Genomic DNA, 56638 nt, shown 5'->3' on the forward strand with positions numbered 1-56638 from the left:
AGTCATCCCTTTTAACTGTGTGGATGCCGCTATTCAGAGTGTGCAGGAACAACATTTTGACGTGATTTTTTGTGATATCCAAATGCCCGGAAAAGACGGCATCGATATGATGGAAATGCTCGATGAAGTCCAGTACCAGGGGCAAGTTGTACTGGTCAGTGCAATGGAATTGACCATTATTTCTGCGGTAAGAGCCATGTGCGAGGGATTTAGCTTTGAAGTATTAGGGAAGCTACCCAAGCCATACGATGAAAATGAAGTCGTTGATTTGTTACGTAAAATAAAAGATGAAAAAGCGAAACAAGTCAGCTTTGCGCAACCTATTGAAGTGGAAGATCAAGAATTCCTGTTTGCTCTGGCTGAAGGGCGCGTGAAAAATTATTACCAGCCTTTAGTCGATGTGCAAAGTGGGGAAGTGCTTGGGTATGAAGCGCTCGCGCGTTGGAATCATCCTATTTATGGTGTGTTACCCCCTCATTATTTTTTGCCAATTGTAGAGCGTTGCCGCCTTTCAGGAGAGTTGTTTCAAGCTGTATTGAGTAATGTTATCTATGACATGAAACACCGAGGGTTGACGCAAAACGTATCCATCAATGTAGACCATGAAAATTTAGAAGATACGGCGTTCTCTCACTACTTTTTACAGCAATGTTCAGAGAGCGAGATTGACCCATCACAAATCACCATTGAAATTACAGAGCGAGATACATTTCAGACTAGCGCGTCCCTGTACAAGAATTTACTCAAGTTGAGGATGAACGGTGTCACTGTCTCAATAGATGATTTTGGCACGGGTTCATCGACGTTTGAAAAACTGGCTCAACTGCCATTCAACGAGTTAAAAATCGATCGTTCGTTTGTACAAGGTGTCGAATGCGACATCAAAAAACGCAACATCGTTGTTGCTATTTGCGCGTTAGCGAAAAGTTTGAATATACGACTGGTCGCGGAAGGTATTGAAGACGAAGTCACACTGCAAGCGATACGTGCGTATGGGATTGATCTTTGCCAAGGCTTCTACATTGATAAACCCATGCCACTAGAAGCCATAACCATACTAAATGAAAGATATGAATAAATTGAATTACTTGATCTTTGACGATCATCCTCTCGTTTGTGTTGCAATCAAGTCGTTGTTGGAAGAGTTAGGGAAAACAAATGGGGTATTTACTGCAACATCAGCGAAGATGGCATTACAAATATTGAAAAAGGAAGAAATTCAACTGTTGATCTTAGATGTGAACTTGGCAGATTGCGATGGGTTTGATTTCTACAAACGTATCAAATCCCATGGTTATGAAGGCAAAGTCATTTTCTTCTCCGCTGAAACTAGCCAAATGTACAGCCAAATGGCTTTTCGTTCTGGCGCTGATGGCTATGTGTGTAAATCGGAAAATCACGACATTCTTAAAGACGCGATAGAAGCGGTAGAGAAGGGGTATACCTTCTTCAAATTTAAGCAAGTTGTTAACAGCGTTCGAGAAATGCCACAACTTTCAAGCAGAGAAAGTGCAGTAATGAAGTATTTACTACAAGGAAAGTCCAATCGAGAAATCGCTTCAGTGCTATCAATAAGTGACAAAACAGTCAGCACATACAAACGTCGTCTATTGGATAAATTTAACGTAAAGAACATTGTTGAGCTAACAAGAGTGGCGGGGGCGTAAGACCGCATCATGACACTTAAAAGTATCGCGTTGTCTCTTTTCATCGCAACATTACTATTCGTCACTTCTGTCACAATGATTGGTGCGGTGTTAATTTCTTATGAAGTAAAGCAGTTCAACACTTACGCGAATAATTTAGCCAAAATAAAACAAAAAGTAATTCTCATGGGGCTATTGACGGAAGCGCAGCTCGAGCAATACAAAGGCATGAGCGTGAGTGAAGTAGAAGCGCAAACAGAGCTGAGCTTTCAAGATGCGATTTACTCCCTGTCACGTTATGAAAAACTTAATTACGTTGAAGCTGTTGCACGGAAATCGCTTCATCAGGCTGAAGCGTATTTATCAAATGCGTTCAATCGACAAAATGCCGTTATGTATTTTCGTTCTTATACTGGAAACAAACTCATCTTAGAGAGACCGATTGAAGCGCTAGAGGGAGTGAAAGCCACATTTGATGTTGATTGGTGTAAAAGTAACTATTCTTGTGTGTTAGCCGCGTGGAAAGAGCAACTAACGGACCGGGTATTGTTTTCCCTACCATTTAAAACGACATACTCCGATGACATGGCGATAAGCATCATGAGTCCGGTTTACTTTCAAGGTGAGTTAGTGGGAGAGTTCTCGGAACAATTATACCTCTCGCCGCTTTATAATGATGGGAAAGCGGTGGATGTTCAAATAGCGAATGGGAACAAACAAATGGTGATTTATTTCGCTGGCTACCCCTTTCCATCATTCGCGTACACCCAATCATATGTCGCAGACAACAACAATCTTATCGTTTACATGTACCCATTCAGCAAAATTGTATTGGATTACGTGTTCTTGTTTATCATCTTCTTTTTCGTAACCTTAGCGTATTACAACAAAGCTTATGAATCTAAAGAGAGCAAACTTCGCCTCGCGAAAGCACTGACGAACGTGACGAAAGATGATTTAACGGGATTGTTTAACCGCAGAGTTTTTCAAGATAGCGAGTTCAAACGTCGTTTGGAAACCGCGCCATATTCCGTCATTGCAATAGATGGCGATAGGATCAAGCGAATCAATGACCATTACGGTCACCATGTAGGGGACGAAGTTATTGGAATTATTGCTGATGCTATGTCTAAAGTGTTTCGAAATAGTGATTATCTAGTTCGAACTGGTGGTGATGAGTTTGTTGCGATTCTGCCGGGTTGCAGTATCAGTCAATCTTCAATATTGGCGAAGAAGCTTCGTAGTGTCGTTAAAGATAACCGACTAAAGACCTTGGATATCGAAGTTAGTGTGAGTACTGGTATCGCGGCGAATGAATTACACGAAACGCTTCAGGACGTTATTGTACGTGCAGATGAAGATCTCTATGAGATGAAAAAACACAGACAAAAGTCCCATTAAGCAGCGCTAGTATTGACTCAATGTTAAGTTACGGAACATAACCATGACATAACTGTTTGATTAATTTGACCAAACAGAATGACTGGTCTTTTATATTAGAGCAGTCAACAAATAGTGATTGCTCTATTTATTCTCGACCTTACATCTGGTGTCGCACGTGAACAAAGATCTCGACTTAAACTTACTTAAAATACTTGTCTTACTGGATAAGCACCGTCAGCTCAAACCCGTTGCTAAAGCGATGGGGAAGAGTGAAGCGTCAATTAGCAAATACCTTGCCCGATTGCGACTCCAGCTAAACGATGAATTGTTTATTCGGCATCCTCATCACATGGAACCAACGGACTATTTAAAACGTCAATTACCTAAAATTTCCGATGCACTCGAGAAGCTTGAAACTTGTCTAATTAGAGATGAGTTTGAACCGGAAAATTACGAAAAAGACATCACCATTTGTTTACCGCAAACCGCTCAATACTCATTTGGGCATTTACTTGCAATGGATTTAATGGCGCTGTTTCCCAAGGCGCACATTTCGATAGCAACGATTACAGAGTATACGATAGAAGAGATAATCCTAGGCAAAGTGGATGCGCAGTTACATTACTTCAACGAGGATGTTCCGAAATCTGTTTATCAGAAGTTCATCGGCTATGCGCCTGCTGTGGTAGTTGTCCCTGAAGAGCTGGGAATTACCACCCTAGAAGAAGCAGCCAAACTTCCCTTTATCATGTTAGAGATTATCGGTTGGAAAGAGAAAGAGCAGCTCGTTAAGCGTGCAATGGAAAGCCACGGTATGGTCATCAACCGTATTGCGGCTCTAGACAACGTAAGCAGCGTATTGAAGCTAATTAAACAAAAAAGCGCCGCAACCGTATTACTTGAATATCAGGCGCCAATTGATGGATATAAATTTATAAGAGTGCCAGAGCATTTTTACCCAGATGGCTGGCCAAAAGTGGTTGTACAGGTGAAGCAAAGCTTAAGACATGATGCAATGCACCAGTTGTTAATCGGTGCTATTGCAAAATACATGAGCGCTTAGCGGCAAAACTCAATGTTTTCTGACTGAGGAATAGTATGCAGAAGTTCAATCAACGTGTCCGCATGGTACTTTTTCAGAATACGCGTTTTGTAGGTGCTGATTGTTTTAGCGCTGAGTGAAAGTTGTTCAGAAATCTTCTTATTTGAGTAGCCTTGTACAAGATAATGGAACACCATGGCTTCGCGATTTGAAAGTGTTACGTTACCCGACGATGGTGTGTGAGTCGACTTAAACATTGAGTAACCGCGTGAAACACTCACAATTGCGTCGATAATGGTCTCTCTTGTTTCATGCTTGCTTAAGAAGCCGTTTGCGCCCATTTCGTACGCTGCTTTAGAAAGACTCGAGTAGTCGCGTGAAGAAACAAATAACAGTCGGCCACGATATCCCGTCGCTAAAATGTTTTTGGCTAAACGCATACCATCGCGGTCGCCAAGCACTACGTCTAGAATAATCAAATCAATCTTTTGGCCTCGAACAAGATCCATCACTTCCGCACTGTCAGTGGTTTGAATCACTTCAGCTGCGTTGATTACGGATTCAACTAGAGAAGCAAGTGCTTCGCTATACAATGGTTGAGCGTCGATAATAAGAACATTATTCAAAGTTAACCTCACCTAATACATCAACTAGTGTGCTGTCAGGCGACAGCGCAATTGGATGAATAGGATTGTAGGAAAAACCTTGCTAAGAGGAAGGAAAATGACTCTTTCCAAAAGTGAAAATCAGTGTCTTGATTATGGGAATAACGATGTCAGGTATTGAAATACCTAGTGATAGGATGATTGCTTAAAACTTACGCTGACAGAAAACTAACAAACTGAAAGTGTTCTTTCAGTGTTCTATGCCTTCAGATTTTCTTGCGATGCCTCTAGCGCTTCGATTTAAACTCGTGTGTTCACAAGCGCAGTTTTATACCATGCCACTTGAAGAGAGCTTGTTCTACACCAGGCATGAGCACAGTAGCCAACTTTGCACTGATATCTGTTGGATAGGTTTGGCTATTGACGCTGAACATCACTTCAAATTATTTCTAAACTTTTCATTGACTCGGTCGCTAAAAGTGGAGGTGTTAATTCGCACTTTGGCCACTCATAATGTCGTGTTCAAAAATGAGACAATTTTACATGGTTTGGTATGGAAATGTGCGTTAGCCGTCCTTTTGATGGTTTACAAATTTTGTTGTAACGACTAAAAAGGACTTTTGGATTTTTAGCCAGAGAATGGCTTCTCATGGCGTTTGCATCAAACTTTTTCTGATGCGTATTTTTGGTTGGATAATTGGCTTTATGAGTAACGTAACCAGCACCATTTTGACAGAAAGTGGTACCAATGAGCTTGAAATCATCGAGTTTCATTTAGAAAAAACATTGCCAGATGGCAGCACAAAAACTTGTTATTACGGCATTAACGTTGCGAAAGTACGAGAAGTGATTCGCGTGCCAGAAACAACCGATTATCCAAACGCACAACCTCATATGATTGGTGTGTTCTCATCCAGAGATGTACTGACGCCTTTAGTGGATTTAGCTGGTTGGTTAGGTGTGCCAACACGACAAGATCTGGAGCGCAAGTTTGTAATCGTTACGGATTTCAACAAAATGACCAATGGCTTCTTAATTGACAGCATTTCGCGTATTCATCGTATCTCTTGGAATGATGTGGAATCACCAAGTCAGTTTTTGGAAGCGGGCGAACAAGATTGTGTAGTAGCCGTTGTCCGTAAAGAAGGCAACCTGATCATGATTCTCGACTTTGAAAAAATCATCGCAGACATCAACCCAGAACTGAGTATGGAAAAATACGATGTGAAAGGGGACAAGTCGGTGGATCTCAACCAGAGAATGGTCGGTAAGCGTAATGCTAAAACGATCATGGTGGTGGATGACTCAGCATTTATTCGCTCTTTGATCCAAGATACATTAGCTTCTTCAGGTTACAATGTGATCACATGTAAAGACGGTGGTGAGGCGCATGAGAAGTTGATGAGCTTGATCGAGGTCGCGAAAGAAGAAAACTTGCCAGTTAAAGAGCTATTAGATGCGGTGGTTACGGACGTAGAAATGCCTCGAATGGATGGTATGCACTTAGTGAAGAGACTACGAGATACCGAAGCGTTTCATGAAATGCCGATCATTATGTTCTCGTCATTGATGAGTGAGGATAACCGAGCGAAAGCACTATCTCTTGGCGCAAATGATACGATTACCAAGCCAGAGATTGGCCGCATGGTGAATATGATGGATAAATACGTGTTTAACTTTGCGTAAAAAACCGATCAGATGAAACAAATAAGGCTGCCGATTGGCAGCCTTATTTTTATTGAGGGCAGGGAAGAATCTCTAAGGTGTAACTCTCGTTTGGAGTCTGCGGCGGCCCATATAAAATTCCGCATTGAGTTAGGCTACTATTTTTATCATCTCTTGCTGAAATGACGACTTTAATGTTGTTAGTCTGAACAATTTTCCAGTCACTATCACCGTGCTGATTCTCAAGTTCCGAGACTAATAGAGCTAAGCTTGTTTCATCTGCATCTGGGTAACCGTACCTAAATGTACAGCTAAGAGAGCCATTTAACTCACAGCTTGAGAAAGGCAGACTTTCTGGGCCCTTACCTGAACCTGCGTCAGTGTGTTTATTTGATATATATGGATAATGTTCCAACCCTGCAATCGCCATTTTCCCATAACCTACGCCTAATGCTGATGCAATAGCGCCTTTCATTCCTTCCAAACGAGCTTCACGTGCATCACTTTGAAGGTTTAAAAAGCGTGGCGCGGCAGTGACAGCAAGAATACCGAGCACGACAATAACTACGACTAACTCTATTAGAGTAAATCCCGTTTGTTTTTTCATATTATTTTCACAGCAAGTCAAAGGTAGAAAAACACTGACCGTACACTTGTTTATTGTGTAAATAAGTACGGTAATGATAAATCGATCAGTAGTATAAAGAGGTGAGTTGTAAAGTGCTATACCGACGCCGCACTAATTGACTTAATCCATTAAATGCAATGGAGAATTCACGGGTTTAATTCTGCTAGATTTTAAGAGGTCATTAACTCCGCTGAAGAAATGCTGCGTGAACAGGCGAGCATGAATCCTCTTCGATGTAAGCAAACATGTACATAAGCGGAATGAAATACAAAATGCAAATGAGGGCGAACCGCACAAATGGATTGTCTTTTTATTCACTTTGATGAATGCTACGCGGAATTCATATCGCAGTATGCCTGAGGTATTCATCATGCGAATGTGCTTTGGTTTTGTGTTTATTTTTCAAATATAAGAATAATCTAAATGGAATTCGATTCGATAAACTTCCTTGCAATAGGTTTGATATTTCTTGGCTCTTATGTCCAGACCGCAATCGGTTTTGGCTTGGCTATTGTTGCCGCACCTTTACTGATTCTTTGGGCACCAGAATATGTTCCTGCGCCAATCTGTTTAGTCGCGTTATTTATTTCGTTGATGAATGCGATGAAGCACCGCAGTAGTGTTGAAATCGGCGGTTTAAAGATGGCGTTGATTGGGCGAGTGCCGGGATCAATTGCTGGTGGCTTGCTACTCTTTTTTGTATCTACACAAACTCTCACGCTTTGGATTGGTTTGTTGGTGCTGTTTGCAGTCGTGGTGAGTGTTTTACCGTTTCGGGTTGAGCCTACGCCTTCGCGTATGACATGTGCTGGTTTCTTTTCTGGGTTGTTTGGTACCAGTTCTGCGATTGGAGGCCCTCCGATGGCGTTATTGTTGCAGCATCAAGAAGCGAATCAGTTACGCGGTAATTTATCGGCTTTTTTTGTTTTCAGTTCGATTATTTCACTAATAGTACAAATCCCAGTGGGCTTCTTCACATTGCATCATTTGGTCATTACTATTCCTCTATTACCTGCTGCGGCGCTTGGTTACTGGCTAGCAATGAAAACTACCCAGTCGTTACCAAAAGAAAAGATTCGGTTTGGGGCACTTATGTTGTGTTTTGTAAGTGGCTTTACCGCCGTCGTACAAGCGTTGAGCCAATAATGCCATCTGCATCATAAAGTCACTGCGGGATTGCATTCCTTTTTATGTATGGCGGACTTGTTTACTTACGCCAAATTGGTCGTTTAGATGGGCGATAGTTTTATGAATAACACTCGTTATGGCACTTTTATGGCAGCATTCTCCTTTGTGATCTGGGGATTGCTACCAATTTATTATCGTTATTTACCGAATGCTTCTATGGATGAGTTGCTAGCATGGCGAATCATTGGGTCTGTACCTGTCGGGTTTCTAATTGTACTTGGGATAACCCGTCGAGGGCTGAATTGGAAAGAAATCTGGCTTGATAAAAAATCCTTGTGGTACACGTTTGTGGCGAGCAGTTTGATGTGTATTTCTTGGAGTGCGTTCACTTGGGCTTTGACCCATCATCGGGTCATCGATGCCAGCTTAGGCTTCTTTATTGGACCATTAGTATCTGTTGCGCTGGGCGTATTTATTCTTGGGGATAGGCTCTCAAAAGGCAAACTTATTGCAATAGTGTTGGCAACAATTGGTGTTATGTATCAAGTGATTCACTATGGTCAGCTACCCGTTATCGCACTAACGATGGGGTTGTTCTTTGCTTTGTATGGGCTGTACAAGAAGAAGATAAATTATGACTGGAGTACAACCTTGTTTGTTGAGGCGTTGTTACTGACTCCAGTTGCACTCGCATATTTGCTCTATAAACAATGGGCAACTGGTGAACTGGCTTCGGGCATAGATACCATAACATTGCTTTTGTATTTTGGCAGTGCACCTATCACACTTTTACCACTTGTATTTTATTCTATCGCAATACGTATAACTAATTTATCAACCGTCGGTCTAATGCAATACATCGAGCCAAGCTTGCAGTTTGTGTTGGCAGTTATGTTTTTTGGCGAGTTGTTTGACGAAGTGAAAGCGGTGACCTTTGTATTTATTTGGGTAGGGCTGTTGTTCACAATTTTTGAAAGTATTATCAAAGGGCATCGGCGCAAAAAGCTGGTCAAACACCCCTTATAGTGGTTTCAATATTCTCACATATTAGCTTCTTTATTCTTATGCCCTCCATTCGAGGGCATTTTTAATGTCATGAAGCATTGGCTTTCGTTTTTTGCCCGAATAGAAATCATAACTTGAGATTATTTGACGCATTATCATAATGATACCGCTATAGTTATAGCCAAGTGACACGCTTATATAAGTGAAAACCAGATCAAGAAGGACGACATATGATCACAGCTCTGTATGCCAACATTCTCGCAATACTCATTATTTGGTTGGCTGTTCAAGTAATTAAGCAACGTCGCTTAAATCAAATTGCTTATGCCGATGGTGGGGTAGAGGCTCTACAAATTACTCGTAGTGCCCAGAGCAATGCGACAGAATATATCCCCATCACCCTAATTTTAATGGCACTTTTAGAATTCAATAGTGCTTACCCAACATGGATACATCTCACCGGTATTATTTTTGTAATTGGTCGAGTTATTCATGCTAAAGGCATATTGAAAAAAGACTTGAAAAAGCGCATTAGAGGGATGCAGGTGACATTTCTGGTGATACTTTCATTGGTTGTGTTAAATATGATTTACCTGCCATACGATAAGTTATGGTAAGTCTGCGACGTTACATTCCACCACCTTGGGTACTCGTTCTGATTGGATTAGTACTGAATATTGGCGCGATCATCGTTACTAGCTTAGTCCTTGATAAGTTGGGTAAACAGCACTCGCAGCTCGCAGAGCAAACAGCAGAAAACTTGTATTCCATCCAACTCGCATGGAACAGTGTGGAAACCCTAGAAAGGAAAAGAGAAGCTTTACTGCTGCATGTGCACATAAGTCAGAGCGTAGCGATACCTTTAGAGCTAGAAGAGGTATTAGCAGGGCATTTATCTTCTTGGGTTCTCAACGAGTCGGATGAAATAAAAATTGATCAACTTCCTCAACTAATGTCAAAGATAAATCAGGCACAAGCTTCGTATAGAGACCGCATCGATAATTACTACATTGAGAATGTAGAGCTCAATGAGGTAATGGCAAAGCAGGATGAAAAGATCGCTTGGTACAAGAATATCGGACTCTTCTTGCAAGTATTCGGACTTGCGTTAATCCTTGCACGCGACTTAGCTAGGAAGCAATAAAAGCAAGAGCTAAAGATCAGGTTTATTGCGAAATGCCAATGGTAGTTTGCAAATTGCAATTTATTCTGTGAGCAAACAGTAGCTATTGGTTAAGTTTTAATGAAAGTGATTAAATAACAACCTGTTTTTGTGCGCTGAAAAGTTGGCACGCCTCATGCTTTAGTATGAGTGACCCTTTCTAAGCCGAGGGTCACCTAGCCAACTGACGTTGTTAGTGAACCATCTTGTTCACAAATATATACAGCCAATCACGACTCCTTGTGGTTGGCTTTTTTTTATGCAGTCTAGAACTGTGCTTTAATCCAGATCATGCGATGGTCGGAAGATACATCCTTACCATCACCATACTTACCGATACGTGCATCGTTAAATAGTTTACGGCCCTCTTCATAAGACGCTGACCAGTACACACCAGAGTCTATTACATTCAAATCTGCTGAAGGCAAGGCATAGTCTACCCCTAAGCCAAACGTTGAAGTGATGCGATTCGGATATGAGTGAGTTGAACTGCGGTCAACAGCGTGTTCAGCTGCACCAAAGCTTGTTGGGTAAAGCTCACCATTCATCACGGTTTGGTTAACCAATGGATCGTTGTGCAGCTCTTGCATTACAGAGCTAATACCGTCACCAGCCACTGGATCAAGGTTTTGATCACCCATCATTACGAATTTAGCGCCGTTCGTTAAGCCACCTGTTTTACCCGCATCGTCGTAAAAATAGTCTTTGCCTTGAATGTAATGATGCCAAAACTCCACTTCTGCTGCGTTTTGCGCTTTGTTTTTACCGGTGTCAAATACTGGTGGAGTAGGATGAGACATCAACAAGTGTACAACTTCCTCGCCATTGCGAGTTGGAATGATGATTGGCGCGTCGACGTGATTTTTCGAAGATAGACGCACTTGATCCCATTCTTCCGCTGAGTACCATTCATCACCACACTTCATGCCGTCTGGAATCTTTTGCGAACCGTCACAGATAGTAATGGTTGGAATTTTCGCACCTTCCATATCTTTCCATTTAAATGCTTGGAATGTACGTGTGTTTGCTGTGTCAATTTTATACTTAGACATAAGGGCAAATGCATATTGACCATGGTACATGCCAAAGCCCCATGCATCACCTGGCATTTGACCTGCGGTTCCGTTGTTGTCGAGATCAAACTCACTCAACAACCCTGTATTAGTTGAATAAGATTCAGCATAAGGGTATTCAATAGGCTCAAGGTTTGCTTCACCGCCCGCGCCATTGATGCTTTGCGCGACAGACAAGTAGTTCTTCTGGAATCCTTCAATGGCTGCTTTGTTTTCGCCTGTTCCCTCGTTGTTGTATTCCGCCATCATAAGAACATCAGGACGATTCTTTTGAATGATTGCTGCAACGTTACGAATTTGAATGACTTTTTCCGCAGTGGTTTTGTCTTCGGCTGCGATTGAACCGTCTAAATAAGAGGTGACCAACGCAGTTTGCTGCGTTGGTTCAATTTGCATTTCATCTACCAAAGTTTCGAAGGTAGCGCGGTCAAAAGAGAGGTTGTAAGTCGCTATTTTTACTTCTTTAGGCTGAACATTGACGTATTCAGTATCGTCATTACATCCAGATAGTAGAGCGGCGCCAACAAGGATAGCGATAGAGGTTTTGATTGCTTTCATGGGTACGTCATACCTTATAATTAATTCGGCTGAATATTAAAGTCATCAGTCATTGTTTTAAGCGATATTAGTCACACAAACATTTTCATATTTACATGTTCAATTAGTTTTTGTGTGATTTGTGCAATAAATGCAACACTTTCAACACCAGAAGGTTATATGTAAATTGTTAAAAAACGGTGTCGTTATTGATGCGAAATAGAGAGTCCGCCACCGTTAAAAAGAAAAGCGTAGAATTTAAGCGTACATGAGATGTTTGAGTTGTATGTTTATCGCCGTGTTTTATTTTTTATGTTTAAATTTCTGTATATAATAAGCAGTCAATCAGAAGTGAGGACGACCTCACCGCTCTATCTTTTCTCGGGGACGACCCCATCTCGTTGGGAAATGTGACATGGCTTGGGGAATTCTCTTCATTGCGGGCTTGTGTGAAATCGCATGGGCTGTCGGTCTTAAATATTCACAAGGGTTTACCAAATTCGGTGCTTCGGCATTCACTATTGTCTTTATGTTATTGAGCTTTTGGTTGCTTGGCATTGCGTTAAGAACCTTGCCTTTAGGCATTGCTTATGGCGTATGGGTAGGGATTGGCGCAATAGGCACGGCAGTCGTGAGTATTTATCTGTTCAATGAGCCAGCAACACTTATCAAAGCCTTAAGCTTGCTAATGATTGTCGCTGGTATCGCAGGGTTAAAAATATCAGCTTAACGTTAGGCTAAACACAAAACAGCCAGAGTCACTCTGGCTGTTTTTCTAAATGTCGTGTTTACGGTTCTGGGTAGGTATATCAAGCGTTGCGCTTAATAAAAGGTAACCGTAAGTGATGACCAAACGCATTAATTAATGCGCCTGTAACAATCAGACCGCCACCGACGTACGTCCAAATGATCGGAACCTCGCCAAAGAAAATGATGCCCAACAACACAGAAAATACGATCTGGATATACGAATAAGCGGAGGCTTTACCCGCTTGTTGAGTTTGCATCGCTTTGGTTAACCCCAATTGTCCAATTTGGGTAAAGACACCAACTAGAACCAACATGAAAGTCAGATATAGATCGGGCATTACAAAATCGTCGCCAATCAGTAAGAGTGAAGCGGGGAGAGCAACCAACGGGAAATAGAAAATGATCACTGAGCTGTCTTCTGTCTGACTCAGTTTTCTGACAATGACGTAGGCAATTGAGCTACCAAATGCGCCTAAGATCGCAATCATGACGCTAAACATTGGTAAAGCGCTATCTGAGCCTTGCCCAGTTTCTGGGCTTACCATGATATAGATGCCGAGTAAGCACAACGTAATACAAAGGAAAGTTGACGGCTGGATGCGCTCTTTCAAGAAAAATACGGCGAGTAGTGCAGTAAATACCGGATGAATATATTGGAATATCGTCGCTTCTGCTAAAGGTAAGGTGGTCACTGAATAATATACACACATCAGAGCCATCGTGCCCACAGCACCGCGTGCAAATAGTAATGGCTTATTATTGCCCCATACAGAAATTCGTTTTCGCTTTACATCGAAATAACTAATGATAAGTGAAACGAGCGCTCTTGCTGCAACGATTTCAAAAACGGGGATACCGTAGTTGCCGACGTGCTTTACTGTAGCCGACATCAGAGCAAAGCCGAACGCGGAAAGCACCATAAAGCGCACACCGATGGGAATCATAGTGTTGAATGAATTGGACATTTTACTGCTCATTTGTTGCGACAGATCTCACTTTAGCATACTTAGTTAGCGGTTAAATCCTCTCAACTCAAACACTTCTGTCGACAAGATGAATAAACAGTAAAATACGTAGCAATTAATCTGCCTCTCTCAGCGTAACAATAAAAACTCGATATTTAAGGAGCTTACATGATCCCGATAAAAGCAACGCATGTTTCAGGCGTTGTCATTTCAAAAATTGATGGCATAGAAAAAATGCTGTTACTCAAACGCGTAAAAGGTGGCTATTGGTGCCATGTTGCAGGTGGTATCGAAGCGGGTGAAGCCGGGTGGCAAACCATTTTAAGAGAGTTAAAAGAAGAGACACGAATTGACCAAGTTGAGTTACATACAGCAGACTTTCTAGAGCAGTTCTACGAAGCAAAAAATAACCGTATCATGGTTATCCCATGTTTTGTGCTATTTTGTCCGCCTAACCAATCAGTTGTTCTTAACGAAGAGCATACAGAGTATCGCTGGTGTACGCTTGAAGAAGCTAAGCAGCTGGCTCCGTTTGCCAATCAGCATCACCTCTATGAACATGTATGGAAGCATTATGTAGATGTGGCATCACTAACGCCATTTACGCTGATCGATCAAAAGGGCTAAATGAACGGCAACGGCTTTGATTAGTTTTTATAGAGAGGTTTGTTCTCATAAAATGAAGCGTTAGGATTTGCGCTGAGCGTTCACAATAAAAAGGAATAACATCTATGGATGAAGTTACATGCCAAGAGACGTATCAAGGAAATCACTTACAGAAGCGTTTTTCCGTCTCGCAAAGGGTCTCAATTGAGCCCCTCAACACGAAACACGCGTCCGCTTTACTAGAGGTTGTGAACACTCACCGAGAGAGCCTTGAGGGCTATCTACCTTGGACGGATTCTGTCACGAATCATAGAGAGGCCGTTAACTACATTTCCCTGCGAGTGAACAGTAACGCGCTGGATTCCCACTGGTGTGCAATTTATTTTGATGAGCAGCTTACGGGTGTTATTGGCATTAAAGGTGTGGATTTACATACACGTGTTACTGAAATTGGCTACTGGCTTGCCAATAATGGGCGAGGCCATCGTGTGATTGATCAAGTACTCGCAGTATTGATCCCTTTTTTGAAGCAGAAAGGGCACGCACAATTCATTCAGTTCCATTGTATGGAAGATAACATCGCTAGCATCAATATTGCTGAGCGTGCAGGCGCCACATTAAAAGAATACGTTGATCATGAGTTTGATATGCTTGACCGCTCTCAACGACTAGGCATTTATGAACTACGTTTGATGTAGTATCCACCCCAGAGATATTTTAATCAGAGTTCGAACTCTAACTTCACGAGCGCTACAATAGTAACATTGTTGCGCTCGTGTTAACTTGGAGCGTCATTGGTAGAAACTAGGCTAGGAGAAGCATCATGAACGCAATCACAGAGGTTGAAGTAGATAACTTGTTACAGCAAAGCCTCGAACGCTTAAAAGCGGCATATGCAGCCGAGCCTTATCCTAGTTTGGATGAACGTAAACAGCGCCTCGTTTTGTTAAAAAAATCGCTGCTTGAGAACAAACAAGCTTTGGTTGAAGCGTTAAGTGACGATTTTGGCTATCGTTCAGAATTTGATACCGCCATGACCGACGTTTTGCCAACGGTCTCGCATATTAATTATACCCTCAAACGACTAAAAAAATGGTGCAAACCCAGCAAGCGCGAATCCGGCTTATTGCTCGCACCTTCTAAAGTCACCGTTCAGTATCAACCGTTAGGTGTCGTCGGGATCATTTCACCGTGGAACTTTCCTGTGATTTTGAGCCTTGCGCCTTTAGTGACAGCATTGGCTGCTGGCAACCGCGTGATGATGAAGCTCAGCGAATTTACGCCAAAAACCAATAAAGTCATCGTCGATATTTGCCGTGGGTTGTCTGAGTATGTCGAAGTTTTTGAGGGTGAAGCAGACGTCGCACAAGCATTCAGCCAACTGCCATTCGATCACCTTTTGTTCACGGGTTCTACGAGTGTTGGTCGCGCAGTGGCAAAAGCGGCAGCGGAAAACCTTACCCCGGTGACGTTAGAGTTGGGTGGAAAGTCCCCGGTGATCATTGCAAAAGATGCAGACATGAAGAAAGCCGTTGATGCTATCTTGTTTGGTAAATGCATTAATGCAGGCCAGATTTGTGTCGCGCCTGACTACGCGTTTGTACCGCAAGAACGTGTCGAAGAGTTCATTTCGTTATTCTTAAAACGTTTTGAAAAGCTCTATTTAAAATCCAACAAGAATCAAAAGCTGACCCATATTGTCAACCAACGACAATATGATCGTTTGACTGCGCTACTTGAGGATGCAAAAGCGCAAGGTGCTAACCTTCACACTGTTGAAGCGTCGCCCCAAGAGGAACGACTTCTGTATCCTCATTTGGTCACGGATGTGTCGCCGAATATGCGAATCATGCAAGAGGAGATCTTCGGGCCATTTCTACCTGTTAAGCCCTACAATGCCGTTGATGAAGCGATTGACTACATTAATCAGCGCCAAAGACCACTTGCGCTGTATGTTATGTCGGACGACAAATCGACCATCAAACATATTGTACGCAACACCCACAGTGGTGGCGTCGGCGTTAATGATACGGTTTTACATGTTGGCGCTGAAGATGCGCCTTTTGGTGGCGTTGGTGAATCGGGTATTGGGCATTATCACGGAGAGGAAGGATTCAGAACTTTTAGTCATGCGAAAACCATTCTTCACACACCGAAATGGTTGCCAAGAACGAGCGTATTAATGCGCCGTAGGGCTATGGCGATAAAAGCGATCCAAAAGATCTTTGTTCGATAATAATTATGATTTGATTGATAAAAAACCGCCCGAATAGGCGGTTTTTTGTTTCTATATGCTCTGAAACGCTGAGCACCAAAGTCCGAGAAACTTCCATCGCGTGCTACCAACAAAACAAAGAAAGGCTCTTGTTGAAAGAGCCTTGTTCAGGAAGTGTCGAGAGATCTTGGCAAGTTTAATGCAGAACTTCACTGCTGAATCTTAGATATCTACAGTCGTTCATCAGTTCTTTAAACGCCTTTCGGTCCAGCTTAATCAGAGTTTCATGATCGCCAGCTTCAAGGTAGACATGTTCCAAGTTTGCTAGTCTTTCATCGCAAACTGTCGACATGTGGTAAGGGCTACCAATCGGTGGAATAGCGCCGTGTTCACAATCGGTGAAGAGTCGGTAAACCATACGCTCTTTCACCAAGTGGAAGGTGGCATTAAATTCGTCGTTTAATCTCGACAAACTGATTTTGTTGTTGGCAGGTAAGACCGCCATCATATGACGCCCTTCATGATCCTCTAGAATCACACCTTTTGCGATATTCATTAAAGGCACACCTGCTGCAACACCACTTTGTAGCGAGCTATGACTGTGGCTGTGATTCACGGTTTGAAAGTGAATGTTATGCTCAGTCAAATATTCATCTAATCGGGTTGCAATCGTCATATAGCCTCCACGTGTATGAGACCCATAAAAAGTATAGGTTAGTCGGGCGACAATCGCGCATTTTACTCGGCGACACTGACGCTCTTTACGCTCCTGTTCTACGCTTATTGCAAGCCAGCGAGAAAGCATGGTTAACAATAATAAATAGGGGGCAACATGAGCAAGCCAATCATCGCTGATAACAAGCCGATCAAAGTAGAGTTGAAAGCTGGGCAAGAATATTACTTCTGCCGATGTGGGCGTTCTAAAAAACAACCTTACTGCGATGGGTCTCATTCGGGAACCGGCTTAAAGCCAATGAGCTTTAGTGCGGAAAAAGACGAAGATGCCTATCTCTGCCAATGTAAGCATACCGCCAATGCTCCTTTTTGTGATGGTACACACAAGCGATTTACCGCAGAGCAAGTCGGTAAAGAGGGACCGGAACAAAAGCGAGAGAAAAGAGACAAACCAACGGCGTCTGCTACTCAAGAAGAACCAACCCTCGAGTTTATCCACCAATTAGCGAGAGAAGGACTCTCTAAACTCGGTCATCATGGTCCGATGGCTGCAATGGGGGTTCCTAGGCATTTGCTACCACATTGGGATGCTATACAAATCATGGTGGCGCAAATGGCGACACAACCGTTGTTGGAAGACGTTCCTGTGTCTACCGAGTTGATTGTGGGACCAAATGCGCGTAAGCCGCTCAGACTCGCTATTCCTTTGTTGGTGTCGGACATGAGTTTTGGCGCACTTTCTGAAGAGGCGAAAATTGCGCTAGCAAAAGGTGCAGAGTTGGCAGGGACTGGGATTTGCTCTGGTGAGGGTGGCATGTTACCGGAAGAGCAAGCCGCTAATTCACGGTATTTCTATGAGCTTGCTAGTGCTCAATTTGGCTACGACGAATCTAAGCTTCTTAATGTTCAGGCGTTTCACTTCAAAGGCGGGCAAGGAGCAAAAACGGGCACGGGTGGTCATCTGCCTGCAAATAAAAATGTAGGTAAGATCTCTCAGGTGAGAGGCATCCCCGAGGGACAACCAGCGATATCACCACCAACGTTCAAAGATCTTCACACTACTCACGATTTCAGAAAGTTTGCTGACAGAGTTCGTGGCATCACAGGCGGTATTCCAATTGGATTTAAACTCAGTGCCAACCATATTGAGCAAGACATTCAGTTTGCGCTTGATGCTGGGGCTGATTACATCATCTTAGATGGTCGCGGTGGTGGCACGGGTGCGGCGCCAACTATGTTCCGTGATCATATTAGTGTGCCCACCATTCCTGCATTAGCTCGTGCACGTAAGTATTTAGATGAAAAAGGTGCAAGTGACAGCGTCACATTAATCATCACCGGTGGGTTGCGAGTTCCTACGGATTTTGTCAAAGCGTTGGCACTTGGAGCAGACGGAGTAGCGATAGCAAACAGTGCGATGCAATCGATCGGTTGTGTCGCGGCTCGCATCTGCAACACCAATAATTGCCCGGCAGGCATTGCGACACAAAATGCCGATTTGAGGCAGCGTCTCGACGTTGAAAAGTCATCCCAGCAACTGAAAAATTTCTTCGAATCTTCGGTTGAGCTCATGAAAGTCATGGCGAGGGCGTGTGGTCATCACGCTCTGAATGAATTTAGTCATCATGATTTAGCTACCTGGGATCACAACATGGCGAGGCTGTCTGGGATTAAGTATTCAGGTATGGACTTAAACTGATCTCTATCCATATTTTCTGCATATAGGTACATGTTTGATAACAATTATTTATTCGCTGAAATGTTTGAAATTTTGACTTGGCGTTAACTAAAAAAACAGTGTATGAACTACGCTGTTTGAGGTGGATATTCGATTTATTGAATAACAAAGAGTGGTTACCACAACCACGACACGAAGGAGCATTATATGAGCAAAGCAAACGGCGGTTCGGTAGGTAAATGTCCAGTTATGCATGGTGGGCAAACATCTACAGATAAGTCGGTGATGGATTGGTGGCCGAATGCCTTGAACTTAGACATCCTGCATCAACACGACTCCAAAACCAACCCATTTGGTCAGGACTTTAATTACAAAGAAGAACTGGAAAAGCTAGATGTCGAAGCACTTAAAAAAGATTTAAAAGATTTAATGACTAATAGCCAAGACTGGTGGCCTGCCGACTGGGGACACTACGGTGGTTTAATGATCCGAATGGCATGGCATGCAGCGGGCAGTTATCGTATTGCGGATGGCCGTGGCGGTGCTGCTACAGGCAACCAACGCTTTGCTCCTCTCAACTCTTGGCCAGATAACGCCAACCTCGATAAGGCTCGACGCCTTTTATGGCCAATCAAGAAAAAATATGGCAACAAACTAAGTTGGGCAGACCTGATTGTCCTTGCCGGTAACATGGCGTACGAATCCATGGGTTTTAAGACCTTTGGCTTTGCGTTTGGACGAGAGGATATTTGGCACCCAGAAAAAGACACTTACTGGGGCTCTGAGCAAGAATGGTTAGCTACAAGTGACGCTGATAACAGCCGCTACTCTGGTGAGCGAGATTTAGAAAACCCGCTTGCTGCGGTAATGATGGGTCTTATCTATGTGAACCCTGAAGGGGTAGACGGTAACCCAGATCCTCTCAAAACAGCACATGACATGCGAGTGACCTTTGCGCGAATGGCAATGAACGATGAAGAAACCGTCGCGCTCACAGCTGGTGGTCACACGGTGGGTAAGTGTCATGGTAATGGTGATGCCGCAAACCTTGGCCCAGAGCCCGAAGCAGCAGACGTTCATGAGCAAGGTCTTGGCTGGATTAATCACAAAACACGTGGTATTGGCCGTGACGCGGTAACGAGTGGTATTGAAGGTGCTTGGACAACACACCCTACACAATGGGATTACGGATACTTCCACCTACTATTTAAGTATGACTGGGAACTGAAAAAGAGCCCAGCCGGCGCATGGCAATGGGAGCCAATCGACATTGAAGAACAAGACAAGCCTGTCGATGTTGAAGACGGTTCTAAGCGCTACAATCCAATCATGACCGACGCCGATATGGCGCTCAAAATGGACCCTGAATATCGTAAGATTGCAGAAAAGTTCCAAAATGACCCTGCGTACTTTGATGACGTTTTTGCTCGTGCCTGGTTTAAGTTGACACACCGCGATCTAGGACCAAAATCATGTTATTTCGGCCCAGATGTGCCAAGCGAAGATCTTATTTGGCAAGACCCAACGCCCGCAGGTAAGACAGACTACGGTGTCGATTTAGTGAAAACAAAAATTGAAGCAAGTGGCCTATCCATTAGTGAGTTAGTCAGTACGGCGTGGGATAGCGCGCGTACTTACCGTGGCTCTGACCGTCGAGGAGGTGCAAATGGCGCGAGAATTCGCTTGGCTCCGCAAAAAGATTGGCAAGGGAACGAACCTGAACGTCTAAGCCGTGTTCTTGCTGTGCTAGAAAAAATAGCAGCAGAAGAGGGCTGTAGTGTTGCAGACGCTATCGTGCTTGCTGGGAACGTAGGTATTGAACTGGCTGCGCGTGCCGCAGGTCATGATGTTTCCGTGCCATTCGCGCCAGGCCGAGGTGATGCCACCCAAGAGATGACGGATGTGGAATCGTTCGAAGTACTTGAGCCTGTTGCTGACGGTTTCCGAAATTGGTTGAAGAAAGACTACGCGGTTAAGCCAGAAGAGCTTTTATTAGATCGTGCTCAGCTTATGGGGCTAACGGCGCCAGAAATGACGGTACTTATCGGTGGTATGCGCGTTCTAGGCAGTAACTACGGCGGTGGAAAAGAGGGCGTATTTACTGAGCGAGTCGGCACTTTGTCGAATGATTTCTTCGTGAACCTTACTGACATGGCATATACGTGGAAACCAGTGAGTGCTAATCAATATGAAATCCGTGATCGTAAAACCGACGCTGTGAAGTGGACGGCTACTCGAGTGGATCTTGTCTTTGGTTCAAACTCGATCCTGCGTTCGTATGCGGAAGTGTATGCGCAAGATGATAATCAGGAAAAATTCATCCATGACTTCATCGCCGCATGGACGAAAGTCATGAACGCGGATCGTTTTGACTTGCAATAAGTGAAACGATGTTCATCGATAGATGCGTAAACAAAGTTGATGAATAAGTAAGAGAGGCGGGCGAAAAGCTCGCCTTTTTCTTTACCTATCTTTTTACTTTGATTGTTACTTTGATTGAAAATTAAGCTCATTTGAACCATAATAACTGGACCATATGAACCACAGGAGCTTGATATGGCAACTGCAGCATTAAAAAGCTTCAAACCGAAACAACCTCATAAAGCCAATTTCTGGTTTATGTTGGGTATTGAAGACGCTGAAACAGGTCGCACTGATGCGGTTCACAAAGGCTTTGAGCCAAAGGTGTATCGCAATATTGTTGAGCGTGTGAAGCTTTCTCAGAGTGAGTTTCAAAACGTCACATTGATACCTGTCAGCACGGTCAAGCGTCGTCTAAAAAACGATGAACGCTTCAATACGCAAGAAAGTGATGCAATCTATCGATTAGCGATGTTATTGAAACTCGCGACAGAACTGTTTGACGACGAAGAGCGCGCGTTAAAATGGATGAGAGAGAATGTGTATGGCTTAGGTGGAAAACGTCCACTTGATATGGTCTCGACCACGGTGGATTTTGAAATCGTAAAAGATTTGATCGGCCGTTTAGAGCACGGGGTATTCTCGTAATATGAAGCTCTATCGTCTCACACAAAAGAAATTTGCTGACACGCCATTCAGCCCCGTTGGCGCAAAGTTATTTGGAGGGCGATGGAACTCAAAAGGAACCGAAGCCCTCTACTTCTCTGAATCGGAATCCCTTTGCTCGTTGGAAGTGTTTGTTCACGTAAACAACGATCCTGCTATCACCAAACTTTACGATTTATATCGTATTGAAATGCCAGAATACCTCATCGCCACCTTAGATGAAGAAGATCTCCCTGTGACGTGGCGAGCAATACCGGTGAGCGAGTCTACGCAGTACATTGGTGATCAGTTTCTCAATGATCCTCATCCAGAGTTTGCCGCGCTGCAAGTGCCTTCAACGATTTCACCTCGTGATAAAAACTACGTGGTGAATCCAAATCATCCCAAAATGAAAGAGATCATCAAGAAAGCCGAAAAGCTCGATTTCGCGTTTGATCCGCGCATTTTCAAATAGACGCCTAGCTTTGTCTTGCTTTAAAGCATTCAGCGCTTACCTGAGATAAACGCTGAAGCATAAAAGTTTATTTCCTTGGTTATTGTCGGTCGTAAGTGAACTGTTGCGCTTCATTTGTAGTGTTGAGGTAATGCCCAAGCACCAACTCAGCACCTTTGTAAGATAAATGGCTGTCATCCGTATACATCGCATTGTTTGCTCCAACTCTCATTCGACATACGCCATTTCTGCAAATGGCATCGGTCAAGTCGACAAACTCAACGTGCTCAAATTGCTCAAAGTAGTTCACTAACTTCGCCACGTTTTGAGGGTGATGTTGTTTGGGAGAAAAGTCGCAGGCAGACTCTTCTGTCTCGCCAAACAAACGCGCTTTCCAAAGGCATTCTCCTACCGCAAACGGTGCAGAAGGGGTTGGACCGAAAACGACCACTTCCTTTCCTTTCAGTTCATTCAATAATTTGGTTAATGATGCTTCATAATCGGCTTGTGAAAGCTCTTTATTGAAATTAGAAGAGATAACAACGCGACGAATGGAAGGGGTACTTAGAATTGTATCGACAGCCTCATTGAAGAACTGTCGGCAAGAAATTGAGCCAGCAGCTTCTAGGATGTCGACATAACCGACCGCACAGGAATCTTGAGTAAGTTGCACCACGCCAGTTGGTGTTACTTCGGATAGACGCTTCACGTAAACCATGCTGTGACTATTGCCTAACACAGCGATGGCGGGCTGCGGCGCAGACGAGCACACATCGTTAACGTTGGTGTTGCCGTTGCAATCTAAACCATAACCGTTGTTAACGCGCATGGCCTCGAAAAATGCGCTTCTTTCTGGAAAACCACCGTTTTGATGACCGATAACGCCGAGCGTTAGCAAGGGCAACGTCAACAACACAATAACCGCGGACACAGTGCGCATGCTCATGGCTTTTCGGCTACGGAACGGCTTTTCAATAAAGCGCCAAGTGAAGTAAGAAAGTACAAAAAGAGTGACAACGTAAAGTGGGATATTGATGTCTTGTGTTGTGTCCAACACGTAGCGGTAAAAGACAAATAATGGAATGTGCCACAAGTATAAGCTGTAGCTGATTAAGCCGACGAACACGACCCACTTTAGGCTCAGTAATCTACCGCAGACATTGTCTTTAGAGGCAAACAAAATCACCAACGCGCTACCGATGACCGGCACCAGCAGCGTAATGCCCGCGCCATCTTGCGATTTTTCAAACAAAAGCGAGGAAGCCAATATCAAAACGATGCCAATGGTTGCTAGAGTATCGTTAGATTGAACTTGGACTTTTCTCATCACTAATGCGAGTAATGAACCGGTTGCCAGCTCCCAAGCGCGAGAGAAGATCATGTAAAAAGCGAAATCAGGATCGTTGCTCGCGTAGACAATAGTCATCAAACTCAGCACAAATACCGTGATAAAAAAAGTCAGGTAAAACGCGTTTTTGCCACGAGCGAGTAGCATGAGTAGCAAAGGAATGACAATGTAGTATTGTTCTTCAACGCCCAAGCTCCATGTGTGGAACAGCGGGTTGGCTTGATCTTCTAAACCGAAGTAATTGTGGCCTTTCAAATACAGAAGAATGTTGGATGAAGAGAGAATGGAAGACACTGCAAATTGACCAACGTCTTTGTGTGCTTGCGGCAAAAATAGCCACCAAGACATCAAATAGCTGACGGCGATCACCACCAGTAAGAGGGGGAGTATGCGACGAATGCGTCGCTCATAAAAATCACCAAGGCTGAACTTCTGGTTTTCTAAGTCGTTAATCACGATGGTGGTGATCAAATAGCCGCTGATCACAAAAAACACGTCGACGCCAATAAAGCCACCAGCGAATTGCTCAACTCCTGCATGAAACAAAATCACCAACGTGACAGCAATCGCCCTTAATCCGTCTACTTCTGCTCTGTAAGTCATATCGTGTTGCTCCAACATTCCGTTTAATGAAGTAGAGCAAAATATGAACCAGAAATAATGTTTATTTAAATCAGTGCCTTAAAGTGATTGTCAAAATGAAAATGCTAGGTGGGTTAACGAATTCCCAAATTGAATTTCAATATGGAAACCCCATAAAGAATGATCTTAAGAAGCGCTAAATCAAAGAACGTAAAGCGCGAGGCACTTAGACTTCATTGAAAATGATTACGCTAAAGAAACGATGACAGAGAATACGATTCAGGAAAAAATTGCCAGCTTTACTTGTATCGAAGAGGCTTTGAATTACTTCGACATCGAGTTTGATAGCCGATTTATCGAAAACAATCGAACCGAGTTGGTTAAGAGGTTTCACGGCTACTTAATCCTCACTAAACCGGATGATTGGTTTTCAGGTCGTCGTGCTTTAAAGAATGCTTACTGTAAAGTACAACGCAGTTTGCTCAGTAAAACGACGCGCTCTGCGTGTCGAGGTTGTACATCTTGTCAAAGACGTTAATTCTGGTGGCTTGCCTAAAAAGAACCCTGCATCTTGGTGTCACAGGGGGAAGAGCAAGGTTCTTTTGGTTTCGCTATTGGTTTGTCGCGAGTTACGAATCAGCTTTACGTAGATGAATTAACCCGCGTGATACGCAGGGTAGTCCACCAAGCCTTTTTCACCGCCGCCGAACAATGTGGCAGGGTCATGTTCTGCCAGCGGATAGCCATGCTTGATGCGGCTTGGTAAGTCTGGGTTTGCAACAAACGGACGGCCAAAGCCAATCATGTCGGCTAAACCACTTTCAATCGCGTGTTGCGCCTTTTCTGCGTTGTAACGACCGGCATAGATCAGTGTGCCTTTATACGCCTCACGAACTGCGGTTTTAAAGTCGTGCGGAGTGTCTGGCGCGTCGTCCCAATCCACTTCTGCAATGTGAATGTAAACCACATTGAGTTTATCAAGCAGCGCTGCAGCGGCGGTGTAGGTTTCGACTGGCGTACTATCAACGGTGCCATTTAACGAAGTGAATGGTGCAAGACGAACACCAACACGCTCTGCGCCAATAGCTTGCGTCATCGCCTCTACCACTTCACTAAGAAAACGCAGACGGTTTTCAATGGAGCCACCGTATTCATCGGTGCGGTTATTCGCTTCAGAATCGATAAACTGGTTAACCAAGTAGCCATTCGCTGCATGAAGCTCGATACCATCGAATCCGGCTTCTATCGCGTTTAGTGCGGCTTGGCGGTACTCTTCAATAACGTTCTTGATGTCTTGTTTGGTCATTTCACGTGGCTCAACCACGTCGACAAAACCCGGTTCGTCTGTGCCGTTATCGACAAATACTTTCACGTTTTCTGCTTTTAGCGCAGAAGAAGAAATAGGTTGCTCACCGCCAATGTTATCAGGGTGAGTCACACGTCCAACGTGCCACAATTGCGCGAAGATAACGCCGCCTTTCTCGTGCACCGCATTAGTTACCTTTTTCCAACCAGCAATTTGCTCTGGGCTGTAAATGCCTGGTGTCCATGCATAGCCTTGACCCATTGGCGAAATTTGTGTGCCTTCAGCAACGATTAGGCCCGCTTCAGCACGTTGAGCATAGTATGTCGCCATCATGTAGTTAGCGATATTACCTGGTTGAGAAGCACGAGAGCGCGTCATCGGAGGCATAACGATACGGTTTTTTAATGAGAGAGAGCCAAGTTGAATGGGTTGAAATAATGCGTCTGTCATAGGAAACCTCGTTATTTGTGAGTTTGGATGAGTTCGATTTGGTAACCATCGGGATCTTTAATGAACGCGATGTGAGTTTCTCCGCCTTTCATTGGACCTGGCTCGCGAGTAACGTTGCCACCAAGCGCTTTAATTTTTTCGCAAGCGGCGTAAATATCTTCAGACCCCAGTGCCATGTGTCCGAATGCGTTACCCAAGTCGTAACTGTCGGTATCCCAGTTATAAGTTAGCTCGATGGTCGCGCCATCTGGTTGAGCAGGGTTACCAACAAACACCAGTGAGTAACGGTATTCTTGGTTTTCAAAACGATCCAAAACACTCATTCCCAGAACTTTTGTATAAAATTCGATAGATTTGTCTAGGTCAGCTACACGGATCATCGTGTGGAGAAACTTCATAAGTCGCCTTTTCATAACGTTGCGTAATCACTATGCAAACCATATCGCCACTCTAAATAAACTGGAAATTATCGTTAATTATTAAAATGATTATTTAGTGTTATGAAAAGCGAGGTTGCTGGCCCTGCAACATGCAAACAAAGATTACTCGCCGTTTCTTTTTAATTGTTGGCATATGCTAATTACTCTTTTGAGAAACCGAGTAACTATCATGTCCACAAACAGCTACTGTCATTACACTCACGAATATCATCATCAATGTGCGGTTTGTTCTTCAATTAATGTGAATCCGAACTCTTTGGCCGTGAACTACCAATACCTAGCCGATGGTTCTGTTGTCGGAGAGTTTCACGTTTTACCGCGTCATCAAGGTTACACAGACCTGTTGCATGGTGGTATTGCCAGTTCGCTTCTCGATGGTGCAATGACGCATTGTTTGTTATCTAGAGACATTCAAGCCCTTACGGCGCAGTTGGATGTGCGCTACCATGCACCTATTCAGTTAGATGATCGAGTCACGATTACTGCACACTGTGAAGGTGAACGACGCGGTATATATCAACTGGTGGCTCAATTGCGGGTCGAAAGCGAAGTTAGAGTGACGGCTAAAGGGAAGTTTATTCGTCCTAAAAAGGCATAAATAAAAACGTGTTCTACGGAGAGGCAATGAAGAAATTTGATGAGCTGTATGCAATTGCGACGAGAAAATCTCAATATGACCAAACCAATACTTGGTTTAAAGGCGTAGAGACTTATCTGGAGGCCATTGGCAAAGAAGTTGATGAAGTCCGCGAAGAGATTCGTGAGGATCGCCTTTGTCATTTGGAAGACGAGTTAGGCGATGTGTTGTGGAACTACCTTAACGTATTAAAAGCGTTGGAAAGAGAAAAGGGGATAGATCCTGAGAAAGTACTCGAAAGAGCCTGCAACAAATACGATCAGCGTGTATCTGCGATTGAGTCGGGACGCAGTTGGGATGAAATAAAACAGCAGCAGAAACAAGCCTTGAACGCAGAGCATGAAGTCGCGCAGTTAGAAGATGTAAAGAGCCAATAACTGCGCTTGGTATTGAAAGGATAGATTAATAGGGAATACCTAGTCAGCCCTTGGAGCTGTTGACCAACAGTAGGTCACAAGGTGGTTGGTCAAGTAACGTGTCTACAGTGCTGCCAGACCAAAATTGGGATGACATGCTTCGTTTACATGCACCCATAATCAAAATCGCTGCTTGTGATTGCTTAACTGCTTTTGGTAACGCCGTTTCAGGGTTTCCTTCCGGTAATAGTAATGGAACTCGCGTTAACTTTTGCGCAGTAATAAAATCTGTAATGCCTGCTTTTTGATTGCTTAATATCTCTGCACGATAGCGAGAGAGGTATGGCGCGACGTATCGGCAGTAAACGAGCGTCATTTTCCCGCTTAAGGTTTGTTCTAATTTTGAGCCTCGCGAGACGATGGCTTTATCTACTATCGACTTTTCATCCCCTCGATGAAGTGGGTCGATTGCACAAAGCATGTTGGCGTGAGAAGGCCATGAACGCTCACTCAGTAGCAACAAGTCGCAATCTTGTTGTGCTAGTTCTGTGAGCATCGTTTGAATCTCGTGTTTGTTAAAGTGTCCCACGAGCAGTAAGTCAGTGTGGTCAACAAGTCGTTTCGCAACTTGCTCAACCCAATGGCTCCCTTTGAAATGCTCGTAAGAGAGCGTTGGTGTTTCAAGCTCTTCTTCTTCACAAAGTTCGACAATTAATGCGTTGAACTTTAAGGTCCAAGCTTCAAACTCAGCTTGTCTTTTTTCTATATGGTCAGAGTTGAAACTGAGAAAATGAGCGAATGCGTGATCTTCACTTCGGCGATGGTCTTCCACTAAAACTACAATAGGCTGAGCCAGCGCTGTCGAAAGTTGAATCACTTTACGAAGCACCTTACGACTTGGTAAGGCGGCCTGCTGAGTCAGAAAAAATACAGGTGCCATTGATTACTCCATTATCAAACAAGGCGAATGAGCCTGACACACATTCAAGTCTATACCATGAACTGATGCAGAGGCGTTTTGTTTCTGCGAGCGAAATATAAATTCCGCAATTAAGTCAACTATCGCCTAGAATTTTAACATCAAGAATTCATGCCTTCGGATAGCACATATCGTCAATGCGGCGAATGTGGTAGTGAAAGCTATAGGTAAAAGTAATGATAGATTCCAACCAATTGCAAATTAACCGCAAAGTGCCACATTTGCTTGCTGAGATCATTAAAGCGATAGAATCGACCGAAGACTTGAGCTTTTTGAAAGACTATCAAGAAGCACAGATTGCGAACATTTTGGAATCGGTCAACATTGCTTACCGTAAGCGTGTCATAGAAGCAGTGCCGCCTGAGAAGTATTGGACGGTATTAAATTTGCTCCGATACGACACCGCCAAGCACATTCATCAATCACTCAATAAAGACTTACAACATGAACGCTTGGCGTACATAACGGATTCAGAACTGATCATCTTTGCGGACTTTCTACCGACCGAATTTGTAGATGAATACCTTATTGATCAAAGTGAAGAGTCTGTCGCGCATATCCAACAAGCATTGTCGTATGAAGACAACAAAGTTGGACGTTATGCCGAGCCTCACTTTCTGGTCGCAAACCCTAAAAACAGCGTAGGAGGCATCAAAACCGAGCTGCTAAAACGTGGGCAAAGTCCAGTGCGGTTGATTATTGTGCGTGATGCAAGTGGTGTGATTGGTACGATAGAGCCGCAAACCCTGTTGCTGCACGAAAATCATATCAAACTTACCGACTTGACCGTAGTTACGCCAATTCTAGAAGATATTCAAACGATTCAAAGCGTCAGCAAACAAGTCTCGATTGATGGTGGAGCACATTGGTTTCCTATCATGGCTGGTGGCAAAATTATGGGCGTCTTGTCGATGGCGACCATCGCGATTACCTTGCGTGAACTCAGCCTACAAGCTGTAGTGGCAGAAAACGTACGAAGCGAAGAAGATTTGTTTACACCATTAAGCGTGGCGACAAGGCTACGAGCACTTTGGTTGGTGATTAACTTGCTGACCGCTTTCGTAGCCTCCGCCATCATTGGGCTTTTTGATAATGTGGTCGAGCAAGTCGTTGCGCTTGCGATCTTAATGCCCGTTGTGGCGAGCATGGGCGGCATCGCGGGTAGCCAAACCTTAGCGGTGGCCATTCGAGGTATCGCACTAAACCACTTGCACCAAAGTAACTTGAAGCTATTGGTGAATAAGGAATTAAAAATCGCCACCATTAATGGGTTAATTATGGGATTGGTGATCGCGGGTGTCGTTTACATGGTGTTTGACTCTTTGCCATTGGCGCTTATTATTTGCTGTGCCATTTTCCTCAATAGTTTGGCGGCCGCGGCATCGGGTACGTTGATACCATTCACGTTGAAAAAGTTTAACATTGACCCCGCCGTGGCTGGCTCGGTAGTATTGACGACCGTTACCGATGTCGTCGGTTTCTTTGCGTTCTTAGGCTTAGGTGCCATTTTCTTGATATAGAAAGCCAATTGACGCGTTAACCAGCAGAACCAATCGCACCACTTACCAACCCAGTATTTTGGGCGAGCTTGCTTCGCTCAGCATTCCTCCGTTTTCCATAACCGATGAACACGTCGTTTCGGTTCTTACTTTGTATATCTCTTCACTGCCCAGTTCTATTCCCCCAAATTTCCCACTACCGATCTCGCTTAACGCTGGCGTGCCAAATGCCAATTTCAAACGCCAGATGATACCCATTTTCTTGGCTGTACACGCATTACTTCACTCAAACAAAAAATAAGGAAACAATTTTGAATAAACTCATCGTATTCACAGGTGGTCCCGGTGCAGGAAAAACCTCGGTTATCGAACAACTAAAAACACAAGGCTTTATCTGCGCGCCAGAAACCGGTCGTCAAGTAATACAAACGCAGGTTGCCAATCACGGTTCAGCATTACCTTGGAATGACAAACAAGCTTTTCGAGACGAAATGATGAAGGCAGAAGTGAGCAATTACCGAGCTTTCAATGTCCACCAAGGGAATGTGTTTTTTGATCGCAGTATTGTGGACGTATATGGCTACAGTAAGTTGGAACAACTGCCAATCTCGTATGAGCTCATCACGCATTGCCAGACGCTTCGTTATCATTCTCAAGTGTTCATTTTTCCACCTTGGGCATCGATATTCAGCAACGACGAAGAGCGAAAGCAAGATTTTTCTGAAGCGGTGGCTACGTATCAACAGATGGTCAACGCTTATCACAAATTTGGTTATCAATTGATCGAAGTGCCCAAAATATCAGTCGAAGACAGAGTAGCGTTTATTCTCGGCTCAGTTATCGAACAAGGCTGAAAGATGATTGATGCAAACAAATGCGTAAGGCGATTGTGAGCACGACAACAATATGCGTAAAGGGAGTTATTTATACTGGATAAAATTCAATAACTTAATTGAGTGTTATGTCTTTTAAATATCTTACCTTATTGCTCGCAACGACGAGCATGAGCAGCTTTGCTGATGTAGGCCTGCCTTCGGGGGATGATTGGTTAAACCATGTGACGAATGGCCTAGCCCCATATTGGGTGATGGAAAGCGCGCATGGGCAACCTGCGGGGAATTTTCCGACTTTTCGTTGTGATAACGGTGTCATTCTCGACCCACAAAAGCCGTGTGAAGAATTAAACAAAGGGTGGATTAGCCCGCACTTCGATCGCGAATACACCCGCATGAAATCGCGCCAAACTTACGCTTATGGCGTGCTTTTTCATCTTACGGGTGACAAGCAAGCATTAGAGCTGGCAAAGAAAGGGGCTTATTACCTGATTGATCATCTACAAGATGAGAAAAACGGCGGCTTTGTGAGCTTTACGCGTAGTGGGAAACCGGGGATGGAGTGGCAACAACGAACTTCTCAAGACCAAGCATACGCCTTAGTGGGTTTGGCGATGTACTACTACTTGACTCAAGATCCAAAGGTCGAACAAGCGCTTATCGACCAGCAAGCGTTTATATTTAAACAATACCGACGAAGCGATGATCGCGGTCTGGCGTGGGTTTTGAAAGACGGTGATGGGGAAAGTGCGAAGCAGCAAGAGCTAGTCGCTCAACTTGACCAGATCAATGGCTATCTGTTGTTAACGGCGCCACTTTTACCACCGCCAGCGCAAGCCAAGTGGAAACAAGATCTGCAATGGCTGACGAAAGTGATGCTAGATAACTACCATTCCGTCAAAGAGCAGCGCTTTTATGGCGCGATACACCACAAAGCGGTAATGATGCCAGATGCGAAACACAATGATTTTGGACACACCATCAAAGCGTATTGGATGACGTATCTGACAGGTCAGTTGTTGGAAAATTCAAAGTGGACAGAGTTTGGTTTCAAAGGAATGAAACACACGCTTAAGCAAGCGCAATATCAGCAAAACTTTGAGCAAGTCAAAGCGCTTTTCTCACCAGAATGGCAGAGTAAATGGGCACAAGAGAGCATTCCTGCTTGGCAATCAAGACCATACAAGCACTATAGCTCGTCTTGGGAATGGGCAGAGCTCGATCAAGCGGCAATGACAGTTTCCCTTGTTGATGGTTCGATGAAAGAAACGCTTCAATACACGTTACCCACCTTTATGGACGTGTGGGTGGATCATCAGTACGGAGGTGTTGGTCTGAATCCTAAATCAACCAAAGCGTTCCATTGGGGAAGTGGTTACCACCAGTTTGAACATGCATTGGTCGGGTATTTGTACGCGCAACAAATGGCAAAACAGCCTGCCAAGCTTTACTACGCACGACCATCAGAGAGCAAAATGCCACTTAATCCGTATTACTTTAGCGCAGAGGTAAAATCGTTGTCGTCACAAAGTGATGGAGTCACCATCGCGACATTCACCAATATTCGACCTTAGGTTGGTCGATGGTGATGTGTTGGTTAAAGTCCGCGTAAAAGCCAAAGCAAAATTGTAGCAGTAATATCAATAAAGACTAACCAACTGGTTAGCCTTTATTTTTAATAATCTTACATGTAATGGTGACAACACATATAGTTAACGAATGTTTATTTGTAATGACCGCTGAGTGTTTCTAACAAATATCCAACTATAAATTAACTTTCATTGATTAGGGTATATCTCACAATTAGGACAACTTAGAGCTTGGAACTTTATGCAATTCAGTTCATAGTGATGGTTTTGAGAGAATCATTATGTATATTTATTTCTATACTAACGCACGAGAGAGATACGCCGTTATCAATCAACTACATTAATTACATGTATCCAGCTGACAAACTATTTAGCTCTTGTGTCGAACTAAGAAGCAAATTAGATAATGAGAAAATTCCCGTTAATACCATAAAAGATACTTCTCTTGCGGGACCATTACGTAAGCTTCCAAATGATATTACAGGTGAGAAAAGGTTACAAAAGCTTAAGGAACAGATAGATCGCAACATGGCGGTTAAGTCTGGTATGTTAACAGTTCGAATGCACTGGAAAAACAAAGCTGTTATTCCTTCACGTAAATTTTCGTCTCTAGCTCCAATACAGTCGTCAACTCTAGCTTCTACTGCAGTGAAAGCAAATAGTGGAAGAGCCATGGCCTTAGGGATGGTATTACAGAAAGGCAGAGCTATGCTTCTTTTTGATATTATCCGACAAAACGTTAGAGTACTAGCTAATCGAGTACACAATGCAAATCTAGAATCATCTGGCTGCATTTTGATTGTTAATGTGAAGTATTTGAAAGTTGAAAGGGAATATGGGAGAGCTCCTCAACTATCTAGAGTTTCATTAGCAAGTATAATTTCTCAAGAAGACAAGTATAACTTTGATTCGAGTGCTTATGTTCGTGGTCAAATTGCCAATATGTGTGAAGCTAGTGCTAAAGCTCCTATCAATACAAAGTTTCAAATTGTAAGCGGTCAGTATGACGATTCATACTCGACAGCAGTCTTGTTTATCAAATGCACATGGGAATAACATGAGAATTGTTAACGTTTTATTAGTAGTGCTCCTTGTTACGGCATGTAACGATACTACGTCAAAGTTTGAGGCAACTAAAACGACAGAAAGCCTCCTAACTCAGGCCCGAGAAGCTCCAGAGCAGTTGTACAGCGAAGCAAATAAATTTTATGAACAAGGTGATGTGCAAGGAGCAAAGTCTTTATTGATCAAAGCTATCGAAGTGGATGATGTTCATAGTAAAGAGCTTTTAGGGGTAATCCTTCTGAAAGAGCCAAAAGTCATGGATGTTAAGCGGGGCTTTTCTTTAATCTCAGAGGCTGCTGATGATGGGTTGGCTAGTGCACAATTTTATTTAGGATCATGTTTGTATGATGATGGCTGTGGTTTACTTGAAAATAAGGTGCTTTCAGCCTATTACTTGACGCAAGCGTTAAATAATGGTGAAGGTGGTGCACAAATGCTACTTGGATTTCTAGATGAAGAAATAGGTGACACTGCGATTGATGAAAAAACATATGCGGTAGAGCTAAATCGCTATATAGAACAACTCAATTAATATTGCGGCTTAATGTTTTATAGGGTTTTAATCGAACCTCAAACAGAGAGTGCTGGACTTCTACAAAGCAGTAGAAGCCACAGCGAATCTGCAACAATAATCGAGTGTGTAATAGAAAATAAAAAGCCGTCAGAACCACTGGTTTTGACGGCTTTTTATTCTATGACAGGTAGAGGCTTCAATTTTCAGCGCGATAGATCCATGAAAACTTAAGTGAGATTCCAATCACGTCGCATGATCTCGCTAGTGTCATTGGAAATAAATGAATTGTTTCTGATACATAGAACGTATTAGCATGGTTGCACTGGGCCCATATGAGTAAACTTATTGAATATACAATTTGAGAGAGAGGGTTTAGTTTTAAAAAATAACAGTTAGTTGGAATCTAGGTTAAATGAAAATAAAACTATTTAAAAAGCTACAAGTTGTATTTCTTGTGGTGTCAGCATCTTTAATGGTGGGGTGTTCGTCTATAGATGCGCATGCTGGTGGCGGATACGGAAAGCCGTTTTCAGGCACCGCGTTATCAGTCGCACGACAACCTTGCTATTTAAGAGCTGATATTACTTCTATCGCGTTATACCCACTATCATTGATTGACATTCCTTTGTCGTTAGCAACGGACGTTGTGTTTCTTCCTGTTGATTTAGTCATGGTAGTTACGCCAACAACGAGTTATGGCGGTGTTGTTTCTCTAGGTTGTCCAAGCGGAATCATGATCTAAAACGCTTATTTTATTCAAATAAATGGAAGGAAATGAAAGTGGAATTAAAAAATAACTATTCAGAATCAGAAATAAACCAGCCACCATCGGTACTTCTTGTTACGTCTCTGTTGTGTCTGGCGTCCGTTTGTTGGGCTGCATTGCTGTTGGCCATTGAATATATTGTTGGGATAGAAATGAGTGGTACAGGCTTTCTTAGCACGTTAATCCCAGCCATGAGTGTTGGTTATTACTTCGGCTACAAGACTGGAGATGTAATGCCATCAAAAACAAGATGGTATGCTGTTTTACTGTGGACTTTAGCAAGTTTGGTAGTGTTCTCTCTTATCTTAATGTCGTTAGATATTTCTCCGTTTTATTTATTATCTGAGCTCGGTGGGGTAAGTATTTTTATTGCTATCATAATGCTAATAACGATTGGCATCGCCTACTTAATTTTAAAAAGTGGTGAGAAAATGGCGATTAGAGTATTACTCAAAGCCAAGGAAAGTCAGTAGATAAAATACAACAAACGATTCAATTAGGATCATGACAAGACGCCAGCCATAATGTGCTGGCGTTTTAGTTTCCTATTTGTAGGATTTTTTGTCTAAAAGGCAAACCCATTGATTGTGTTGTAGTTTGAGTTAATGGTTTATGCCTTGTGCGCAAGATAGCTTAGCAGGTTTATGTATCGAGAAACGTGTGTATAATTCGCCACGAATTACGATTTATAGATATGAAAGGTAAGTATGGCAGTCCTCGAAATTCTCTCCATTCCAGACCCAAGGCTTAAAGTAAAAGCAGAAAAAGTCACTGATGTATCGACAGTACAAACGCTGATAGACGATATGCTAGAAACACTTTACGCAACGGGCAATGGTATCGGTTTAGCTTCAACCCAAGTAGGCAGAAAAGAGGCGGTTGTTGTCATCGATATCTCTGACGAACGCAATGACCCTTTAATCTTGGTTAACCCAGAAGTGGTGAGCGGAGAAAACAAAACACTTGGTCAAGAGGGATGTCTCTCTGTTCCTGAGTACTACGCAGATGTAGAGCGTTACACGTCAGTTGTTGTGTCTGCACTAGACCGTGATGGCAACCCGATTACAATCGAGAGCGATGAGTTCTTGGCGATTGTGATGCAGCACGAAATTGACCACCTATCGGGTAACTTGTTCATTGATTACCTTTCACCGTTAAAGCAAAAAATGGCGATGAAAAAAGTGAAGAAGTACGTAAAATCGCAAGCTAAGTAATATGAAAGGAAGTAACTCACAACCGCGAGTTACTTCCGTGTAAATCAAGAATAGGACGGTAGGGAGAGCGGTTTATCTCTGCTTTTGGGGGACATAACGCTTTACGACCTTCATAAGCTTCTGAAATGAAGAACAGTCCATATGTGACTCATGAGGGCAGGTGGCGACATGGTTGAGGTTGTCTCGCACCGCTTTCAAACGTTTTATTTGCTCATCAATCTCAAGTGCCTTTTTCGTTAGTAAGTCACGATCGATATATGGCTTTGAAACTTCTGATTGATTCAACATTTCTGCCATTTCGTTAAGCGATATTCCAGCGATACGCCCCAAACTAATTAAATTGAGTGTATTGAGTACCTCTGGTGAATATTGGCGTCTCAATCCATTCCTTCCTATCGAGCGAATTAACCCCAGCTGTTCGTAGTACCTGAGCGTTGAAGTCGGCAATCCTGATTTTCTAACCACTTCTGCAATATCCATATTATTCCCCATTGACTTCAAGTTGGCTTTAAGTTGTAGCATGCAACTAAGACCTTAACAAATCAAAAACTTGAGGAGAGAAAAATGCTGCTTTTAATGGGATTGCAAGCGGCGCTAATAGGGATTGGTGCCACTTTGATAATGGATTTATGGGCATGGTTACAAAGGAGAGTGTTTGGTATTCCTTCATTAAACTATGCGTTGGTTGCGCGCTGGGTTTTGTACATGCCCCAAGGAAAGCTTATGCATGCGCCAATTATGGCGTCGGAGGCGATGCCGGGAGAAAAGTCACTTGGCTGGTTTTTGCATTATGCCATCGGCGTTACTTTCGCTTTGGCTCACGTTACTGTTTTTGGTCATCATTGGTTGGTAGAGCCCAGTCTAATGCCCAGCTTAATTACAGGCGTGGTAACGTTGATCTTCCCATTTTTGGTCATTCAACCTTGTCTAGGATTTGGTTTTGCTGCGAGTAAAACCCCAACACCTTGGAAAGCCCGTTTTCTTAGCACATTGGCGCATTTGGGTTATGGTTTGGGTTTATTCATAGCCGGGTTTGCAATCAAAGTTACGAGCCAGTATTTTGCATAGAGAACATGAGCATCATGCAAACGAGTGGTTTTTATCTATGATGCTCAACTCTTGGTTGTTTTTTGCGCTTTGATCATAGTTGACCGATATGTCTAAAGTCTGTTGCATTTATCCAAGACGTAAAGTCGGCGGACATTTAACATTGCCTTAACGTCAGAATGGCAAGCGGTTTACCAAGAAAAACTAAAATTATCTGGTTTGACATAAAGAATATTAAGGGTTTCAGATGGCTTCAAAAGTGGCAGGGATATCAATACTGAGTTTATTGGCAGCGCCAGTTGCGATGGGAGAAACAGCCAGTGCTTATGATTTATGTTTGCTAGACAAAATAAAGCAAAGCAAAGGTGAGGAAACCATAAAGAGCATTCGCGCGCAGTGTGAGCTTGACACAGTAACCAGCACAGTGCCCGCTGATCCAGAAATTGAAGAGCCTGAAGAACTTCAGGAAAGTTTGGTCGACAAGCGTTTGGAATCAGAACGAGAAAACGCGTTCGAACCGTTTAGTCTGGTCGCGCATCGCGTTAACTATATTCTTCCGTTTACATACAGTGATCGTGTAAATAAACGCGCGTATGCCGACACCAAATACGGCGATGAACTGCGTAAGGAAGAGGCGGAGTTCCAAATCAGTTTTAAAGTACCAATGAACTATGATGACTTGTTGTTTGATGGCGATGGTCTGTTTTTTGGAATGACTCTTAAATCATTTTGGCAGGTATACACGGGTGCAGCATCTCGTCCATTCCGTGAAACCAATTATCGTCCAGAGCTTTTTTACTACACCCCAACAGACTGGAAACCACTTGATGGTTCGACTTGGTTAGGTTTTGGTATTGAACATGAGTCTAACGGTCAGAGACAGGAGCTATCGCGCAGTTGGAACCGTGTCTATGCCAACTTAACCTTTGCAAAAGACAATTTTGCGGTTTCTATCCAGCCTTGGTGGCGTATACCTGAAGATGAAAAGAGATCGCCTAATGATCCCAAAGGTGATGATAACCCGGATATCGAAGACTATATGGGACACTTTGAGCTATCGAGTGCTTACAAGTGGAATGGTTACGAGTTTACCTTTTTAGGTCGCCAGAACTTTCAAACACATAAGGGTTTTGCAGAACTGGGTGTGTCATTTCCGATTTGGGGCAAAGTTCAGGGGTACGCACAATACTCAGCGGGTTATGGTAAGAGCTTGATCGACTATGATCATAATCAGCAGCGGATTGGTGTTGGTATTGCAATCAACGGTGTTTTGTAGTTTTTCGTAGATGGATAGAAATTAACACTGGCAATTGAAATTTCAATATTTAGAATGCGAGGCTGAAATTGATTTCTAACCTAGAGTGATTTTATGCTTCGTGATTACACCTTCGATTGTCTTGTAACTATGCCTCGCCATGAGCTGGAAGAGTTTAGTGCTCGTATGATCAGTAAAATGGTGCCAGAAGACGTGATGAATGAGCTGTTCACTTTTGAACAAGAAGAAGTGGATAGTGAAGACCGCATGTTGTCTGCACGTCTTGATGCAATGCTACGCATGACAGCAATCGCACTGAGTGAAATTCAACAAGCGTTTGATGACTCAGACAACGCAAAGCAAAATAGCGAGCGAATGACGCGATTGGTGCTTTGGCATTTCTACGCGATCTCATTCCGTTTGGAAGAGGCCATCACGCTAGAAACACACTGTGCTCTAGTGGAAAAACTAATCGAAAATGCACCTTCGGATGTTTTTGCGTGGGTAAAAACATTGACGGAGCTGCTGCACACTTACGCTGAAATCAACGCGAAAGAGCATCCTCAAGACTAAACACCTGTCGTTTATCGTTCAGTAAATTAGAAACAAGGCGAGCCATTTGGATCGCCTTGTTTTTTCGCGTCAGATAAACCTTCGGGTTTGAAATACCAAACAAGCCTAGACTCAGATTTGTTCGTTCACTAGCGAACGGCGTGATTCCTTCTTACACTAAATCAAGGTGTTTGTTGCTAAACAAGCAAATGCATGACTAAGTCGTGTATTGTTTTCCACTTAAATGCGGATAATTTATGTCGAAGAACCTTCTGGTTTTTAAATTGGAACCGACTATTGAGCGTGTACGCTTTCCAGCTGAGCTTCATCTATCTAAAGGAAGTGAACGATGGATCCGTTAACGCAAGGTTTATTGGGTGCAGCTTTGCCACTGGCCGTGAGCAACAAGCGAAACCTTGCAGTTGTTGGCGTGTTGGGCGTGGTCTCTGGGATGGCTCCGGATTTAGATGTGCTCATCCGTTCTTCAACTGATCCTTTGCTGTATTTGGAATACCATCGCCAATTTACTCACTCGCTCTTGTTTATCCCGTTTGGTAGTTTCATTTGTGCTTTGGTGTTGTATCCATTGTTCGCAAAAAAGCGAGGACTAAGCTTCCGGCAGAGTTGGTTTTACTGCGCGCTTGGTTATAGTACCCATGCGTTATTAGACGCATGCACCAGTTATGGAACACAGCTTCTATGGCCGATAAGCAACACGCGTTATGCTTGGAACACTATTTCGGTAATCGACCCCGCTTTCACACTCCCTATTTTAATATTGCTTTTGTTTTCTGCACTGAAGCGAAGCCCAAACTATGCCCGCATTGCATTTTTATGGTGTTTGGCTTACCTAAGCCTTGGAATGATTCAACGAGATAGAGCAGAAGTAGCTGGTTGGGAAATCGTCAAAGAGCGACAACACAACGCTATACAATTAAAAGCCAAACCAAGTTTCAGCAATCTTTTGGTTTGGAAACTAATTTATGAAACGGAAGAGAGCTACTATGTAGATGCCGTAAGGGTGGGGCGTTCAATAAAAATTTACCCTGGCGAATCAACTCCAAAGTTAAATATAAAAGAGCAATTTCCGTGGCTAAACCCGCAATCGCAACAAGCAAGAGACATCGAACGTTTCCGTTGGTTTTCAAACGGTTTTGTAGCGACGGATCCGAATAATGAATTGCGAATTGTTGATATGCGTTATTCCATCGTACCAAACCAAATTAATGCGTTATGGGGCATCAATCTATCCCCAAAAGCCAACGCAGAGGCGCACGTTGAATACACTGCTCATCGAGGAAGTACTGCAGAAGATCGCCAAGTTTTTTTCAACATGCTTACGGATTTTGAGTGATGGTTTTACTTTGGATGTCGATGCGGTGTCGTAATAACCATTACGCAGACTGAAAGTCCTTTACTAGGGTTGGCTTGCTGGCGAAGAAAATTTTGCCAAACAGGGACTTGTACTTCCAGCCAAGAGACAAAAGCCGTTTAGCTAAGTTCTTGTTTTCAATGATTGCAACCTCAACACCTTGGTAGTGGTATGGATTGCTTTTGATGTAGTCGATAAATGCAGTAAGCACGCCTTGCCCGCGAACGGAGGGTGCAAAGTTGACTGCTACAATAGAAAAGCGTTGGCTACCTGCTGGGCAACGGACTAAACAGTGCCCAAGAGGATGAGTAATAGTCTCAGAAAATTCAGGAAAAGGGCGAGACTCAAGCTCTTGAGAAAGCGCATCGTATCGCTGACATAGATAAGAAAATAGTTGTTTCGCTTCGCTGTTCATATCGGTGCCGCTTTTGTGTTGCTTGGTTTAAAGGCATTGATGTCTCAAACATTGTAACCATAGATAGCAACACAAAACGCGGTAAACTTTTTCAGCAATGATTTCCTATTTTTGAAACCTAGATTGTTACAAATGAAGTTGAATGGTTTTTATATGGTGGTTGTGAACGGTGTTTCTAGTTGAAGGAAGAATACGCTGGTTACTGGATTCTTACTGGAATTCCTTTGTTAAAAGGCGAGCTGCTTGGTTTAATGCCGCTCGTTTAACTGCGAGTGGCATCTTTTGTATTTCGTCACCTTGTACAGCGACGATGGGACATGATGTGGAATCTTCTATCCTAGCTCTTCATGGTCTAAATTATCTCATTAACCACTCAGAGCGCTGCTATTAGATTCCTAGTCTCGCAAGGGCTCGCTGGACTGACACAAAAACATCGTTAAACTCCTGTTATTAAATTATTTGGTCCGCCTTTGCTTATTTTTGAGCGCTTAACTAGGCGTTACTCCAAGTGCTTAAATTGCAATGCCACAAGTCGCTGATACAACTCACAGCTTTGCATTAATGATTGGTGGTTACCAACATCGACTAATTCGCCATTGTCGAGCACCGCAATTTTATCCGCATGTTGGATAGTCGAAAGACGATGAGCAATGATCAGCGTTGTGCGTCGTTTCATTAGAGCTTCAAGTGCTTGCTGAACGTGATGTTCACTTTCACTATCAAGGGCGCTGGTAGCTTCGTCTAGCAGTAAGATTTTTGGATCTTTTAGAATCGCGCGAGCAATCGCAATGCGCTGCTTTTGTCCGCCCGATAGCCTAACGCCGCGCTCCCCTAAAAAGCTGTGATAGCCTTCGGGAAGCTTCTCAATAAACTCATGGGCATGGGCTTTTTTCGCGGCTTCGATAACTTGTACATCCGTCGCTTCAGGATTACCGTAGCGAATATTATGAAAAACATCATGGCTAAACAGCGCTGGTTGTTGTGGTACGAGCGCCATTTGACGTCGAAGCTCGTTTGGGTCGAACTGTCGAATATCTTCACCACCAAACAACACTTGCCCTTGCTGTGGGTCATAAAATCGTTGCAGCAGTTCGAATAGTGTTGTTTTACCTGCACCAGAAGGGCCGACCAACGCCAGTACTTTTCCTTGTTCAGCGGTTAGATTTAATTCTTTGATTGCTGGTTGATTTGGGCGAGAAGGGTAGTTGAAACTCACCGAATTAAAGTTAACCTCAGCAAGCATGTCGGCACGGACAGGCAAATGGTTGCTTGGCGCTTTAATATCACTGTCTACTTGAAGGATCTCAATCAGCCGTTCGGTAGCACCTGCGGCTCTTTGCAATTCACCCATGGCTTCGGAAATGGTTGCAGTCGATGAGGCAACCATAATGGCATAAAACACAAATGCGGCTAGGTCACCCGCAGACATTTTTCCCTGAATCACATCGCTGCCGCCTACCCAAAGCATGCCTGCAATCGCGCTGAACACAATCACAATAACGCCTGATATCAGGATCGCGCGCTGTTTTACTCTCTGTCTACCTACTTCATAAGCTTTTTCCACCTCGACAGCGAAAGCCGCTCGTTCATGCGACTCTGAGCTAAAACTTTGCACGGTTTTAATATGTTCTATCGCTTCTCCAGCGTAGCTGCCAACATCGGCCATTGAGTCCTGACTTTGGCGAGAGAGAGCACGCACGCGTCGTCCATAAAACAAAATCGGAACCAGAACCAAAGGCACAGAAGCAAGCACAATCAGCGTGAGCTTAACGTTGGTAGCGAATAACATAATGATGGCACCAAAACACATCAAAGCGCTACGCATCGCCATCGAGAACGATGAACCAATAATGCTTTGCAGCAATGTGGTATCGGTAGTCAGGCGCGACATTATGTCGCCACTACTGTTGGTCTCAAAATAGCTCGGATGCAGCGTAATCACATGGTTAAACACCGCAAGGCGAATATCCGCACTAACGCGCTCACCTACGGCAGAGACAAGGTAAAAGCGAAAGAAAGTCCCAATGGCAATACACAATGTGACACCGACAATAAACTGAATCGCATTGGTGAGCTCTTGCAATGATTGCTGAGCAAAGCCTTGGTCGATAAGAATGCGCACTCCATAGCCAACGGATAACGTCAAACTTGCTGTCGCGACAAGGGCAACCAAGGCCGCCGCAACCCGCCATTTATAAGGTGCAATAAAGGTGCTGAGTTTAAGAAGAATGCTGAGATTTTTGTTATTTTTTCTGCTCATGAGTGACTCACAAAGCGTTTTAGGTACCTGGCATAGTAAGCCAGTTTGGTTGATGAGACCAGCGAACTACCGCTTTCGGATCAGGAAGTTGAGGAGTTTGATAGAGTAAACATTACTCTATCTGTTTACTTTTAAGTAATCACTTAAGTCACATTGACTACTTACGGAATCCCCATGGGATTGAAATTCAAACTTTCTGATGGGGTTGGTGGCTTCACAGTTTAAATTAGACATATTTACTCTTTCCTTCATACCGATGACATGATGCCTGAAAATTCCTTTCCAAATAACAACCTTTTGATTGGCAACGGTTGTGGTCACTTCTACACTGCATATTGTTTGAAATAGGCCATCGAAAATACTTAGAACTTTGTTCCTTTTTCTGAAAACAGGATCAAACTTGAATTCCCCATTTGTATTCGTGGTGAAGCTACGTTCGAAAGAACGATTTTCTGACCGAATGTTAAGTACTACATTTGCATTCTTTATGGGAGTATCGTTCTTCGTAATACGTCCTTTTATGCTTGGTGTAAACTCTTGAGCTTCCTTACCAAAAAATAAAAAGCCAACAGCAAAAACAGAAATCAGTACGAGTATGAGTAAAGCTGCAAACTGTTCTAAGAACAGAAAAACATTGTTGATCATCGCTTACAAATCAGTAGTCAGTGAATACACCTCGAATTGTTGCGTATTGTCTCGAGTGACTATAGCGAGTATCTAAATCGGTGAGACATAATTCACGATTTTTTTAGAAGTTTTGGAGGATAGAGTGACCCAGGCGATCTTTGTTTTGAATAAGAAGCACTGCGATATTGACAGATATAACCAATATCGCATGTATATCGAAAATCACTTAAACGTCGAAGAGACTAGAATCAGCTTTTAGTTCGGAGGGGGTTACGCACGGCTTTTGGCGAGTAGCAGGTCGACTTTTCCTTTGGCTGTTTTACTGACCGTTTGCATCAACTGAAAACTTGGTTTTTCGACGCCTGAGTTTTCTATCCCTTCGACCATTAAGAGCCAAAGCTTGGCTGTCATTTGCGCATCGGCTAGTGCACGGTGGAAAACACCGTCGTTGTCGATATTTTTATAGCGAACAAGTTCACCTAGCTTATGTGATGGGGCTTCTTGAATGAGCCGTCTTGCCACTAGTAAGGAGCAAGCAAACTCACCCGAATAACCACAGTTGATTCGTTCAAGCTCCGCATCTAAAAATCGTTTATCGAAGGACGCGTTGTGAGCGATAAGGTTTTCGCCTGCAATGAACTCACTAAATGACGCCATTACCTCTTCGCAGCTTGGTGCCGATCGCAACATATTGTTGGTAATGCCGGTGTAGTTCTCAATGAAAGAACTCACTCTGAAACCGGGATTCATGAGTTGCTGAAAACTATCGACAACCTCGCCATTGACTAACTTTACTGCACCAATTTCTATTGCGCGATCACCTAAAGTAGGAGAGAGACCTGTGGTTTCAAAGTCGAGTACGACCACAGAGTTTGCTTGAGGCATAAAATTTTCCAGCTGAGTAATATTGTGCAAGAGTATTATCGAAAGCGACAGAAAAAGAAAGGCGAACACAATGGTGAATATCTGTCTATCTTTACTCCACAAAGTCAGTGTTCGTCGTCCACTGTTTATGGACAGGTACGTTCTGGCTTACCCATCGCGGCTTGTGCGGTAGCCTTATATTTCAAATGTTTTTCGGCTTTTCGATTCATTTCAGTTAAGCATTAACTTTCGATACAACATACTGATTATAAATTGATTTCATAAAACAACTTCGGCATCATTCACTGCTTGATTTTGAGGATGATTATCATCACGGCAAAAAATTAGAACAACTTATAATGCGAGGCTAGGGAACGATGGAACCAATGAAAAATCGCTATTTAGAGATACCTGAAGAAAGAAAATTGCGTATTTTTCGTGAAGAAGACGAACGTTTCTACAGTTTTTGGGAAAAAATGCTTGATGAAAAACAATCTTTTTATCAGCAACCTCTCAAAAGAATGAGTAGCGACGCTTGGTATTCGCTTGATGCATTCTTCACTGCTTCAAAATACGGACAACATCAGGCCTCGCCAGCTTATATAAAAAGAGCGCTTGAGTTACTGAATAACGTATACTTACTGGCCAATCATTCAGACCAAGTTGTTGAGTTCTCTGTTGGGCACCGACATTTTTCGGAAGTAGGTAACCGTTCTATTGCAGAAGGAACAATGGATGCATGGTTGGATGAAATCTGTTTAGCGATGGCCGCGAGAGATTGGCGCTGCGTAGAGCTGATGACCATCATGGATGAGTCGTTAGTGCGTTTAAAAGATCCTTTCGATGTTGCGCTGGTCGAGTTCGTTAACGGTGTATTTAGCAATTCATCAGCGTTACCTGAGTTATTGCAAACGGTGATGGAGAAATCCTCCCCACAATATTTAGAATCAACCAGGGTGCCATATGTACACTCTTTGTTTATTCCATTTGTGAATGTGTTTGTTGCCATTATCGATGGCGATGAGGCACATTATCAAGAGGCACTGAGGGATGCGTTAGAGGCGCATTACCAGTTCTACATGAATGAAGATGTTCGCTATTCGCCAAAAGGAAATGTTTCTCTGAAACTGACTGGTCTTGCTGCATTAGCATACGATAAGTATGGCTGGACGATTCCAGAAGCCGCATATTTACCGAAATGGCTTGTTTACGGTGAGCATGATCTTCGTTCTGCGTAAATCACTCTTAAGTTAAATCTATGTCCAATCGGAGGTTCAGCATGGAAGCATAAGCAGAAAATGCATCGCGAAAATGCAGTTTACGCCTCCGTTTTAACAAGTTACATTGTTGAAACTTTGATTCAAAGGACAGAACAATGAGTGCCCACCTAAAACAGCTTTGTCATACCCATCTCCCTGGTAATAAAGAAGATTCTCCAGCCGAACACTTTGTGAAAATGGCAAAGTGGTGCGAAGAAAACAACGTCAATCACGATGTCTACGGTGAGGGAGAAACGATTCAAGCGTTCGAGCAAAAGGTTGCCGAACTGCTAGGTTACGAGGCAGGGCTTTTTGTTGTAACAGGGACGATGACGCAGCCAACGGTGCTCGAAATCGTCACAAGGCAAAAGCGTAATCCTATTATCGCTATGCACGCATCTAGCCATATTCCGGTGCATGAAAAACAAGGCTATCAGCTTCAACATCGCTTTAGTATTTTGCCAGTAGGGAACCCTTATCAAACATGGAAGCTTGAGGATCTCACTGCTTGGCCGGATGAAATCGCAGCCGTTCTTTATGAACTCCCGATGCGAGAAATTGGTGGTCAGCTACCTTCATGGCAAGAACTGGAAGATATCAAAGCGTACTGCGCCGAAAACAAAATTCATCTCCATATGGATGGCGCAAGACTATGGGAAACCGCAGCTTACTATCAGAAAGAATACCGCGAGATCGCCGCTGGTTTTGATACGACCTATGTTTCACTATACAAAGGCATCAACGGCATGGGCGGATCTATGTTGCTTGGCTCAAAGTCGTTCATTGAACTGGCTTCAATGTGGATGAAGCGGCAAGGTGGCAACCTCTATCACAGAACACCTTATGTGGTGTCTGCGGCAATGCAGTTTGATGAAAGGTTGTCACAAATGCCGGCTCTGTTTGAGCGAACAAAACAGATCTACAAGATCATTGAAGAGTTCCCATCTTTGGCGGTGAGACCAACCCAGCCTCAAGCAAATATGTTGCACCTTATCCTGCCATTTAGCTGCGAAGAGTTGAAAGAACTCCAATACACGTTTGCCACGGAAAAGGGCATTTGGTTTGGTAACCCGCAAGTCACGGCACATCCAAATCAATCGATTGTTGAATGGTATGTTGGTGACTACCTGCTCAATCTTGGTGATGACGAATTAAGGTCGTTTTTCAATCAGTTACTCGGTAAGAAGGCATAAACTTATCAATATGCGAGCTTACTAACACGCCATACGTGACACTTCATGTATTCTTAATTGAAGCGAAGAAGAGGATTTATCAATGTCAAAAAGCTCCAAGCTTCACAATGAAGACAAACTGGTTAAGAAGGCACTAGAGATTGGTGGGAAGATGGCGAAGCTACAAGGTTTTGACCTTCCTCAGTCACCACAACCTCTAAGAGTAAAAGCGATTTACCTATTCTTGGTCGATGCAAAACAGATCACGCCATTGCCGGAAAGCAAGCTAGACGGCGCAAGCATCAAACACCGACTGGCAGTATGGATACACAGTGCGTTGCCAGACAACGACCCTCTAAAGTAGAAAACCTCAACAAGTCACACAGGTTGTTAATTAGCAAGGCGAGCCAAATGGTTCGCCTTGTTTGATCTTGGCGAGAGCACCGAGGTCTTTTTGCGTGGCGGTATCATTGATTTACAAAACAGAATCAAAAGGACTAAAGATAAATCCCGAGAAGCGCTACAATGCATGCGTTGCGAGAGTGCAACCAAGAATACTCATTTATAGAAGCCTTGAAGTAACCATACATGTCTAAAGATTTCGAATTCACTACAGAATACACACTCGACAAGCCATTTTTTGCTGAGTGTTATGATCAAACTAGCCAGCCAACGAAGTTCCCACAAGCGTACCTAAAAGGGATGCTGTTTCTTATCTTTGGTGTGGTTTTATTGGAGTTTGAACTGCTACCTAACGGTTACGTCGGTTGGTTCTTTATCGTATTGAGTGTGATTGAAGCGTGCAGCGTTTACTTCAAAAGAACTTGGTGGCTGTGGCGTCAAACCATCAGCTCAAGCCGCGGCAGTAAAGTGGTGTTTGAAGTGAATGCAGATGGCGTGCGCTACAAAAGCGGTAAAATCGATCGCAGCCTCGCTTGGAGTGAAATCGACCAACTCGAACAAACCGATTTGGGCTTTATCCTTCACCTTGGTAAACAACGCCAATACATCAGCAAATCTTGCTTAAGCGAAGAAGTGATCGCGTTTATGGTAGAGCGGCACGCGGCATCAAAAGCGAGCTAACCAACTCACATCAAGCTGGAATGAGCGATCGAAAAAGTAGGTGATATATGATCGAACATTGTAACAAGTATATGGTCGATTCTGAATCAATGGGGTTTGATGTAGAAAGCTAATAAGGTTTAGAGGTTTCTCTTTCGGACATACTGCTTCGGTGTCATGCGCGCAATCTGCTTACACTCTCTAGTCATGTGTGCTTGATCGGAAAAACCTTGCTCCAGCGCCAACTCCGATAAAGTAAGATCGGGTTGCGCTCGGAGTTGCTCTAAAGTGTGCTTCACTCGTTTAATGCGTTGGTAATGTTTAGGAGTAATCCCCAACCATTTCTGAAAATTGCGCTCTCTCTGGCGCTGACTGATGGTCCCTGTAGGTTGGTCAATAATGTGGCCGACATACTGCGGTTCATATTCCTCAATCAGTGTTTGAACCCAGCGATATAACGTAGAAATCCTTGCATATGGCGAACGAGCTATTTGCAGAGACTCAAATGTTGCTAGTGCAGAAGAAGCCAAAGGGTGGTCGTCTTGAATCCGCAATAGCTGTTCTAGACGTTTACCAAATAGTTGATAACCAACAGCAGGATGAAAGCGTACGCCAGTCATCACCGCGCCTGGCGGTAGGCAGACCTGATGTGCCAGAATGCTTATAGGCAGTAGGACAACCCCCGGCGTCTGCCACTCACCATCCATTTGTACTTCATTCTGTAAAATGAATACCACACCTGTACCAGCATCACTGAGTAATTGTTTACGTACGGTTTGCGTCGTATCAGGTTTGACGGATGCTGACCAAATGGCTTGAACATAGCCAGCTAAAGCCTTTTGAGGTTTTAAAATATCAAATTCTAAGTTCAAATGAATCATCCTATTTAACCTCAACTTAAATGAGAAAGTGATACACATGTACTTTTCTTCCTATTAAGTTGAGGTATAAGCATTGGCTTACAAGTAAGAACCGTCAAATAGAATTATCGAGGTTTATAGACTCCAACCTTTGGCTTAAATGCCTTAACTATTCGGTTCCAACTATTGATCGCGTTGATCGCAATTGTTAGGTTGACCATAGCTTCTTCTCCAAAGGTATTCAAGGTCAGCTGATAGGTATCATCATCTACTGGTAGGCCAGCAGTTAGTAATTCAGCCCAGCCAAGCGCAACGTGTTCTGCATCGCTGTAGAATGGCATATCTTTCCATGCACTAAGCCCCCATATGCGTTCCGGCTTTTCACCTAACTTAAGCGCATCTTTACTATGCATGTCGATACAAAATGCACATTGATTGATTTGCGATATGCGTAACTTAACCAGTTCCCATATGATCATGTTCATAGTTTCTGATTGGCTAAATTGTTCATGGAAGTAAGCTTCCTGAGCGTATAGGATTTCTATTGCTTTTGGCGCTACTTCAATATAGTTGAGTCGTTTTTTCATGGTCATTCTCCTCTGTTTTTTACATAGTAAAAAACGCTCTTAGCAAAAGATTGAAGATTTTCGACATGCACTCAATAAAGTTAGATAAAAGAGTGAACGACGAAAGCGAAAAAATGTACCTATTGGAAACCAAGAAAACTTATACCAATTAACAAAGTATTGCTCTAAATAATGCGACTTAAGGTTGGCGTCTATTTTTACTCCACCACCTTCCGTAAACGAGCAAAAGGTGCTGAGTTACCTATATACACACCAGCCGCAACGATAAAGACGCCTAAAACATTTTCCCATTGAGCCTGCTCACCAGAAATGAACGAAATCAGTAGAGTGAATACCGGCATAATATTAAATAATGGAGACATTTTATCTGGACCAAGAACGATAGCACCTTTCATCCAAAAGTAATAAGCGATCAAAGTGCCAAACAGGCTCATGTACGCTATTAGTGATAGGTCTTTAAATGTTATGGCATTTAAGCTACGGCTAAAGTCGCCGTGGTACATCGCTATAGCGACCATTTGAATGGCACCAATACTTAACACCCAACGTAACTGCTGAGTTACTGGGATATGAGATGTTAAACGCTTCGCTAGAATTGTGTATAAACACCCACTAATTAAAGCAAATAACATGTATAGATCACCAATATTACTATTGCTGCTAATAGAATGAATATTTCCCCCTGTAATGACGATTACCACTCCACAAAAACTGATTAGTGCACCTAAAATAGTTTTAACCGAAATGGAAGTTTTGAGAATAAAGCCCGACAACAAGATAGTGACAAGTGGTAGATTTGCCTGAACAACCGCTGCGTTAACTGGGGTAGTAAAGCTCATTGCAGAGAAAATAGAGAAGTTTTGGATAGTTACACCCACGGTTGCTATAACAAACAACGACAACATACTTTTTCGTGTGAGCTTAGCTCCATATGGAGAGCGTTTAGTTCCTCTTATCAGTAAGAGTATTAAAGCTGCAACGGAAAATCGTAACGTCGCTGAATCCAAAGGAGAGACATCGCTATTAATAGCTTTTATTACGTTAAAGTTACTAGACCAAAAAAAGATAGCGACAACAACACCGCACCAAATTGATAAATGCTTAGACATAGATCTTCCTGATAAAAATTAACTTGACGCGATAATGCTATATATTTCATATTTGATTTTTAATAGCCAAATTTAAGAGGGTTAATCCCAAATATGGAACGTCACTCTTTGGATGACCTTTTGTTATTCGTTTCTGTTGCTCGCTATCAAAGCCTAACACAAGCATCTGAGCGTCTTAATGTCCCGTTAGCCACGCTAAGCCGGAAGTTAAAAAGGCTGGAAATAAACTTAAATTGCAGACTATTTAACCGCAGTGCACACCACTTTGCGTTAACAACTGATGGCGAAAAATATTATCAACTCTGTGAGCCGTTACTTCTTAGCTTAAATAATGTGACATCGAGAATTGCGACTGAGCGTCAGTCTTTAAGCGGAACGATCAAAATATCAGCGCCAATTAACATGACACAGATGTGGTTAAAGCGGTGCGTTTATGAATTTGCAGAGCAACATCCGAAGATATGTATCGATTTAGATGTACAGAATGAAAAAATCAATCTTGTATCTAACCGTGTCGATGTTAGTTTTCGTCTTGGTGATCTTATTGAACAAGACTGGATTGCTCAGAAATTATGGTCGATTCCATTTGCGCTTTGTGCATCACGAAGCTATTTAGAACAACACCAACCGATTACCCATCCTGAACAACTTGTGCATCATCGCCTAATTACGGTAAACAACGACAGCCAATGGAAATTAGTTAATCAAATCACCAATGAAACATTTGATCATCCGCTAAAGTTTCAATTCACTTCAAATGATGTACTACTAGTTAGAGACGCTGTCATCCATGGTTTAGGAATTGCGTGGATTCCAACCTATTACTTTCATGAGCTAAATCATGATCAACATAACCTGCTGCCTTTGTTGCCAGAATGGCAATGCTCGGGTAAAGAAGTATTCATTATGTATCGAGACCGCGATAAAAGGCCTGCAAGAGTTGATGCATTTATTGAACATGTCTTAAATTGGAAAAATCGCATTCAAATGTTTGCTTGAAAGAGGTTTATCACATTGTGCTGTGCCGGTAACCTCAATTGAAGCTTCATGACTCTGCTTCAATTGAGTTCATTTATTTAACCTCTAAAAGAATCATGAATACATAGGCAGTTAATGGGATTCGAGTTTACCAGTGATTCGGTCAGCTAAAACTCAAGCTAAGTAGAAAGTATTTGCAGTTGTATTTGCCTCTGAAAATCGTTTAGAGCTTTCTCATCCGCGAGGTTCTATAAGAAATTATTAAGGATATATTTGTGTGTGATTTCGTGAAAAAAATTATTGTAGGTTTACTTTTAAGTGCTTCGTCTTTTGTTTCCTTAAGTCAATATGTTCCAGCAATGAATGATAAGAACGGTTATGTAGAACCATTTCAAATGTTTGATAATGTCTATTATGTAGGAGACAAGTGGGTCTCATCATATGCCATTGCTACAGACGACGGACTCGTTATCATTGATACGCTTGACTTCCCTTACTCTGAGTGGATACCTATCAACCTAGAGAAGCTAGGGCTAAAAGATAAGCCAATAACGCACATATTGGTAACTCATGGGCATTCTGACCACGTTGGAGGCGCCCAGTTACTTCAAGAGAAGTATGGTTCCAAAGTCGTGATGACCAAAAGCGCTCATGAACTATCTATACAGCAATCAAACAAAAGCGAAGGTGAGAACAAGTTCCTTCCTCCAAATTTAGACATAGAGATAAAAAGCGATAGCTCTATGGTTATTGGTGGACATGAGTTTAAGTTCTATCTCACACCTGGCCACACGGAAGGTGATTATTCCTTAGACTTCACTGTTGAAGATAATGGCGAACAATATCGTGCTTTTATCGTTGGTGGGCATAGCGTAAGTAGCAATGATCCAGAAGTTATTGGCCAGTTCCTGACTAGCATGGAGAAAATTAGAAAAATTTCACTACAGGCACCTATTGTGAACGTTAACCTTTCGAACCATCCACATAAAAATTTCCTTTTTGAAAATAGGAAGAAGCTCGGCACAAGCGGTAACCCGTTTATCAGTGAGGCAAACTTCTTCATGTTCCTTAAGCAACAAGAAGATTTAGCTAAGGGAAAACTAGAAGAACTATAATACCGTGGTATACAAGCAGCCTTCTTTATTAGGTTAGAGATTTGCTCTTGAGTTATAGCTAAGGCTTTGATGAGTTGCTCAATCAAGATTCGACACTTGTGGTAGCTATATTATTTGTAGGTTCTAGTGACAAAGGCGCTGTGCGTAAACATTCGTATTGTGTGCCTTACACATTTGCAAGGCGTTATGTGCTTTCTAGAAAAGTCTCAAAATAGCGTACAATTAGCGTTTTGACACAGCGGAAATCATCATGGCCAAAACTGTTCAGCAGCAAATCGGAAACATTGCTCTAGTCGTTGAAAATTACGACGATGCTATCGAATTCTATACTCAAAAACTTCAATTCACTCTGGTTGAAGATACCAACCTAGGTGGTGGTAAACGCTGGGTTCAAGTTTCTCCTCCAAACTCCAATGGTACAAACCTACTTTTAGCTCAAGCGAGTACACCGGAGCAAACGCATGCAGTAGGAAATCAAACAGGTGGTCGTGTTTTCCTGTTTCTGCAAACTAATGATTTTTGGCGTGACTACGAGTTGATGAAGAAAAATGGTGTTGTATTTAATGAAGAGCCTCGTGTGGAAGAATACGGGACAGTGGTGGTGTTCCAAGATCTCTATGGTAATAAATGGGACTTACTGCAACTGAACTAGAAACTACATAGCACCTGCATAGCATAGTGTTCATGAGGAGTTTCCAACAAGCCTTTAAGGCTCTGAGATATTAGTGCTAATTCAAAGGTTCTCAGAAGTTACTGTATTTCTAAATCACTTTTGTGCAAACAATAACTAGCCATCATTCCTTCTCGATGTATCAACAAGTGTTAGGGCGGCACACCAAAAACAAAAAGGCGAACCAAACGGTTCGCCTTTGTTTATTTAGATTCTACAAAAATTAATCTTCGTAGTTATCGATGCTTGGGCATGAACAGATTAGGTTACGGTCACCGTATACGTTATCTACGCGATTTACCGTTGGCCAGTACTTCCAAGATTTGGTCGCTTTAGACGGGAAGCAGCCAATCTCGCGAGAGTAAGGGCGGTCCCAATCTTCAGCTGAAAGATCAACTTGTGTGTGTGGCGCGTTAACAAGTGGGTTGTTATCCAGTGGCCATTCACCGTTTTTCACTTTCTCCATTTCTTCGCGGATAGCGATCATCGCATCACAGAAGCGGTCTAGCTCTTCTAGATCTTCCGATTCCGTTGGCTCAACCATTAGCGTGCCCGCTACAGGGAACGACATAGTTGGTGCGTGGAAACCGTAGTCCATTAGACGCTTCGCGATGTCTTCTTCGCTGATACCTGTTTCTTCTTTCAGCGGACGAATGTCGATAATACATTCGTGCGCTACGCGGCCATTTTTGCCACGGTAAAGAACAGGGTAGTGTTGGCGAAGTGTTTCCATCACGTAGTTTGCGTTCAGAATTGCTACTTTTGTAGCATCTGTTAGGCCAGCTTCGCCCATCATTGCGATGTAAGCCCAAGAGATAGGCAGGATAGAAGCGCTACCCATATCTGCTGCTGATACTGCGAAATCTGCGCCTTCTACACCGTCTTCAATATGCCCTGGTAAGAAAGGAGCTAGGTGAGATTTCACACCGATAGGACCCATACCCGGACCGCCACCACCGTGCGGGATGCAGAAGGTTTTGTGTAGGTTTAGGTGAGAAACGTCTGAACCGATGAAGCCTGGTGATGTTAGACCAACCTGCGCGTTCATGTTAGCGCCGTCTAGGTAAACCTGACCACCGGCGGCATGAACCATTTCACACACTTCTTTCACTTTCTCTTCGTAAACGCCGTGCGTCGAAGGGTAAGTGATCATAATGCTTGATAGGTTGTATTTGTGTTTCTCGATTTTCGCTGCTAGGTCGTCGATGTCGATGTTGCCTTCTTCATCACACTTAACCACAACCACTTTCATTGACACCATAGATGCTGTCGCAGGGTTAGTACCGTGCGCAGAGCTTGGGATCAAACATACGTTGCGGTGACCTTCGCCACGGCTTTCGTGGTAGCGTTGAATCGCGATAAGACCTGCGTACTCACCCGATGCACCAGAGTTTGGTTGTAGTGAGAATGCGTCATAGCCAGTGATTTCACATAGCTTTTCTTTAAGGTCTTTTGCGAGTGCAGCGTAACCAGCTGCTTGTTCTGCTGGTGCGAACGGGTGGATCGAACCAAACTCAGGCCAAGTTACTGGAATCATCTCTGCTGCTGCGTTCAGCTTCATCGTACAGCTGCCCAGTGGGATCATGCCGTGCGTGAGTGAGAAGTCTTTGTTCTCTAGCTGTTTTAGGTAACGCATCATCTGTGTTTCGCTGTGGTGCGTGTTAAACACAGGGTGTGTTAGATATTCTGTTGTGCGGCGCAATGCTTCTGGAATGGCTGCAAACTCGTTGCCTGCGATTTCAGTTGATAGTGCTGCGACTTCTTCTTTCACACCGAATACTGCGAATAGGGCTTCTACATCTGCCACGGTTGTAGTTTCGTCGAAGCTCACACCTAGCTGAGTACCCAACTTACGTAGGTTGATGTCTGCGGCTAGTGCTTTCGCGTATAGGTCTTCAGTTTGTGCACCTGTGTTGATAGTGATGGTGTCGAAGAAGCTGTTGTGAGCAAGCTCGAAGCCGCCTTTAGTTAGGCCAGCGGCTAGGATGGCTGTCATGTGGTGTGTACGACGAGCAATAGTGCGTAGACCTTCTGCGCCGTGGTAAACCGCGTAGAAAGACGCCATGTTCGCTAGCAGTGCTTGAGCAGTACAGATGTTTGATGTCGCTTTTTCACGACGGATGTGCTGTTCACGCGTTTGCATTGCCATACGCAGTGCTTGGTTACCATTGGTATCGATAGAAACACCGATAACACGGCCAGGCATTGTACGCTTGTGCTTATCACGCGTTGCCATGAAAGCAGCGTGTGGACCGCCGTAACCCATCGGCACGCCAAAACGTTGTGCTGAACCGATTGCTACGTCTGCGCCCATTTCACCTGCAGGTTTAAGTAGGGTAGAAGCAAGAAGGTCCGTTGCTACAGTCACTAGTGTTTTGTTTGCTTGCGCTTTAGCGATGATGTCCGTTAGGTCACGAACTTCACCTGTTGTACTTGGGTATTGAACTAGTGCGCCGAACACGTCTTGCTCTGGTAGTGATTCTAAAGAACCAACCAAGACTTCAAAGCCGATGAATTTCGCACGAGTTTTTACCACTTCGATGGTTTGTGGGTGAACGTCGTCAGCAACGAAGAATACGTTGCTCTTGCTTTTACCCGCACGCTTACAAAGTGTCATCGCTTCTGCTGCTGCCGTTGCTTCATCGAGCAATGACGCGTTCGCGATTTCCATACCAGTAAGATCCATCACCATTTGTTGGTAGTTTAGAAGTGCTTCTAAACGACCTTGTGAGATCTCTGGTTGGTAAGGGGTGTAAGCGGTGTACCAGCCCGGGTTTTCCATCACGTTGCGTAGAATCACGTTCGGCGTGAAGGTGTTGTAGTAACCCTGACCAATGAATGTACGTTTAACTTGGTTCTGATCGGCGAACTTACGCATTGCTGCCAGCATGTCTGCTTCGCTTTTCGCTTCTGCCAAGCTCATTGGTTGCTCTAGGCGAATTTGTGCTGGTACGGTTTCGTCGATAAGCGAATCTAGGCTAACTGCGTTGATCGCTTCCAACATTTTCTGTTGGTCAGATTTGTTTGGTCCATTGTGGCGAGCAACGAACTCGTTTTGTGTGCTGAGGCTTTGAAGTAATTCAGTCATTGTCCTTTACCTACTCCTTGGTTCGGGTAACGGATTTGCGTTACTGATAAATTAAATTATACGTCCGAACCTAGAAAAAAAGCTGTTCTCTAAACAGGCTAGGGAACAGCTTTCGTCACATCCTAATTACTCTTCTTCGATAGAGTTTAGGTATTCGTCTGCGTCTTTCAGGTTATCTAGTTCAGATACATCAGACATCTTCACTTTTACGATCCAGCCACCTTCGTACGGCTCTTCGTTAATTAGCTCTGGGCTGTCTTCTAGTTCTTCATTGATTTCTACGATTTCACCAGTGATTGGTGCGTAGATGTCTGACGCTGCTTTTACAGATTCAACGAGAGAGAAGCTTTCACCTGCTTCAACTTCGTCTTCTACGTCTGGTAGGTCAACGAATACCACGTCACCTAGCATTTCTTGTGCATGCTCAGAAATACCAATTGTTACTGTGCCGTCACCGTTGTCACGTACCCACTCGTGGCTATCTGCAAACTTCAGTGTTTTGTCCATTGCTTAATCTCCGAATAACTTGTCAGGAATTATTATGA

General features: G+C 43.3%; 59 protein-coding genes (1 of these 59 running past the window's edge). 39 read left to right on the forward strand and 20 right to left on the reverse strand.

All coding sequences use genetic code 11. The features are described from left to right. The 4 genes from R7E47_RS18215 to R7E47_RS18230 form a co-directional block, all read left to right on the forward strand. On the forward strand, positions 1-1078 hold the 3' portion of the coding sequence (locus R7E47_RS18215; RefSeq protein ID WP_053307629.1) for an EAL domain-containing protein. 89 nt of this gene lie to the left of the window's left edge; 1078 of the gene's 1167 nt are visible here — the last part of the coding sequence; its start codon lies off the left edge, out of view; its stop codon occupies positions 1076-1078. Next, entirely contained in the window at positions 1071-1667 is a 597-nt protein-coding gene (locus tag R7E47_RS18220; RefSeq protein ID WP_017635347.1) for a response regulator transcription factor, read from the forward strand. The genes R7E47_RS18215 and R7E47_RS18220 overlap by 8 nt, the downstream gene beginning before the upstream one ends. A 9-nt stretch (positions 1668-1676) precedes the next feature. Further along, positions 1677-3047, forward strand: a complete 1371-nt coding sequence (locus R7E47_RS18225; RefSeq protein WP_017635346.1) for a GGDEF domain-containing protein — start codon at positions 1677-1679, stop codon at positions 3045-3047. A gap of 157 nt (positions 3048-3204) precedes the next feature. After that, positions 3205-4092: a LysR family transcriptional regulator gene (locus tag R7E47_RS18230; RefSeq protein WP_017635345.1), complete on the forward strand. Its 888-nt coding sequence runs from the start codon at positions 3205-3207 to the stop codon at positions 4090-4092. On the opposite strand, the gene R7E47_RS18235 is transcribed toward R7E47_RS18230, so the two are convergent. Continuing rightward, positions 4089-4697 carry a response regulator transcription factor gene (locus R7E47_RS18235; RefSeq protein WP_017821556.1) on the reverse strand — a complete coding sequence of 203 codons (609 nt, stop codon included), beginning with the start codon at positions 4695-4697 and terminating at the stop codon, positions 4089-4091. The genes R7E47_RS18230 and R7E47_RS18235 overlap by 4 nt on opposite strands. Before the next feature lie 684 nt (positions 4698-5381). Here R7E47_RS18235 and R7E47_RS18240 point away from each other — a divergent pair. After that, a complete protein-coding gene (locus R7E47_RS18240) occupies positions 5382-6362 on the forward strand; it encodes a chemotaxis protein (protein ID WP_025998672.1) in 981 nt (326 codons plus the stop codon). Between the two features lie 49 nt (positions 6363-6411). Here the strand turns inward: R7E47_RS18240 and R7E47_RS18245 are convergent, their stop codons facing one another. Further along, positions 6412-6948 (reverse strand): prepilin-type N-terminal cleavage/methylation domain-containing protein, encoded by a 537-nt coding sequence (locus R7E47_RS18245; protein WP_053307631.1) that lies wholly within the window; start codon positions 6946-6948, stop codon positions 6412-6414. 444 nt (positions 6949-7392) lie between these two features. Here R7E47_RS18245 and R7E47_RS18250 point away from each other — a divergent pair, with 444 nt between their 5' ends. The 4 genes from R7E47_RS18250 to R7E47_RS18265 all read left to right on the forward strand — a co-directional run bounded on the left by R7E47_RS18250 (position 7393) and on the right by R7E47_RS18265 (position 10246). Continuing rightward, positions 7393-8115, forward strand: a complete 723-nt coding sequence (locus R7E47_RS18250; protein ID WP_042520743.1) for a sulfite exporter TauE/SafE family protein — start codon at positions 7393-7395, stop codon at positions 8113-8115. 102 nt (positions 8116-8217) lie between these two features. Beyond that, entirely contained in the window at positions 8218-9123 is a 906-nt protein-coding gene (rarD, locus tag R7E47_RS18255) for an EamA family transporter RarD (RefSeq protein WP_053304016.1), read from the forward strand. A 209-nt stretch (positions 9124-9332) separates the two neighbouring features. After that, positions 9333-9719, forward strand: coding sequence for an MAPEG family protein (locus tag R7E47_RS18260; RefSeq protein ID WP_033906496.1), 387 nt, complete (start codon positions 9333-9335; stop codon positions 9717-9719). Beyond that, positions 9713-10246, forward strand: coding sequence for a hypothetical protein (locus R7E47_RS18265; RefSeq protein ID WP_033906497.1), 534 nt, complete (start codon positions 9713-9715; stop codon positions 10244-10246). The genes R7E47_RS18260 and R7E47_RS18265 overlap by 7 nt, the downstream gene beginning before the upstream one ends. Positions 10247-10530: 284 nt before the next feature. Here R7E47_RS18265 and R7E47_RS18270 read toward each other — a convergent pair whose 3' ends face one another. Beyond that, positions 10531-11895, reverse strand: coding sequence for an endonuclease/exonuclease/phosphatase family protein (locus R7E47_RS18270; RefSeq protein ID WP_318084882.1), 1365 nt, complete (start codon positions 11893-11895; stop codon positions 10531-10533). 394 nt (positions 11896-12289) lie between these two features. On the opposite strand from R7E47_RS18270, the gene R7E47_RS18275 reads away from it, so the two are divergent. After that, positions 12290-12604 (forward strand): DMT family transporter, encoded by a 315-nt coding sequence (locus R7E47_RS18275; RefSeq protein WP_005376506.1) that lies wholly within the window; start codon positions 12290-12292, stop codon positions 12602-12604. A gap of 79 nt (positions 12605-12683) precedes the next feature. Here the strand turns inward: R7E47_RS18275 and R7E47_RS18280 are convergent, their stop codons facing one another. Then, positions 12684-13589: a DMT family transporter gene (locus R7E47_RS18280; protein ID WP_053303529.1), complete on the reverse strand. Its 906-nt coding sequence runs from the start codon at positions 13587-13589 to the stop codon at positions 12684-12686. A 168-nt stretch (positions 13590-13757) separates the two neighbouring features. Between R7E47_RS18280 and R7E47_RS18285 the strand changes: the two genes are divergently transcribed. From R7E47_RS18285 to R7E47_RS18295, 3 genes are all read left to right on the forward strand, one after another. After that, complete coding sequence (locus R7E47_RS18285; RefSeq protein ID WP_053303530.1) at positions 13758-14216, forward strand: NUDIX hydrolase; 459 nt, start codon at positions 13758-13760, stop codon at positions 14214-14216. Positions 14217-14320: 104 nt separating this feature from the next. Continuing rightward, positions 14321-14893, forward strand: coding sequence for a GNAT family N-acetyltransferase (locus R7E47_RS18290; protein WP_033906501.1), 573 nt, complete (start codon positions 14321-14323; stop codon positions 14891-14893). Positions 14894-15018: 125 nt separating this feature from the next. Further along, on the forward strand, positions 15019-16431 hold the full coding sequence (locus R7E47_RS18295) for a coniferyl aldehyde dehydrogenase (protein ID WP_033906502.1): 1413 nt from the start codon (positions 15019-15021) through the stop codon (positions 16429-16431). 175 nt (positions 16432-16606) lie between these two features. On the opposite strand, the gene R7E47_RS18300 is transcribed toward R7E47_RS18295, so the two are convergent. Then, on the reverse strand, positions 16607-17086 hold the full coding sequence (locus tag R7E47_RS18300; protein WP_005376501.1) for an aminoacyl-tRNA deacylase: 480 nt from the start codon (positions 17084-17086) through the stop codon (positions 16607-16609). A 156-nt stretch (positions 17087-17242) separates the two neighbouring features. Between R7E47_RS18300 and R7E47_RS18305 the strand changes: the two genes are divergently transcribed. From R7E47_RS18305 to R7E47_RS18320, 4 genes are all read left to right on the forward strand, one after another. Then, on the forward strand, positions 17243-18784 hold the full coding sequence (locus R7E47_RS18305; RefSeq protein WP_262645467.1) for a glutamate synthase-related protein: 1542 nt from the start codon (positions 17243-17245) through the stop codon (positions 18782-18784). 186 nt (positions 18785-18970) lie between these two features. Further along, positions 18971-21145, forward strand: coding sequence for a catalase/peroxidase HPI (gene katG / locus R7E47_RS18310; RefSeq protein WP_318084886.1), 2175 nt, complete (start codon positions 18971-18973; stop codon positions 21143-21145). A gap of 174 nt (positions 21146-21319) precedes the next feature. After that, positions 21320-21772, forward strand: a complete 453-nt coding sequence (locus tag R7E47_RS18315) for an antitoxin Xre/MbcA/ParS toxin-binding domain-containing protein (RefSeq protein WP_005376498.1) — start codon at positions 21320-21322, stop codon at positions 21770-21772. 1 nt (position 21773) lies between these two features. Beyond that, complete coding sequence (locus R7E47_RS18320) at positions 21774-22244, forward strand: RES family NAD+ phosphorylase (RefSeq protein WP_301948443.1); 471 nt, start codon at positions 21774-21776, stop codon at positions 22242-22244. 79 nt (positions 22245-22323) lie between these two features. On the opposite strand, the gene R7E47_RS18325 is transcribed toward R7E47_RS18320, so the two are convergent. Continuing rightward, positions 22324-24174 carry an acyltransferase family protein gene (locus R7E47_RS18325; RefSeq protein WP_054577841.1) on the reverse strand — a complete coding sequence of 617 codons (1851 nt, stop codon included), beginning with the start codon at positions 24172-24174 and terminating at the stop codon, positions 22324-22326. Between the two features lie 241 nt (positions 24175-24415). Between R7E47_RS18325 and R7E47_RS18330 the strand changes: the two genes are divergently transcribed. Further along, on the forward strand, positions 24416-24691 hold the full coding sequence (locus tag R7E47_RS18330) for a nitrogenase-stabilizing/protective protein NifW (protein ID WP_017820985.1): 276 nt from the start codon (positions 24416-24418) through the stop codon (positions 24689-24691). 117 nt (positions 24692-24808) lie between these two features. On the opposite strand, the gene R7E47_RS18335 is transcribed toward R7E47_RS18330, so the two are convergent. Both R7E47_RS18335 and gloA read right to left on the reverse strand, forming a co-directional pair. Continuing rightward, positions 24809-25909, reverse strand: coding sequence for an alkene reductase (locus R7E47_RS18335; RefSeq protein WP_033906506.1), 1101 nt, complete (start codon positions 25907-25909; stop codon positions 24809-24811). Between the two features lie 11 nt (positions 25910-25920). Then, positions 25921-26307 (reverse strand): lactoylglutathione lyase, encoded by a 387-nt coding sequence (gene gloA / locus R7E47_RS18340; protein ID WP_318084892.1) that lies wholly within the window; start codon positions 26305-26307, stop codon positions 25921-25923. Positions 26308-26518: 211 nt separating this feature from the next. Here gloA and R7E47_RS18345 point away from each other — a divergent pair, with 211 nt between their 5' ends. Together R7E47_RS18345 and R7E47_RS18350 are read left to right on the forward strand one after the other, a co-directional pair. Next, complete coding sequence (locus tag R7E47_RS18345) at positions 26519-26947, forward strand: PaaI family thioesterase (RefSeq protein ID WP_054866349.1); 429 nt, start codon at positions 26519-26521, stop codon at positions 26945-26947. Positions 26948-26973: 26 nt separating this feature from the next. Further along, complete coding sequence (locus R7E47_RS18350; RefSeq protein WP_054574607.1) at positions 26974-27363, forward strand: MazG nucleotide pyrophosphohydrolase domain-containing protein; 390 nt, start codon at positions 26974-26976, stop codon at positions 27361-27363. A gap of 43 nt (positions 27364-27406) precedes the next feature. Here the strand turns inward: R7E47_RS18350 and R7E47_RS18355 are convergent, their stop codons facing one another. After that, positions 27407-28282: a universal stress protein gene (locus tag R7E47_RS18355; RefSeq protein ID WP_318084895.1), complete on the reverse strand. Its 876-nt coding sequence runs from the start codon at positions 28280-28282 to the stop codon at positions 27407-27409. A gap of 215 nt (positions 28283-28497) precedes the next feature. On the opposite strand from R7E47_RS18355, the gene R7E47_RS18360 reads away from it, so the two are divergent. Further along, positions 28498-29841 carry a magnesium transporter gene (locus tag R7E47_RS18360; protein WP_017635328.1) on the forward strand — a complete coding sequence of 448 codons (1344 nt, stop codon included), beginning with the start codon at positions 28498-28500 and terminating at the stop codon, positions 29839-29841. Positions 29842-29883: 42 nt separating this feature from the next. Here the strand turns inward: R7E47_RS18360 and R7E47_RS18365 are convergent, their stop codons facing one another. Further along, positions 29884-30078 carry a hypothetical protein gene (locus R7E47_RS18365; RefSeq protein WP_318084898.1) on the reverse strand — a complete coding sequence of 65 codons (195 nt, stop codon included), beginning with the start codon at positions 30076-30078 and terminating at the stop codon, positions 29884-29886. A 53-nt stretch (positions 30079-30131) separates the two neighbouring features. Here R7E47_RS18365 and R7E47_RS18370 point away from each other — a divergent pair, with 53 nt between their 5' ends. The 7 genes from R7E47_RS18370 to def all read left to right on the forward strand — a co-directional run bounded on the left by R7E47_RS18370 (position 30132) and on the right by def (position 35801). Further along, positions 30132-30674: an AAA family ATPase gene (locus tag R7E47_RS18370; protein ID WP_308387371.1), complete on the forward strand. Its 543-nt coding sequence runs from the start codon at positions 30132-30134 to the stop codon at positions 30672-30674. Positions 30675-30781: 107 nt separating this feature from the next. Continuing rightward, a complete protein-coding gene (locus tag R7E47_RS18375) occupies positions 30782-32227 on the forward strand; it encodes an AGE family epimerase/isomerase (RefSeq protein WP_318084900.1) in 1446 nt (481 codons plus the stop codon). Positions 32228-32473: 246 nt separating this feature from the next. Continuing rightward, complete coding sequence (locus R7E47_RS18380; RefSeq protein ID WP_213895738.1) at positions 32474-33298, forward strand: hypothetical protein; 825 nt, start codon at positions 32474-32476, stop codon at positions 33296-33298. Between the two features lies 1 nt (position 33299). Further along, complete coding sequence (locus R7E47_RS18385; RefSeq protein ID WP_213895737.1) at positions 33300-33839, forward strand: tetratricopeptide repeat protein; 540 nt, start codon at positions 33300-33302, stop codon at positions 33837-33839. A gap of 394 nt (positions 33840-34233) precedes the next feature. Next, the gene (locus R7E47_RS18390) at positions 34234-34563 is read left to right on the forward strand and encodes a YceK/YidQ family lipoprotein (protein ID WP_213895736.1); all 330 of its coding nucleotides are present in this window, start codon (positions 34234-34236) and stop codon (positions 34561-34563) included. 32 nt (positions 34564-34595) lie between these two features. Beyond that, positions 34596-35060, forward strand: a complete 465-nt coding sequence (locus R7E47_RS18395; protein ID WP_017635325.1) for an ABZJ_00895 family protein — start codon at positions 34596-34598, stop codon at positions 35058-35060. 234 nt (positions 35061-35294) lie between these two features. Beyond that, a complete protein-coding gene (gene def / locus R7E47_RS18400) occupies positions 35295-35801 on the forward strand; it encodes a peptide deformylase (RefSeq protein ID WP_258510394.1) in 507 nt (168 codons plus the stop codon). A gap of 72 nt (positions 35802-35873) precedes the next feature. On the opposite strand, the gene R7E47_RS18405 is transcribed toward def, so the two are convergent. Next, a complete protein-coding gene (locus R7E47_RS18405) occupies positions 35874-36281 on the reverse strand; it encodes a helix-turn-helix domain-containing protein (protein ID WP_258510395.1) in 408 nt (135 codons plus the stop codon). A gap of 84 nt (positions 36282-36365) precedes the next feature. On the opposite strand from R7E47_RS18405, the gene R7E47_RS18410 reads away from it, so the two are divergent. From R7E47_RS18410 to R7E47_RS18425, 4 genes are all read left to right on the forward strand, one after another. Continuing rightward, on the forward strand, positions 36366-36869 hold the full coding sequence (locus R7E47_RS18410) for a DUF2938 domain-containing protein (protein ID WP_213972737.1): 504 nt from the start codon (positions 36366-36368) through the stop codon (positions 36867-36869). A 226-nt stretch (positions 36870-37095) separates the two neighbouring features. Next, a complete protein-coding gene (locus R7E47_RS18415; RefSeq protein ID WP_318084906.1) occupies positions 37096-38124 on the forward strand; it encodes a phospholipase A in 1029 nt (342 codons plus the stop codon). Positions 38125-38217: 93 nt separating this feature from the next. Further along, entirely contained in the window at positions 38218-38676 is a 459-nt protein-coding gene (locus R7E47_RS18420; RefSeq protein WP_318084907.1) for an exoribonuclease R, read from the forward strand. A 328-nt stretch (positions 38677-39004) separates the two neighbouring features. Then, complete coding sequence (locus R7E47_RS18425) at positions 39005-40009, forward strand: metal-dependent hydrolase (RefSeq protein ID WP_025767819.1); 1005 nt, start codon at positions 39005-39007, stop codon at positions 40007-40009. A 40-nt stretch (positions 40010-40049) separates the two neighbouring features. Here the strand turns inward: R7E47_RS18425 and R7E47_RS18430 are convergent, their stop codons facing one another. From R7E47_RS18430 to R7E47_RS18445, 4 genes are all read right to left on the reverse strand, one after another. Then, positions 40050-40442, reverse strand: a complete 393-nt coding sequence (locus tag R7E47_RS18430; RefSeq protein WP_005376463.1) for a hypothetical protein — start codon at positions 40440-40442, stop codon at positions 40050-40052. Positions 40443-40941: 499 nt separating this feature from the next. After that, positions 40942-42702 carry an ABC transporter ATP-binding protein/permease gene (locus tag R7E47_RS18435; protein ID WP_318084909.1) on the reverse strand — a complete coding sequence of 587 codons (1761 nt, stop codon included), beginning with the start codon at positions 42700-42702 and terminating at the stop codon, positions 40942-40944. A 117-nt stretch (positions 42703-42819) separates the two neighbouring features. Beyond that, positions 42820-43347, reverse strand: coding sequence for a DUF6795 domain-containing protein (locus R7E47_RS18440; RefSeq protein ID WP_193837988.1), 528 nt, complete (start codon positions 43345-43347; stop codon positions 42820-42822). Between the two features lie 252 nt (positions 43348-43599). Beyond that, on the reverse strand, positions 43600-44214 hold the full coding sequence (locus R7E47_RS18445; RefSeq protein ID WP_005376459.1) for a PolC-type DNA polymerase III: 615 nt from the start codon (positions 44212-44214) through the stop codon (positions 43600-43602). 356 nt (positions 44215-44570) lie between these two features. Here R7E47_RS18445 and R7E47_RS18450 point away from each other — a divergent pair, with 356 nt between their 5' ends. From R7E47_RS18450 to R7E47_RS18465, 4 genes are all read left to right on the forward strand, one after another. After that, complete coding sequence (locus tag R7E47_RS18450) at positions 44571-45431, forward strand: immunity 49 family protein (RefSeq protein WP_238967206.1); 861 nt, start codon at positions 44571-44573, stop codon at positions 45429-45431. A 137-nt stretch (positions 45432-45568) separates the two neighbouring features. Further along, on the forward strand, positions 45569-46645 hold the full coding sequence (locus R7E47_RS18455; protein ID WP_318084912.1) for a threonine aldolase family protein: 1077 nt from the start codon (positions 45569-45571) through the stop codon (positions 46643-46645). A gap of 82 nt (positions 46646-46727) precedes the next feature. After that, positions 46728-46988 (forward strand): DUF5062 family protein, encoded by a 261-nt coding sequence (locus tag R7E47_RS18460; RefSeq protein WP_005376453.1) that lies wholly within the window; start codon positions 46728-46730, stop codon positions 46986-46988. Positions 46989-47212: 224 nt separating this feature from the next. After that, positions 47213-47707, forward strand: a complete 495-nt coding sequence (locus tag R7E47_RS18465) for a YcxB family protein (protein WP_318084914.1) — start codon at positions 47213-47215, stop codon at positions 47705-47707. A gap of 119 nt (positions 47708-47826) precedes the next feature. On the opposite strand, the gene R7E47_RS18470 is transcribed toward R7E47_RS18465, so the two are convergent. From R7E47_RS18470 to R7E47_RS18480, 3 genes are all read right to left on the reverse strand, one after another. After that, positions 47827-48567 (reverse strand): helix-turn-helix domain-containing protein, encoded by a 741-nt coding sequence (locus tag R7E47_RS18470; RefSeq protein WP_169644074.1) that lies wholly within the window; start codon positions 48565-48567, stop codon positions 47827-47829. 104 nt (positions 48568-48671) lie between these two features. Then, the gene (locus tag R7E47_RS18475) at positions 48672-49133 is read right to left on the reverse strand and encodes a carboxymuconolactone decarboxylase family protein (protein ID WP_005376442.1); all 462 of its coding nucleotides are present in this window, start codon (positions 49131-49133) and stop codon (positions 48672-48674) included. Positions 49134-49330: 197 nt separating this feature from the next. After that, positions 49331-50242 carry a DMT family transporter gene (locus R7E47_RS18480; protein WP_047104114.1) on the reverse strand — a complete coding sequence of 304 codons (912 nt, stop codon included), beginning with the start codon at positions 50240-50242 and terminating at the stop codon, positions 49331-49333. A gap of 93 nt (positions 50243-50335) precedes the next feature. Here R7E47_RS18480 and R7E47_RS18485 point away from each other — a divergent pair, with 93 nt between their 5' ends. The 3 genes from R7E47_RS18485 (at position 50336) to R7E47_RS18495 (ending at position 52987) form a co-directional block, all read left to right on the forward strand. Further along, on the forward strand, positions 50336-51241 hold the full coding sequence (locus R7E47_RS18485; protein ID WP_033906526.1) for a LysR family transcriptional regulator: 906 nt from the start codon (positions 50336-50338) through the stop codon (positions 51239-51241). Positions 51242-51507: 266 nt separating this feature from the next. Continuing rightward, positions 51508-52335 carry an MBL fold metallo-hydrolase gene (locus tag R7E47_RS18490; RefSeq protein ID WP_170890114.1) on the forward strand — a complete coding sequence of 276 codons (828 nt, stop codon included), beginning with the start codon at positions 51508-51510 and terminating at the stop codon, positions 52333-52335. A 250-nt stretch (positions 52336-52585) separates the two neighbouring features. Further along, positions 52586-52987, forward strand: a complete 402-nt coding sequence (locus tag R7E47_RS18495) for a VOC family protein (RefSeq protein ID WP_005388788.1) — start codon at positions 52586-52588, stop codon at positions 52985-52987. A gap of 241 nt (positions 52988-53228) precedes the next feature. Here the strand turns inward: R7E47_RS18495 and gcvP are convergent, their stop codons facing one another. Both gcvP and gcvH read right to left on the reverse strand, forming a co-directional pair. After that, positions 53229-56093 (reverse strand): aminomethyl-transferring glycine dehydrogenase, encoded by a 2865-nt coding sequence (gene gcvP, locus R7E47_RS18500; protein WP_054576017.1) that lies wholly within the window; start codon positions 56091-56093, stop codon positions 53229-53231. A gap of 126 nt (positions 56094-56219) precedes the next feature. After that, positions 56220-56600, reverse strand: a complete 381-nt coding sequence (gene gcvH, locus R7E47_RS18505) for a glycine cleavage system protein GcvH (protein WP_005376432.1) — start codon at positions 56598-56600, stop codon at positions 56220-56222. Positions 56601-56638: the final 38 nt, after the last annotated feature.

It is taken from the genome of Vibrio sp. Vb1026 (assembly GCF_033338745.1).
GTDB lineage: Bacteria > Pseudomonadota > Gammaproteobacteria > Enterobacterales > Vibrionaceae > Vibrio > Vibrio alginolyticus.

Excerpts from the sequence above, each read along its gene's own strand:
- R7E47_RS18470 (WP_169644074.1), bottom strand. The coding sequence starts at position 48,567 with ATGATTCATTTGAACTTAGAATTTGATATTTTAAAACCTCAAAAGGCT.
- R7E47_RS18245 (WP_053307631.1), bottom strand. The coding sequence starts at position 6,948 with ATGAAAAAACAAACGGGATTTACTCTAATAGAGTTAGTCGTAGTTATT.
- R7E47_RS18300 (WP_005376501.1), bottom strand. The coding sequence starts at position 17,086 with ATGACGATTGCAACCCGATTAGATGAATATTTGACTGAGCATAACATT.
- R7E47_RS18325 (WP_054577841.1), bottom strand. The coding sequence starts at position 24,174 with ATGACTTACAGAGCAGAAGTAGACGGATTAAGGGCGATTGCTGTCACG.
- R7E47_RS18445 (WP_005376459.1), bottom strand. The coding sequence starts at position 44,214 with ATGCCTCAAGCAAACTCTGTGGTCGTACTCGACTTTGAAACCACAGGT.
- R7E47_RS18395 (WP_017635325.1), top strand. The coding sequence starts at position 34,596 with ATGAAAGTGGAATTAAAAAATAACTATTCAGAATCAGAAATAAACCAG.
- R7E47_RS18485 (WP_033906526.1), top strand. The coding sequence starts at position 50,336 with ATGGAACGTCACTCTTTGGATGACCTTTTGTTATTCGTTTCTGTTGCT.
- R7E47_RS18225 (WP_017635346.1), top strand. The coding sequence starts at position 1,677 with ATGACACTTAAAAGTATCGCGTTGTCTCTTTTCATCGCAACATTACTA.
- R7E47_RS18285 (WP_053303530.1), top strand. The coding sequence starts at position 13,758 with ATGATCCCGATAAAAGCAACGCATGTTTCAGGCGTTGTCATTTCAAAA.
- R7E47_RS18450 (WP_238967206.1), top strand. The coding sequence starts at position 44,571 with ATGGAACCAATGAAAAATCGCTATTTAGAGATACCTGAAGAAAGAAAA.
- katG (WP_318084886.1), top strand. The coding sequence starts at position 18,971 with ATGAGCAAAGCAAACGGCGGTTCGGTAGGTAAATGTCCAGTTATGCAT.
- R7E47_RS18405 (WP_258510395.1), bottom strand. The coding sequence starts at position 36,281 with ATGGATATTGCAGAAGTGGTTAGAAAATCAGGATTGCCGACTTCAACG.
- R7E47_RS18335 (WP_033906506.1), bottom strand. The coding sequence starts at position 25,909 with ATGACAGACGCATTATTTCAACCCATTCAACTTGGCTCTCTCTCATTA.
- R7E47_RS18315 (WP_005376498.1), top strand. The coding sequence starts at position 21,320 with ATGGCAACTGCAGCATTAAAAAGCTTCAAACCGAAACAACCTCATAAA.
- R7E47_RS18250 (WP_042520743.1), top strand. The coding sequence starts at position 7,393 with ATGGAATTCGATTCGATAAACTTCCTTGCAATAGGTTTGATATTTCTT.
- R7E47_RS18355 (WP_318084895.1), bottom strand. The coding sequence starts at position 28,282 with ATGGCACCTGTATTTTTTCTGACTCAGCAGGCCGCCTTACCAAGTCGT.
- R7E47_RS18220 (WP_017635347.1), top strand. The coding sequence starts at position 1,071 with ATGAATAAATTGAATTACTTGATCTTTGACGATCATCCTCTCGTTTGT.
- R7E47_RS18425 (WP_025767819.1), top strand. The coding sequence starts at position 39,005 with ATGGATCCGTTAACGCAAGGTTTATTGGGTGCAGCTTTGCCACTGGCC.
- R7E47_RS18345 (WP_054866349.1), top strand. The coding sequence starts at position 26,519 with ATGTCCACAAACAGCTACTGTCATTACACTCACGAATATCATCATCAA.
- R7E47_RS18260 (WP_033906496.1), top strand. The coding sequence starts at position 9,333 with ATGATCACAGCTCTGTATGCCAACATTCTCGCAATACTCATTATTTGG.
- R7E47_RS18330 (WP_017820985.1), top strand. The coding sequence starts at position 24,416 with ATGACAGAGAATACGATTCAGGAAAAAATTGCCAGCTTTACTTGTATC.
- R7E47_RS18480 (WP_047104114.1), bottom strand. The coding sequence starts at position 50,242 with ATGTCTAAGCATTTATCAATTTGGTGCGGTGTTGTTGTCGCTATCTTT.
- R7E47_RS18305 (WP_262645467.1), top strand. The coding sequence starts at position 17,243 with ATGAGCAAGCCAATCATCGCTGATAACAAGCCGATCAAAGTAGAGTTG.
- R7E47_RS18320 (WP_301948443.1), top strand. The coding sequence starts at position 21,774 with ATGAAGCTCTATCGTCTCACACAAAAGAAATTTGCTGACACGCCATTC.
- R7E47_RS18295 (WP_033906502.1), top strand. The coding sequence starts at position 15,019 with ATGAACGCAATCACAGAGGTTGAAGTAGATAACTTGTTACAGCAAAGC.
- R7E47_RS18460 (WP_005376453.1), top strand. The coding sequence starts at position 46,728 with ATGTCAAAAAGCTCCAAGCTTCACAATGAAGACAAACTGGTTAAGAAG.
- R7E47_RS18385 (WP_213895737.1), top strand. The coding sequence starts at position 33,300 with ATGAGAATTGTTAACGTTTTATTAGTAGTGCTCCTTGTTACGGCATGT.
- R7E47_RS18455 (WP_318084912.1), top strand. The coding sequence starts at position 45,569 with ATGAGTGCCCACCTAAAACAGCTTTGTCATACCCATCTCCCTGGTAAT.
- R7E47_RS18350 (WP_054574607.1), top strand. The coding sequence starts at position 26,974 with ATGAAGAAATTTGATGAGCTGTATGCAATTGCGACGAGAAAATCTCAA.
- R7E47_RS18465 (WP_318084914.1), top strand. The coding sequence starts at position 47,213 with ATGTCTAAAGATTTCGAATTCACTACAGAATACACACTCGACAAGCCA.
- def (WP_258510394.1), top strand. The coding sequence starts at position 35,295 with ATGGCAGTCCTCGAAATTCTCTCCATTCCAGACCCAAGGCTTAAAGTA.
- R7E47_RS18270 (WP_318084882.1), bottom strand. The coding sequence starts at position 11,895 with ATGAAAGCAATCAAAACCTCTATCGCTATCCTTGTTGGCGCCGCTCTA.
- gloA (WP_318084892.1), bottom strand. The coding sequence starts at position 26,307 with ATGAAGTTTCTCCACACGATGATCCGTGTAGCTGACCTAGACAAATCT.
- R7E47_RS18375 (WP_318084900.1), top strand. The coding sequence starts at position 30,782 with ATGTCTTTTAAATATCTTACCTTATTGCTCGCAACGACGAGCATGAGC.
- R7E47_RS18430 (WP_005376463.1), bottom strand. The coding sequence starts at position 40,442 with ATGAACAGCGAAGCGAAACAACTATTTTCTTATCTATGTCAGCGATAC.
- R7E47_RS18475 (WP_005376442.1), bottom strand. The coding sequence starts at position 49,133 with ATGAAAAAACGACTCAACTATATTGAAGTAGCGCCAAAAGCAATAGAA.
- R7E47_RS18420 (WP_318084907.1), top strand. The coding sequence starts at position 38,218 with ATGCTTCGTGATTACACCTTCGATTGTCTTGTAACTATGCCTCGCCAT.
- rarD (WP_053304016.1), top strand. The coding sequence starts at position 8,218 with ATGAATAACACTCGTTATGGCACTTTTATGGCAGCATTCTCCTTTGTG.
- R7E47_RS18280 (WP_053303529.1), bottom strand. The coding sequence starts at position 13,589 with ATGTCCAATTCATTCAACACTATGATTCCCATCGGTGTGCGCTTTATG.
- R7E47_RS18415 (WP_318084906.1), top strand. The coding sequence starts at position 37,096 with ATGGCTTCAAAAGTGGCAGGGATATCAATACTGAGTTTATTGGCAGCG.
- R7E47_RS18440 (WP_193837988.1), bottom strand. The coding sequence starts at position 43,347 with ATGATCAACAATGTTTTTCTGTTCTTAGAACAGTTTGCAGCTTTACTC.
- R7E47_RS18435 (WP_318084909.1), bottom strand. The coding sequence starts at position 42,702 with ATGAGCAGAAAAAATAACAAAAATCTCAGCATTCTTCTTAAACTCAGC.
- R7E47_RS18410 (WP_213972737.1), top strand. The coding sequence starts at position 36,366 with ATGCTGCTTTTAATGGGATTGCAAGCGGCGCTAATAGGGATTGGTGCC.
- R7E47_RS18290 (WP_033906501.1), top strand. The coding sequence starts at position 14,321 with ATGGATGAAGTTACATGCCAAGAGACGTATCAAGGAAATCACTTACAG.
- R7E47_RS18495 (WP_005388788.1), top strand. The coding sequence starts at position 52,586 with ATGGCCAAAACTGTTCAGCAGCAAATCGGAAACATTGCTCTAGTCGTT.
- R7E47_RS18275 (WP_005376506.1), top strand. The coding sequence starts at position 12,290 with ATGGCTTGGGGAATTCTCTTCATTGCGGGCTTGTGTGAAATCGCATGG.
- R7E47_RS18265 (WP_033906497.1), top strand. The coding sequence starts at position 9,713 with ATGGTAAGTCTGCGACGTTACATTCCACCACCTTGGGTACTCGTTCTG.
- R7E47_RS18240 (WP_025998672.1), top strand. The coding sequence starts at position 5,382 with ATGAGTAACGTAACCAGCACCATTTTGACAGAAAGTGGTACCAATGAG.
- R7E47_RS18360 (WP_017635328.1), top strand. The coding sequence starts at position 28,498 with ATGATAGATTCCAACCAATTGCAAATTAACCGCAAAGTGCCACATTTG.
- gcvH (WP_005376432.1), bottom strand. The coding sequence starts at position 56,600 with ATGGACAAAACACTGAAGTTTGCAGATAGCCACGAGTGGGTACGTGAC.
- R7E47_RS18390 (WP_213895736.1), top strand. The coding sequence starts at position 34,234 with ATGAAAATAAAACTATTTAAAAAGCTACAAGTTGTATTTCTTGTGGTG.
- R7E47_RS18365 (WP_318084898.1), bottom strand. The coding sequence starts at position 30,078 with ATGGGTATCATCTGGCGTTTGAAATTGGCATTTGGCACGCCAGCGTTA.
- gcvP (WP_054576017.1), bottom strand. The coding sequence starts at position 56,093 with ATGACTGAATTACTTCAAAGCCTCAGCACACAAAACGAGTTCGTTGCT.